This is a genomic window from Cupriavidus sp. FW306-01-F10A (assembly GCF_058782785.1).
In genome coordinates, this window is the sequence record NZ_JBYSYA010000001.1 from 113128 (window position 1) to 168538 (window position 55411).

Consider the following 55411-nt stretch of genomic DNA (forward strand, 5'->3'; position numbering starts at 1 on the left):
CTGGCCGTGCCGTGCAGGGCTTGTACCTGCACGGCAAAGGGGAAGCGCAGGCGGGCAAAGCGGACGTGGTGACGGCTGACAAGCGGCATGCGGAATACAACCCGGAAGCTGAGCGGGGGTGCGGCCGGTAACTGTCGCAGGATTCCACCGGCGGCGCAAGGCCGCGGGCATCGTCCGCTTGATCGTTCACGGCGCCCGGTGGCGGCAGCGTTACAGCTCGGACAGCCCGAAGTGGCGCAGCCGGGGCAGGTCGGTCACGCGGATGCTCTGGTAGGACAGGTGGACCATGCCGGCATCGGCCAGCCGGCGCAGCGCCTGGTTGACGCGTTGGCGCGACAGCCCGGTCAGCAGGCCGATCTCTTCCTGCGACAGTTCCAGCACGGGGCTGGTGCGCGGATACAGGTCCGGGTGGAACAGCTGCGCGATGGCCTGCGCCACGCGCGCATCGGCGCCCAGCAGGCGGTCGTTCTGCACGGTGGCGATGAATTGGCCCATGCGCTCGTTGAGCTGGCGCACGACAAAGCTGGCGAACGGCAGGCTCTGCGCCAGCAGCGTGTTGAACACCGGCCCCGGCACCAGCAGCACCTGCGAGTCACGGATCGCGATCACGTCATAGCGGCGGTCTTCGCGCTTGATCACGCTGCCTTCGCCGCACCAGCCGCCGGCGGGCACGCCGGAGAAGGTGCAGCCGCGCCCGTCGGGGGTGTACACCGCCAGCTTGATCAGGCCGCTGTCCACCCCGATCCAGTGGCGCGAGGGCTCGCCGCGCCGGGCGATGAAGGCGCCCGCGGCAAAGGACTGGAGCAGCGTTTCGCGCGCGGCCAGCGCCTGGTGTTCCGGCGCCAGTGCGCCGAACCAGGCATGGCCGGCAAGGACTGCGGCAGGGGCGGAAATCGGGTCTGCAGGTTCGCTCATGGCATGGACGCGCGGCTCGGGCCGGGTCCCTGTAAGAATCGTGTAAGCCTTGCCTGGCGCGGGTTTGCGGCAGGTTTGTCGTCTGGGCGACAGTGCGCCAGCGTGTGCGATGATAGCCTTGTGCCAGAAAAAGTGACAGCGCCGGATGGCGCGGACAATGGTCACCTCGCCCCGGACATCGCTGCACCCATGCAGCGCATCGACAGCATCACGCGGCCTGTTGCGCGGCCCTGCCGCCAACGCCGCCAGATACGCGGAGACACAAGCAATGCCCACCGATTTCGACAGCGGCCTGGCCCGCAACGCGGCCAACTTCGTGCCGCTTACGCCCATCGACTTCCTGGTCCGCGCCGCCGAGGTGTACGGCCAGCGCCTGGCCATCGTGCACGGCCCGCTGCGCCAGAACTGGCGCGACACCTATGCGCGCGCACGGCGCCTGGCCAGCGCGCTGGCGCGTGCCGGCATCGGCAAGGGCGATACCGTGGCCGCGCTGCTGCCCAATACGCCGGCCATGGTGGAGGCGCATTTCGGCGTGCCGATGGCGGGCGCCGTGCTCAATGCGCTCAATATCCGCCTCGACGCCGCCAACCTGGTCTTCATGCTGCGCCATGGCGAGGCGCGCGTGCTGCTGGCCGATACCGAGTTTGCCGACCTGGCGCGCCAGATGGCGCTGGAAATTCCCGGCCTGAAAGTCATTGCCGTGCATGACGTGCTGGGCCCGCAAGAGGCTCCGTTCGGCGACGCCGACTACGAAGCGTTTCTCGCCTCGGGCGACCCGGACTACGCGTGGCACATGCCGGCCGACGAGTGGGAAGCCATCGCGCTGAACTACACCTCGGGCACCACCGGCGACCCCAAGGGCGTGGTCTACCACCACCGCGGCGCGGCCATCAATGCCGTGTCCAATATCCTTGAGTGGGATTTGCCCAAGCACCCGGTCTACCTGTGGACGCTGCCGATGTTCCACTGCAACGGCTGGTGCTTCCCGTGGACCGTTGCGGCGCGCGCGGGCGTCAATGTGTGCCTGCGCAAGTTCGAGCCCAGGCTGGTGTTCGACCTGATGCGCGAAGAGGGCGTGACCCACTACTGCGCCGCGCCGATCGTGCATACCGCGCTGGTCAATGCACCCGCCGCGTGGCGCGAGGGCGTGCGCGGCCCGGTGCGCGGCATGGTGGCCGGCGCTCCGCCGCCGGCCGCGGTGCTGGCGCAGATGGAGGCGATGGGGTTCGAGCTGACCCATGTCTATGGCCTGACCGAGGTCTACGGCCCGGCCGCGGTCTGCGCCGAGCAGGATGACTGGAGCGCGCTGTCCGAGCAGGAGCGCGCGGTCAGGAAGGCGCGCCAGGGCGTGCGCTATCACCTGCAGTCGCAGGTGGCGGTGCTCGATCCCGATTCCATGCAGCCGGTGCCGGCCGATGGCGAGACCATCGGCGAGATCATGTTCCGCGGCAATATCTGCATGAAGGGCTACCTCAAGAACGAGAAGGCCACGCGCGAGGCCTTTGCCGGCGGCTGGTTCCATACCGGCGACCTGGGCGTATGCATGCCCGATGGCTATATCAAGATCAAGGACCGCAGCAAGGACATCATTATTTCCGGCGGCGAGAACATCTCCAGCGTTGAAGTGGAAGACGCGCTCTACCGGCATCCCGCGGTGCTGGCCGCCGCGGTGGTGGCGCAGCCCGATGCCAAATGGGGCGAGACCCCATGCGCGTTTGTCGAACTGAAAGACGGCGCCAGCGTCAGCGCGGAAGAACTGATCGCGCATTGCCGCACGCTGCTGGCGGGCTTCAAGGCGCCCAAGGCGGTCTACTTCGGGCCGCTGCCCAAGACCTCGACCGGCAAGATCCAGAAGTTCGAGCTGCGCCGCAAGGTGAAGTCGGATTCCGCGATCGATGTTTGATGGGCCGAAGCGGCGCTAGTGTAGCGCCGCGTCCTCGGCATCGTGCAGGCCGGCGATGTGCGTGTCGATGGCCTCGCGCCCCCAGGCAATGCCTGCGCGCGTGGCGTCGGTGGCGCAGCCAAAGCGCGTCTGCGCGGCCGGGCAGGGCAGCGCCAGCTTGTTGCCGTGATGCCAGATCTCCGCGCGCAGCGTCCACCACCCGTCATGCTGGCCGCCATAGCGCAGCGCCGCGACATGGATGCGGTGGCCGCGGTAGGTCACGTTCTGGTCATGCCATCCGCTGGGCATAGGCGTCGGGCGCGCCGGGGCAACTCAGCGCACCCGCAACTCGGCGGGGGTGCCGGGTTTTGGCGGGCGGTGCCAGTCCTGATCGATGTCGGGGAACACCTCACATTCACCCCGCACGATGTTTTCGATGGTGGCGCACACGCATTCGGTGCCGCGCGGCCCCACGCAGACCAGGCTGCGCGGATGGTCGGTGTGCTGCGGGATGGCATAGACGCGCATGCCCTCGCGGAAGAGGGGATGCTTGGTGAGGCGCTCGTTCATCAGTTCAACGAAGCGCTGGGGCGTGACGACCGGCTTATCCATTGCATGCTCCTGCGGCCTTGCCCACCGTGCCCGTTTCTAGGGGCGGCATGGCGACCAGGTCAGTTAAGGCCAGGAATATGACAGGCAGGTGGCAGGAAGCGCCCCGGGCAGCATACGTTGCCCGGGCGTGGCCGGAACGGAAAACCGCAGGTAAATGCATACCCCGCGTTGCCACTGCCACGCTTCCAGACTAGGACACGCGGCACGTAGTGCAAGTGTTGCGCGATGCCGTGGGGGCTTCAGGTGGCGTGCAGTTCGCCTGCGGCGCGCGGACCGTTCAGTATGCCGTTGCCGGCGGCCCAGCAGGCGGCCTCGGCCTCTGCGCGGGAACCGTAGGTGGATGGCGCCGCGACGGTGCAATCCTCGTCGGCGGCGCCACAGCGTTCTTCCATGACGATGCGCCAGGTGAACTGGCCGGGTGCATCTTCAAGGACGTGAAGCACCAATGTGCGGTGCTCGTCAGTCAGCGTGAGGGGCAAAGTCGACATGGGTGTCTCCCGTTCGCGGGTGGGCGCCATTGATGCTAGCAAGAGCTCGCCGCAAATGCCATGACTGTCTTGCGGCCGCGGCATGGCAAGATACTGCCTTTGCGGCCTTCGCCGCGCCTGTACTTTCCGCCAGACCATGCCCATCTCGCCTGAGCTAAACCAAGGGGTCGCCGCCCTGACGGCACATTACGATGCCACCGTGCTGCCGCTGTGGACCGCCAGCGGCTGGAACGGCGACCTGCTGCTGCCCTACGAGGCACTCGACGGCGCCAGTGCCGCGCCGTTGCCGCCGGCCCGCTATCGCGCCATGGCATGCGCCCGCCAGCTCTATGTGTTCTCAATGGCCGGCAACCATGCGCATGCCGACACGCTCTTCGGCTCGCTGCAGGCCTACTTCGGCAATGGCGAGGGCGCGTGGCTCTACAGCGTCGACCCGGCCGGAACGCCGCTCGATGCCACGCGCGACCTCTATACGCATGCCTTCGTGATCTTCGCCTGCGCCAACTATCATGCGCGGCGCGGCAATCCTGACGCGCTCGACGTGCTCGATGAAACCGTCGATGTCGTCGAGGACCTCTTCAGCGACGAACAGGGCCTGTACCACGCCGCGCTTACCGAGCATTTCCGGCCCAAGGGTGCCGGCGTGCTGCAGAACCCCATCATGCACCTGACCGAGGCCTACCTGGCCGCGCTGGATGCGACCGGGGACGAATGGTATGCCGAACGCCTGCGCGAGATCGCGATGGCGGTGCATGAGCGCTTTGTCGATCCGGCCAGCGGCTGCATTGCCGAGCTCCCGCAAGGCAGCCCCGGCAACCGCATCGAGCCGGGCCATCAGTTCGAGTGGTTCTCGCTGGTGGCCGGCACGCCGGCGCTGTTCGGGGACTTGCCGCTGGCCGATACGCTGCGCCAGGCCTTTGCCTTCGCGCAGCGGCACGGCGTGGTGCCGTCGACGCAGGGCGTCAGCGCGGCACTGAACGCCGACGGCACCATGCTGGACGATACCCAGCGCATCTGGGCGCAGACCGAATACGCGCGCGCGCTCGCCGTGCATGGCGCGCCGGAGTCGCTGGCGGCGCTGGAAGCCTGGACGCAGCAGTTCCGCAGCCGCTTCCTGCACGATCACGGCTGGCATGAATGCCTGGCGCGCTCGGGCAGCGTGATGCGCGCCGACATGCCATCGACCTCCCCGTATCACCTGGCGACGTCCTACTCGGCGCTCGCCGCGCTGACCGGCGCGGCGTGGCCGGCATGGCCAGGGGCTTAGGCCACCCTGCGCACTTCGTGCGCGTCCGCGCGCGGCTCCCCCCGTTTATCTGTGGCGCAGCCTGCCGAGCAGGCTGCGCGCAGCGTTCCATGCTGCCAGCCCTGCCATCCAATGCTGGCGATGGCATGCAACTGACCGGTTATACACCTGCATCGGCCGATTGACAGGCATCCCCTGCTGCGCGTGTCCTGGTCAGCGGTCATGATTTCGAATACCTTATATCGGCGTGAAGATTATCCGGTCTGGCTCTGCTTCGGCCGAGGGGTAGTCGGCTACCGCGCTCTTATCAATTCTTTGCAGTCGTCGGTGGGCACCGCGCCTACACTCAAGCCCGCGCTCCGGCACGTGCTGTTGTTCTTCTTAACCACTGGTCGTCGTTCTGAAGTTACGGGCCGGGGCGCACCCGATGCGGCTCAGCGCCGCGCGCCGAGGGCCTGCGACAGCCGCTCCGGCTGTTGAGCGGCCGGGGACGCAGCGTGGGTCTGGATCAGGCCTGCGCCCGCGGGCTTCACCCGGACGGCCATTTGCTCGACCCTTTTGGCGGCCTGGGTCTCGGCGTGGTCATTCAGGATCAGGCACAGCAGTGTCAGCAAGGCTGCTGCGATCATGCTCAGCGCGATCCAGGCCAGGCAGTGCTTGCGTTCCATGGTAGGCGGGAAGGGGGGCGTCATCAGTGCGCGAAGTTTACGCGCCCGCGCGCAATGCAACTGTCAATCTTTGCAAACGCCGCCCGCCGTCCGGCCCGCTATTCCGTCACGCCGTTTTCATGCAGCAGCCGCTCGCATTCTTCCAGCATGTCGTAGGCAAACGCAGACTGGTAGTTGGGATCGAGGGCTTCCATCATCTCGTGCGCGGCGTACAGGCCGGCCTCGCGTGACAGGGTCTCAGCCAGCTGGCGTGCAAACTGGTCGCTCAGTTCGGACAACAGGCGCCGCTCGGACAGCGGCAACTGCAGCTTCGAGCGCGACAGCCATTCGCCGGCCAGCGTCGCACCCTGGGCGTCGGTCATCCATTGGCGGTGTTCGTAGTAGGCCGACAGCCGTTCGGCGGCGAGTGCGAACAGCAGCGCCTTGCGGGTATTGAAATCGATCCTGGGCAGTGGGGCGAGGGTCATGCTTGCAGGGTAATGCGATGCGCGGCGCAGCGGCCGGCAATCATCTTGTCAGGGAGCGGATCAGGACTGCGCGGTGGCTGCCTGCGCAAAGCGCGTTGCCAGCCAGGCGCCGATGGCGGCGATCTCTTCCAGGCAGACCGAATGGCCCATCGGATAGGTGTTCCAGGTCACCGGGTGCTGCCGCGCCTGCACGAAATCGCGGGCGGCGACGCCCAGTTGCAGCGGCACCACGTCGTCCTGCGTGCCATGGGCGGCAAACACGGGCGTGGTGGCGTTGGCGGCGCTGGCCTCGGCCGCCAGCGCTGCCGGCGCAGGGATGTAGGTGGACAGCGCGACGATGCCGGCCAGCGTCTCGGCATGGCTCAGCCCGGCGGTGTAGGCAATCGCGCCGCCCTGCGAGAAGCCTGCCAGCACGATGCGGTGCGTGGGGATGCCACGGGCGTTCTCGCGCGCAATCAGTGCGCGAATGGCTTCGCAAGAGGCACGGATGCCGGCTTCATCGGCGCGTCGCCCGGATTCATCGAGGGAATAAATGTCATACCAGGCCGGCATGACATAACCGCCGTTGCAGGTCACGGGGATAGCCGGCGCGTGCGGGAAGATAAAGCGCACGCCGGGCGCTGCGGGCAGGCGCAGCTCAGGCACGACCGGGGCGAAATCGCTGCCGTCGGCGCCCAGCCCATGCATCCAGATGACGGCGCAGGCGGGATTGGGCGCGGTTTCGAATTCGATCGCGGGCAGCAGTTCGCTCATGGGGCTGGTTCCTGTGGATATGCGCCTGCGCGCCGCACGGGCGCCAGGCAGCGCGAGTATCGCACAGGTCGGGGCCTGCCCCGGCTGCGTCAGGCCGCGGACGGAACGATAGGGACCGTGGTGAGGCCAGGCGTGCGTGCCGGCAGCTCCGGCATCGCAGGCGGCGTGGCGCGGCGCTTGTCGACCACGTCCTCCACGCCCTTGGCCGCGACGTCTTCCAGGAAGGCCACCATGTCGCGGTAGTAGGCCACCTGCATTTGCGCTTCGAGCAAGCGCCTTTCGGCCTGGAACAGCGTCAGCCTCATGTCTTGCAGTTCCCTCTCGGCGATTTTCTCCGGGGTCGGCGGACTGAACAGGTTTGCAAGCCAACGCATGGCAGTACCTCCAGTGCTGTCAACGGCGAAATAGCGATGCTCGTGCCATGGGGACCAATATAGACAAGAATTCGGCAAAAAGTCTCTCGGGCATCTCGCCGTGGCGCCTCGCCCACAAGGATGATTGCCGGTGGCGGACGTCTGCGGTAGATTGTTCGGCCATGGTCCGGCCGTCCCGTGACCCTACTGCCTGCGCTCGCCGCTTGCTGTCGCCAATGTGCCTGTGCGACTGGTCGATGTGCCTGCCTGATCCGCGTTGCCAGGCGGATCGCCTTCATATTTCGCGTCGTTTCCTGCCAACAGCGCCTGCATGGCATCGCCGTCCTGCGCGCGCACAAAGCGCAGGATCGGCGGCCAGAATGCCTCGATATGTTCCGGCAGGATGGCTGCGTCATGCGGCATGGCGTCCAGCATCACCAGCGCATGCAGATGCCTGGCCGCACGGGCCACGCGTTCGGCATGGGGTGGGACGATCACGGCATCGTCACGGCTGTGCACCACCAGCAGAGGCCGCTCCAGCCGGCTGGCACGCGCAGCGTTGTTCCACGGATCCGGCAGCAACCACGCGGCCCATGCGGGTATGCGCCCGGTCTGCACCGCGGCCAGGCGCGCCGAACTGAAGCCCGCCGCAATGACATAGCCGTCGGGCTGCGGGTCGAAGCGCTGTGCCACCTCCAGCAGGATGCCCGATCCCAGCGAATGCCCCAGCACCACGCGCCGTTTTGCCTGCGGCGTGGCCGCCAGGAATTGCCGGTAGGCGGCCAGCGCATCCTCGCGCAGCCGGCGCACGCTTGGCCGCCCGCTGCTGCGGCCGTAGCCGCTGTAGTCGAAGACGTAGGAGGCGATGCCCGCGCCGGCCAGCATGGCCTGGACCGGGGCCCAGTCGGGCAGGCTCTCATTGTCGCCGTGGCACACCATCAGCGCCGGCGCTTCGGGGTCCGCTGCGGGCATGAAGGCGGCGTGCAGGATGCGATCGCCGCTGGCGAACGTGGCATGGCGCACCGTCAGGGCTGAAATGTCGGATGCTGCCGCATCCTTTGTTTCATCCGTCGGCGTGACAAAGGCTTTGCGTTCCACCGCACGAAACAGTAGGTGCCGCGCAACACCCGCGGCCACGGCGAGTGCCGCGGCGGTGGCGAGCCAGCGATGGCGGGATGCCGGCTGAGCGGGGCGGGGGCCTTCAGGCATGGCGACGTTTCGGGATGGCGTTCCCTTCAGGCTAGCAGGCCATCGGCGTCCGGGTGAAGAAAAGTTCATTCGCACGCATGCCCCAAGTGGATTTCCGTCCATATCGTGCAGTGTCGGCAGGGGCTATCTGCTTGATAGAAAACTTTTGCCTTGACTATCTACCTAGTAGTAGATAGCATTAAGTCCATGGCACCGCTGCACCGCCGGAAGCAAGCAAGAACGGGCGGAAAAGTGGCGATTCCATTGCATGACCGGCGCGGTCATTTTTTCAGCACCTGAAATCTATCTACTGATAGATGCGGTATGAACAAGCGACCTGCCACAGCCACTGATACCGAATTGACGCGATCCCGAAACATCGCACCCAGGAGCCCATCATGAATGCCAAGTTCGCCAAGACCCTGATCACCGCCGCCACCCTTGCCGCCGCACTCGCAGGCGGCGTGGCGCAAGCCGCCAGCGTGCAGGACAACACCTCGGCTGGCGACAAGTACGGCTACAGCTACCGCGCCGGCAAGTTCGATACCTTCACGGAAGGGGCCCGCGCCGGCAAGTTCGACCCGTTCACGGAAGGCGCTCGCGCTGGCAAGTTCGACCCGTACACCGACGGTGCCCGCGTCGGCAAGACCGACCCCTACACGGACGGCTACCGCACCGTGGCTGGCCTGGACCGTAGCGGCGTGTCGGCCGAGCCGGCCCGCAGCTTCGACCCGTACACGGACGGCGCACGCGTCGGCAAGGCTGACCCCTACACCGACGGCGCCCTGGCCTGATTGCTGCCGGCTGTGGGGCCGGCGGCCAACAACGTTACGGCGGCGGTCACGCTGACTGCCGTCCGATGGAGTCCATCATGAGTTTGCGTAACAGCGTCCTGCTGCTTGGCGGATGGCTGGTCCTTTGCGTGACGAGTGGCTCGATGATCACCTTCGCCGCGCAGGTCCTGCCAGGCTAAAGCATCCTGAGAACATGCCCCGAGGCTAGGGAATTACCCCAGCCCCGGGGCATTTCAACTTGAGCGTCTATCTTCGCATAGATAAACTGCTTTCATGAAAACGCAATCGGTACGCGAGCAACTGCTCGAGCACACCCTCGTCCTGATCCGCCGCCGCGGCTTCAACGGCTTCAGCTACCGCGACCTGGCGGAGCTGGTGGGGGTCAAGACCTCCAGCATCCACTATTACTTCCCGACCAAAGAAGACCTGGTCCAGGAGGCGGTGAAGGAATACAGCGCCCGCCTGGCCGAACGCATCCGCTCCATCGACACCAGCTTGCCGGTGACCGAGCAGGCGGCCATCTACCTGGCGCCGTTCCGCGCCAGCTGCGGCTCGGACCAGATCTGCCTGTGCGGCATGTTGTCGACCGAGACGCTGTGCCTGCCGGAGCCCGTGCACAAGATGCTGCAGGGCTTCTACCTGATGAACGAACAATGGTTGGCGGGCCTGCTGGAACGCGCGCAGCCGCAGCGCAGCACGCCGTTCCCGGTGCCGCCGGCGCGGCTGGCGCAGGTGGTGTTCGGCTCGCTGCAGAGCGGGCTGATTGCGGCGCGCCTGTTCGGGACCTCCGACCGGGTGGAAGCCGCCGCCGATACGCTGATGGCCGCCGTCGCCGGCTAAGGTTTTCGCGCAATTATCAGTGGCGCGTCTGAGGCCGTCATGTGGCGCAAGCTGCATGGCGGCTTTTTATTGACACCCAGCTGGTTCGCCACCGACGCCTTGGGGTCGGTCATAAGCGCTTTTAAAACAATGAGATAGAGCCAGGAAAGGCATAGGCTATCGGGCCGATAGAAATGTTTTTTCTTGACTCTCTACCTAGTAGTAGATAGTATTTGACTCATGGAAGCGCTGCACCGCCAGCAACAAGCAAGACAAGGCGAGAACGTGGCGGTCCCATTGCATGACCGGAGGCGGTCATTTTTTCAGGACCAGTTATCTATCTACCAGTAGATGTGGAAGCGAAAGACCGACCTGCAAAGCCACTGACACCTAATTACGCGATCCCGAAACATCGCACCCTGGAGCCCATCATGACCAAGATCACCAAGACCCTGATTACCGCCGCCACCCTTGCCGCCGCGCTCGCGGGCGGTGTTGCGCAAGCCGCCAGCGTGCAGGACAGCACCTCGGCCGGCGACAAGTACGGCTACGCCTTCCGCGTCGGCAAGGCCGATGCCTTCACCGACGGCGCCCGCACCGGCAAGTTCGATCCGTTCACGGAAGGCGCCCGCGCCGGCAAGTTCGATCCGTTCACCGAAGGCGCACGCGTTGGCAAGCCCGACCCGTACACCGACGGCGCGCGCACGGTAGCGGCCAACGTGCCGGCTGACAGCTACGGCTACAACTACCGCAGCGGCAAGTTCGACCCGTTCAGCGAAGGCGCGCGCGTGGGCAAGTTCGATCCGTACACCGACGGCGCGCGCACGGTAGCCGGCCTGGACCGCAGTGGTGTGTCGGCCCAACCGTCGCGCAGCTTCGATCCGTACACCGACGGTGCGCGCGTGGGCAAGGCTGACCCCTATACCGACGGCGCCATCGCCTGAGAGCCGGCCGGCGTGCTGCCGGCCATTGAAACCCGCCGGGCCGCCTGGGTGCGGCCCGTCTTCAGGAGTTGATCATGCGTTGGCGTGACACTGCGCTGATCCTTGGCGGATGGGTAGGGCTTTGCTTCGCAAGCGGGTCCCTCATCACGCTGATCGCACAATCGCTGCCGGCCTGAACGGCGCGGCAGCAAGACCAGGAGTTGATGCCATGAACACCCGATCCGTACGCGAGCAACTGGTCGAACATGCGCTGGCGCTGATCCGCCGCAGGGGGTTCAACGGCTTCAGCTACCGCGACCTGGCCGACCTGGTCGGGGTCAAGACCTCGAGCATCCACTATTACTTCCCGTCCAAGGACGACCTGGTGCGGGAAGCGGTGCGCGAATACGGCACCCGCAGGCGGGCGCGCCTGGATGCGATCGACGCCAGCCTGCCGCCCGCGGAGCAGGCGCGGCAATACCTTGCGCCTTTGCGCGCGGGTGCCGGCACCGACCAGGCTTGCCTGGTGGGCATGCTGTCGGCCGACGTGCTGATGCTGCCGGACGCGGTGCGCGCCGCGATGCAGGACTTTATCCGGCTCAATGAGCAATGGCTGGCCAGCTTGTTCGAGCGCGCCGCGGCGCAGCGCAAGTCGCCCTATCCGATTCCGCCGCAGCAGCTGGCGCAGGTGGTGTTCGGGGCCTTGCAGAACGGCTTGATCAGTGCGCGGCTGTTTGGCACGCCGGACCGGCTCGATGCCGCGGCGGCGCTGCTGACCAGCGCCATGCCGGCGGAGCAGGCCTTAGCCGCCGCTTAGTGTCAGTATCACCGAGCCGGCGACGGCATTGCACAGCCACTGCGGGTCATCGTGGGGCAGGTCATGCCCGGCCCAGTGGTGCGTCAGCAACTGCGCGTCCCAGGCTTGCGCGATGCGCGCCGAGCACACCGGGTTGACCAGGCGGTCTGCCGCCGAGGCAAGCAGCAGCGCCGGGCAGCGCGGCGCACTGGCGGGGGCGCGATAGCGGGCCGCGGCCAGCAACTGTGCCAGCGCGGATTGGCGGCTCACCGGTGCGTCGGCGGCAATGGCCTGCCAGGTCTCGAGATCGCGCGCCAGCGTATCGGTGCGGGCACAGGTGATGGCGTGGATGGTCCGCTCGCAGTACGCGCGGTCCTGCCAGCGCTGCGCCACGCGCAGCAGCTTGCCCCAGTTGCGCGGCCGCAGGCGCTGTGCGGGCGTGCAGAACGGCCGCATGCTGGTATTGACCAGCACCAGGCCGCCGACTTCCTCCGGATAGGCGCTGGCCCACTCGGTCGCGGCCATCGCACCCAGCGACATCGCCAGCACGCGGTAGGGGCCGTGCGCGCCGGTGGCCGACAACTGGCGCCGCACCGCGGTGACCATCTCAGGCACGCTCCACGGCGCCGGCTGCGCGGACAGCGCGCCGTTGCCGGGCAGGTCGGGCAGCAGCGGACGGCCCAGCCCGGCCGCTTCCCAACGCGCCGGCAGGCTTCCCCAGTGGCGCGATTCCCGCGTCAGTCCCCGCAAGAATACCCATCGGCTCATGGCGGCGGCTCCGTCTGCCAGTGTGCGCGTGCCTGCAGCAGCAGGTCGTCACGCTGCACGCCGCGCGGCCGCCAGCGATCCGGCGCAAAGGCCACGCGGCCCAGGAAGTCGAACAGGCTCACGTGCCGGCGCAGCACGCGCGCGGTGCGGTGCGCCTTGATCGGGTTGAAGATGCCCTCGCGCGAGAACAGCTGGCGCGGGTTCTTCTTGATCCACAGCCACGAGCCCAGTTCCAGCGTCATCGGCAGGAACAGGTTGCCGTGCGGCGTCAGGTCATAGGCATGGTCCCACAGGTCGCCGTGCAGCAGGTACTGGTGGCTTTGCGGCTCGAAGGTGTAGCCGTGGTGCGGGTGGGCCTGCTCGAACAGCGTCTTGAGCAGGTACATCTCGGGCAGGTGCGCCATCGGCCGGCGCGTTCCCGCGTACGGAAACCAGATGCTGTCGCGCCAGCCGTAGCCCGAATGGCAGTCCACCGCAAAGCTGAGCGGGCGCGGCAGCAGTTCTTCCTGCACCACGCGCAGCAGCGCGCGGCTTTCCGCTTCCATCGGCGCGCCCGCCGGGCCGCGGTACCAGGGCAGCCAGGCGCCGATGCGCTGGCCGCCGGCGAGGAAGGGCACGCGCGCATCGGCGTCCTGCGGGCCATTGCGCATCAGGTCGACGCCGTTGGGGTTGGCGCGGGTGCCGGCCCACATGCCGCCGGGGTTGACGATCGGCATGAACACCAGCCGCACCGACTGCAGTTCGCGGTGCAGCAGCTCGTCCCACGCCAGCTGGCTCAGCACCGAGCGCAGGTAGTCCAGCACCAGCTGCGTGCCGATGCGTTCCAGCCCGTGGATGCCGCCGAAGATGCCGATCGCCGGCGCGCCCGGATCGCGGCTGCCGAGCGTGGCGACATGGACGCCGAAGCGATGGCCCTGCACCATGGTTTCGCAGACCACCCGCGTATCCAGCACGTGGCTGCCCGTATCCAGCAAGGCCAGCAGCTGGTCGTACTCGGGGAAGCCGGCGTGCGGGTGCATGGGCTCAGGCGGCCGGCACGCCGGCCGTGCCGAACAGGCGCAAGACCGGCCACCCGCGCGCCTCGGCCGCGTCTCGCAGCGCCGAATCGGGATTGACGGCGACCGGGTGGCCAACGCTTTCGAGCAGCGGCAGGTCGTTGCGGGAGTCGCTATAGAAGGTGGCCTGTGCCAGCGCCGTGTGCGCAATGCCCAGCGTGTCGAGCCATGCCAGCACCCGCAGCACCTTGCCGGGGCCGAAGGCCGGCACGCCGGCCAGCGCGCCGGTGAATTCGCCGTGCGCGTCATGTTCGGCCTCTACCGCCAGCAGGTGCGGCACGCCCAGCTGGCGCGCGATCGGCTCGGTGACAAAGCGGCAGGTCGCGGTGACGATGCAGCACAGGTCGCCGGCGGTGAGGTGGCGCGCCAGCAGGTCGAGCGCATCGGGCCGGATCGCGGGCACGATCACCTCGCGCATGAAGTCCGCGCGCCATTGCGTCAGGCGTTGGCGCGGGTGGCGTGCCAGCAGGCCCAGCGCAAAGCGGGCATGGGCGGCAAAGTCCAGGCGCCCGGCCTGGTAGGCGGCCAGCCAGCGTGCATTGTGCGCATCGATCTCGGCGGCCTCGGCGCCGCCCACGGCGACGAGGTAGCGGGCCCATTCATACTCGCTGTCGAGCGGCAGCAGGGTGTGGTCGAGGTCAAACAGGGCGAGGCGGGGGGCAGCGGGCATGCGGGATAGCTCAGTTGGCGAAACCGGCAAGCTTGGCGCGGCGTGGTGACCGCGCGGTGATGAAGGACCCAAGTTTTCCGATACCGGCATTGGCGCTTTATCTTGCGCGGCAGGCATGCGGGTGTCAGGCGGCGTGGGTGGCGGCGGTCGGCTCGTCCAGCGCCACGCAGTCCAGGAAGGCGCCGACCAGCCGGGTCTCGCGCCGGCTCTGCAGGCAGTATAGGTATTCATGCAGCACCGGCGCGCCTTGTGCGAACGGCACCACGCGCAGCAGCGGGTCGCGCGGCACCTCGCCAAGCGGCACCACGCTGGCGCCCAGGCCCTGGCGGATGGCCTCGTAGATGGCCTCGCGGCTGCCGATCACGGTGTGCGGCGGCAACTCCAGCCCGCACGCGGCCAGCGCCGTCTCGGTGGCCTTGCGCGTCATCGAGCCGTGCTCGCGCACCAGCAGGTGGCAGCCGCGCAGTTGCGGCAGCTCGACCTGCGCCAGCCGCGCCAGCGCATGGTCCGGATGGGCCACCAGCACCATCGGGTCCGTCGCCAGCCGGATGCAGGCAAGCCGGTCGTCGTCCACCGGGTGCGACGATACCGCGGCGTCGATGCGGTACTCGAACAGCGCCTCCAGCATCTGCTGCGAATTGCCGATGTCCAGGCTCACGTCGATCGCCGGGTAGCGCTGCCGGAACGCCGCCACCGCGCGCAGGATGTAGTAGGGGCCGGTGGCGCCGATGCGCAGGTTGCCGAAGCGCAGGTTGCCGGCGTTGCGCAGCAGGTAGTCGGCATTGCCTTCCTGCTGCATCAGCTGCTCGACCACCGGCATCAGCGCCACGCCCACGTCGCTCAGGTCGACGCGGCTGGCGCGGCGGTGGAACAGCTCAACGCCGTAGGTCTCTTCCAGCTGGCGGATGCGGCCGGTGACGGTGGGCTGGCTGATGCGCAGCTGCCTGGCCGCCATGGTGATGCTGCCCTGGCGCGCCACTTCGAAAAAGGTCATCAGCAGGTCGCCGAGCATGGTCATCCGCAGGAAAGTTGGGGGACAGCCCGGACAGGTCCCGGACGACCGCGCAGTCTAGCGGGCCAATGTGACAAAACGGCTACGCCCGCCCGCGGCCGGAGCGGCCGGGGGGCGGGCGCAGCGCTGCCCATCAGGCGACTTGCGCGTCAGCCGTTGAGGCCCATCGCCGGATCGGACACGCTGTCCTTGCCGGTTTCGATGCGCCCGGCGAAGCGGCGCGTGAAGCCGCCTTGCGCGGTGGTGACGGTGAAGTCGTACCAGTTGCCCTGGCGGGCCACGGGCCAGTGCTGCTGCAGCTGCATGCCGGCCGGCACCTCGTAGGTCCAGGGACCGTCGGTGCGGTAGGCGTTGGGCTGCACGGTGAAGGTGCAGGGGGCGCTGCCGGTGTTGATCATGTCCACGTACACCGCGGCGTTGGCGATGTCATAGCAGACCCGGATCTCCGGCGCGCTGGCACCCGCCGCGGTCACGGCCCCCACGTTGCCGCGGAAGGCGCGGTGGAAGCCGTTGGGGCCAAGCACCCACAGGTCGTACTTGCCGTCGTCGCTGGCAAAGACGTCCCAGCTGCCATGCAGTTCCTTGCCCGGCTCGACCATGTAGCGGCGCGGCACGCGGTCCAGGTGCAGGCGGTCGTAGACGTGGAACACCGCCGCCGCCGTGCCGGTGTTGCTGAACAGCAGCCACACCGCGCGCTGGTCGCGGGCGTCTTCGCGGGCGCTTACGTGCAGCTCATAGGGCAGGGCGCGCGACGGGCGCGTGCCGGTGTCCTGCTGCGGCATCTGCTGGCTGCTGGCCGAAGGCAGCGGCACTTGCGGCAGCACGCCTTGCGCGGTGCGGATGGCATCGGCGCTGGCCTTGTCGCGGTTGGGCAGCGTGGGCAGCGGGTTGGTGTTCGGGCTGACGAAGTTGAAGGCCGAGGTCAGGTCGCCCGCCACGGCGCGGCGGAAGCTGCTGATATTGGTCTCGGCCACGCCAAAGCGGGCTTCCAGGAAGCGCAGCACCGAGGTGTGGTCGGACACCTGCGAGTTGACCCAGCCGCCGCGGCTCCATGGCGAGACCACGTACATCGGCACGCGCGGGCCGGGGCCGTAGGGGTGCCTGTCGACGTGGTATTCCGGCTTGATTTGTTGCGGGTCGAGCGTGGTGGCGCCGGCCAGCGTGTCGCCGTCGTAGGCGGGCGCGCACGGCGGCGGTACGTGGTCGAAGTAGCCGTCGTTCTCGTCGAAGTTGATCAGCAGCACGGTCTTGCTCCAGACCGCCGGGTTGGCGGTCAGGGCATTCAGCACCTCTTGCGTATACCAGGCGCCCTGCACCGGGCTGGAAGGCCCGGGGTGCTCGGAGTACGTCGCCGGCGCCACGATCCACGACACCTGCGGCAGCTTGCCCGCGGCAACGTCGTCGCGCAGCGATTGCAGGAAGCCGCCGTCAGGCATGGTGTTGGCCACGCCCTTGAGCAGCGGGCTGATGGCGTCGTCGGCGCTGGTGTATGCCGGGTAGGGGCTGCCGTTGGCCTGGTTGCCGCGCGCGGCATTGGCGTCGCGGTATTGCTTGAAGCCCGCCAGCGGGTTGTCGGTGAAGTTGTCCGGCATGTTCTGGTAGACCTTCCAGCTCACGCCGGCGGCTTCCAGGCGCTCCGGGTAGGTCTTCCAGGTGTAGGCCGGGGCCGACCCCGTGAACGAGTCGCCGCTGTTGTCGATCACCGGCCCGCCGTTGGCGCCGCTGGGGTCGTTGGTGCCGGTCCAGTGGAACAGGCGGTTGGAGTTGGTGCCGCCGTGGAAGCTGCAGTGATAGGCGTCGCAGAGGGTGAAGGCATTGGCCAGCGCTACCTGGAAGTCCAGCTCGGCCTCGGTGTAGTAGCCCATCGACTGGGTCTGCTTGTAGGTCGGCCACTTGTTCATGCGGCCCAGGTCCCAGGCGTTCTGCGCATCCGGGTACGAGTGCGGCGTGCCGCTGACGCGCTGCGCATTGCCGGCGCTGCTGTCGAGGTGGTAGGGCAGCACGGTGCGGGTGGTGCTGCCGTTGGTATAGGTCTGCTGCCAGACGTTCAGGCCGCCCGCCAGCGGGATCGGGAAGCGGTCGCCAAAGCCGCGCACGCCGCGCAGCGTGCCGAAGTAGTTGTCGAACGAGCGGTTTTCCTGCATCAGGATGACCACGTGCTCGACGTCGCGGATGGTGCCGGTGGCATTGTTGGCCGGGATCGCCAGCGCGCGGCGGATGGACGGCGGGAAGGCCGCCAGCGCGGCGGTGGCGGCGGCGCTGCCGCCGGCGAGCTTGAGGAAGTTGCGTCTGCTTTGCGGGTTCATGGATTCTGTGCCGGGTGGTTTTTGGAGGAGGAGACGGGCCGGTGCGGCTTCAGGGCGCGCAGCGCAGTTGCGGCTTCACGGCGGGCGTCTCGCCAGGCTGGTCGCTGCCATTCCCCTGGCCGGGGTTGCCGCCGGTGCCGGGGGCACCCGGCGTGGTCGGTGCCGCGTTGGGCGAGCCGGTGGGGCTGTCGCCGGAGTCGCCGCCGCAGGCGGCGAGCGCTGCGCACATCAGCACGGCGGCGAGCCAGTGCGGCCGCGCCAGGAAGGAAGGTCGGAAAGTCATGGTGTCAATCTCCTGCAGGGGATCGGGCGGGGGGGAAGGGTCGGTGAGGAACCCGTTCCATGACGAAACGGGTTCCAGCCGGATTTATGGATTCAGCGTGGACAGCGGCTGGCGTGCGCCGGTGATGGCCTTCAGCTCGTCCAGCGACAGCACGCGCGTCCACATCGCCAGGTCGTTGAAGCCCATCACGCCCTTGAGCGCGCCGGGGTTGTTGCCCGCGTAGTTGTGCGTGGCATCGTCGTTCACGCCCCAGCCGGTGCCGAGTCCGGCCAGCTTGGTCACGTCGGTGTTGGCGATTGCCTTGTTCTCGGTCTTCTGCAAGCCCAGCACCGGATCGATGACATAGGCGCTGAAGCGCCTGGCTGCCGCGTCGACCGACAGCGCCAGGTAGGCCCACTGGTTGGCCGACACCTTCATGCCGTTGATGTCGTCGCGCTTGCCGCTGCCGCTGCCCAGGTTGAAGCGGATCTCGCAGCTGCCGAACAGCGCCACGGCAATGCCGGGGTTGCCGCCCGAGATGTAGTTCTTGTTGGACAGGACGGGCTCGCCGGTGCCGTTGCCCTGGCTGCAGTCGGTGCGGAACCAGAAGCCGATGCTGAACTGCGGGCTTTGGGTGATATCGGCGGCGTTGTATGCCAGCTTGTAGCTGTCGACACGCGAGTCCAGCTGCAGCGACTGGCCGCTGAAGTTGTCGGCAGCCAGCGTGCCGCCGTCAAGGCTTGCCACCCACGGGCCGAGCGTGGCGGCGTTCTTCGCGTCGGCGAACGGCTTGCTGTCGAGGCTGAAATACGTGGCCAGCCCATTGAGCAGCGTCGGCGCCAGTGTGACCGGCTTGACGTAGTGGATCTGCGCCAGGTACGACACCGGCACGTCGTTGCGCACCAGCGTGTAGTTGAACTGGTACAGGCCCGTGGCCATGTTGAAGGCCTTGTCGGTGAACTGCCGCGCCTCAGGTCCCAGCGAGGCGATCTGCACGCCGTCGCGCAGCACCCGGGTGACGCCGAAGGCTTCGGTCGGGTTCTGCCAGCTCAGCGTGATGGCATCGTTGTACTGGCTGATGCTGGCGCCGATGGCTCGCACGCCGGCGGTGGCAGTGGTCAGCGCCGAACCGTCCAGCCGCGTGGTGACCGGGTCAAGCGCCACGCCGGCGTGGGCCAGCACGGTGGGGACGATATCGGCTTCGGTCGGCAGCGCGGACAGGTCCGCCGGGGTGTCCGGCGCTGCCGCGCCAGGTCTGGCCAGCGCGCCGTTGAGCGCCTTGTTGGTGGCGAGGAAGGCGGTACGGTTCTCCACCGTCGGCACCGTGGTGGTGGCGCCGGTGGCATCCAGGCCGTGGCTGGTGGTGACCATCACCAGCCAGTCTTCACCGGGCTGCCCCTGGCTGCGCGCGGCCACGGCGCCGAGCAGCTCGCCCAGCGCCTTGTCGATGCCGGCCAGCGCCGTGGCATAGGCGCCGTTGCCGAAGCCGCCGGCTTCCGCCGCCTGTGCCGGCGCGCTGTATTGCGCAAACACCACGCCATAGCCGGACTGCACCTGCCGCACGGCGTTCTGCGTGACGCAGCTGTCGACCGCGGCGCAGTCAACCAGCGTATCGAGCATGCCCGCTTCCTGCTCGGCCTTGAGCAGGCCCGGCAGCACCCCCGAACTGGTGGATGCGCCTTGCTGCAGGCCGGGTTTGCCGGCCGCGCGCAGGTAGCGGAATACGGTGGGGGCCCGCAGTGCGGTGCTGCCGGTATCGTCTTCGATGCCGTGGCGGTTGGCCCAGGCGCCGGTCAGCACCGTGGCCCAGCTGGGCGCGTCCAGCGGCGGCTGCGCGGTGATGGTGCCGGGCATGCCGCCGGTGGCGGTGGGCACCAGGTTCAGCCGGGCCAGGTTGGGCAGCTCACGCCGCAAGAGCGCGCCCTGCACCTGGGCATAGGTGGCGCCGTCCACGCCGACCAGCAGCACGCGCGGGCCGCCGGCACCGGCAGGCGGCGGGGTCTTGATGGTGGTGTCGTTCGGTGCGGTTGTCGGCGCGGCGTCATCGCCGCCGCCGCAGCCGGCCAGTGTTGCCGCCAGTGCGGCGATCACGGTGCCGGCCCGCACACGGCCGCGCGCCATCCCCGCCAGCCTGCCCGGTGCAAGGTTCCCTGCCATCTCTGATTCCCCTGTTCATCTGCGTTGTTGTGCGCCGGCGGCAGGTGCCGCGTGGCGGATTGCGTTTGCCGCAATGCGCTCGCAGAGTAAGAACCGGGGTTGTCACCGTGGTGACAGCGGGGCAAAAAATGCTGATGGGGCTATTCGGATTCTTGGGGTGCGGGTGGCGCCAGCGTCCTATGCCTGGGGCGTGCCAACGGCATCGCCTGCCTGGATCAGCAGCACCGCGTCGCGCTTGTCCAGCAGGTGCTGGCGCAGGATGGCGGCAAGCCGCTTGCCATCGCGCGCCTCAAGTGCCTGCAGCATCTCTTCGTGGTCGTGGATGGCGCTGTCCCACTTCGGCTTCTGATAGTTGGAGCGGAAGCGCAGCGCCTGCAGCCGCCGGTTCACCGACAAATAGGTCTGGCGCAGCGCCGAATTGCGGGCCGCCAGGTTGATGCGGTCATGGATCTGGTGGTTGATCCGGTAATAGCCGGGCAGGTCGTCATTTGCCCGGCAGGCCAGCATCGCATAGTGCAGGGCCTTGATCTCGGCCAGTTCGACGGCCGTGATGCGTTCGCAGGCCAGTTCGCCGGAAAAGGCTTCCAGCCCGCTCATCAGCTCAAACGTGTCCTGGATCTCCGCCCCGGACAGGCGCGATACGGTCGCGCCGCGGTTGGGCGAGATATCGATCAGCCCCTCCGCCGCCAGCACCTTCAGGGCCTCGCGCAGCGGCGTGCGGGAGATGCCCAGGGTCTCGCACAGTTCGCGCTCATTGAGCTTCCTGCCCGGTTCCAGGGTGCCCTCGACGATGAAGGTGCGCAGGTGGGCCACCACGGTGTCGTGCAAACGTTGCCGTTCGAGCCTGGGCAGTACCGGAGCCGGCGAATCCGTGCCGGAAGTGGCGACAATTTGCATTCAAAATTCCTATCGCGTGATTGCGTTCAATTTTAGCAGACTCTCAACTGGAACTCAAAAACGCAGGTAAACCCTTAATTTGTCGGGTAAACGCTAGAGAATTTCCACGCAATCTCCGCTGTTTTTCCGTCACTCCTCTGATAAAGTATTTTGCATTCAAAACTCAACAGGAGGAGTCAAATGCTGAATCTCAACTTCCATCCCGCCGGCCGCCACTTCCTGCAGATCCCCGGACCGAGCCCGGTTCCCGATCGCATCCTGCGCGCCATCAGCTATCCGACCATCGACCATCGCGGCCCGGAATTCGGCGCGCTGGGCCTCAAGGTGCTGGACGGCATCAAGAAGATCTTCAAGACCGAGCAGCCGGTGGTGATCTATCCGGCTTCGGGCACGGGCGCCTGGGAAGCGGCGCTGTCGAACACGCTGAGCCCCGGCGACACGGTGCTGATGTTCGAGACCGGCCACTTCGCCACGCTGTGGAAGAAGATGGCCGAGAACCTGGGAATCAAGCCCGAGTTCCTCGGCCTGCCGGGCGTGGAGGGCTGGCGCCACGGGGTGCAGGCCGACATGATCGAGGCCCGCCTGCGTGCCGACACTGCGCATGCGATCAAGGCGGTGTGCGTGGTGCACAACGAGACCTCGACCGGCGTGACCTCGGATATTGCCGCCGTGCGCCGCGCCATCGATGCGGCCGGACACCCGGCGCTGCTGCTGGTCGACACCATCTCGGGGCTGGCGTCCGCCGATTACCGGCATGACGAGTGGGGCGTGGATGTGACCGTGTCCGGCTCGCAGAAGGGCCTGATGCTGCCGCCCGGCATCAGCTTCAATGCGGTCTCGCCCAAGGCCATCGCAGCCTCCCGCACGGCCCGGCTGCCGCGCAGCTTCTGGGGCTGGGATGAAATCATCGAGATGAACCGGACCGGCTACTGGCCCTACACCCCTAGCACGAACCTGCTTTATGGCCTGTCCGAAGCCCTCGACATGATCCTTGAGGAGGGGCTGGACAACGTCTTCACCCGCCACCAGCGCCTGGCCGAAGCCTGCCGCCGCGCGGTCAAGGCCTGGGGCCTGGAGATCCAGTGCGCGGACCCGGCCGTCTACAGCCCGGTGCTGACCGGCGTGATGATGCCCGAGGGGATCGACGCGGACGTGGTGCGCAGGAACATCTATGACCGCTTCAACATGTCGCTCGGCGCCGGCCTGGGCAAGGTCAAGGGCCGCATGTTCCGTATCGGCCATCTGGGCGACTGCAACGACCTCACGCTGATGGCCACGCTGGCCGGCTGCGAGATGGGCCTGAAGATCTCGGGCGTCGCGCTCGCGGGCAGCGGCACCGTTGCCGCCATGGACTATCTCGCCGCGCACGCGACGCCGCTGTCGCTCAAGGCTGCCGCCTGACGCAGTCACTGCCTTCCGAGACGGGGGCGGGCGCCGCGCGTGCGCAACGCCCCCGCCGGACTGATCGCAACGGATCAGCGCAGCACTGCCGTACCTGACAAAAAACAGAGGAGACGCTGTGGATACAACCCTGCAGGCGGGAACAAAGATCAGGACGTTCGAGGATGCGACCTATCGCAAGGTGAGCTGGAGGCTGGTGCCATTCCTGATGGTCTGCTTCCTGATCGCCTATCTCGATCGTGTCAACGTAGGTTTTGCCAAGCTCCAGATGTCGCAGCAACTGGGCTTCAGCGAAACCGTCTACGGGCTGGGCGCCGGGATTTTCTTTATCGGCTACTTCCTGTTCGAGGTGCCGAGCAACCTGGCATTGCACAAGTTCGGCGCCAAGGTATGGATCGGCCGGATCATGATCACGTGGGGGATACTCTCCGCGTGCTTTGCCTTCGTGCAGACGCCAACCCAGTTCTACACGCTGCGCTTCCTGCTGGGCCTGGCCGAAGCCGGCTTCACGCCAGGCATCGTGTACTACCTGTCGTGCTGGTACCCGTCGCAACGGCGTGCCAAGATCATGGCCATCTATTGCATGGGCTCGCCGCTGTCCGGCATCATCGGCAACCCGCTGTCCGGCTACCTGATGGGCAGCATGGCCGGCGTGGCCGGCTGGGGCGGCTGGCAATGGATGTTCATCATCGAGGCGGTGCCGGCGGTGCTGCTCGGGTGCTTCTGCTTCTACTACCTGGACAACTCCATTGCCAAGGCCAAATGGCTGACCAGCGCGGAGAAGCAGGTTCTTGAACTGGCCAAGTCGGAAGACGTCAAGGCGGTGGACCCGCAGGCACGCGTCGGCAAGGTGTTTACCGATCCGCGCGTCTGGCTGATCAGCCTGATCTGCTTCTGCTATGTCACGGGCCAGTACGGCATCACGCTCTGGCTGCCCACGTTCATCAGGTCGACCGGTGTCAGCGACCCGCTCCATATCGGCATGCTGAGCGCGATACCGTATATGGCGGCCATTGTCGCGATGTACTTCTTCGGTCGCAGCGCCGACAAGCACCGCGAGCGGCGCTGGCACCTGATCATCCCGTGCATGATGGGTGCGATCGGCTTCCTGGCGTTGCCCTGGGTCATGCACAGCACCGCGCTGTCCCTGGTGTTCCTGTCGATCGCCACAGCCGGCATCCTGACCTGCACGCCGCTGTTCTGGTCCCTGCCGACGGCTTTCCTCAGCGGCGCGGCGTTGGCCACGGCCATCGCCATGAGCAACTCGATCGGCAACCTTGCCGGCTTTACCAGCGGCTACATGATCGGCTACCTGCGCGACGTGACCCAGAGCGGCAACAGTGCCTACTACATGATTGCCGGGATGCTGATGCTGGGTGCGTTCTGCATCTGGACAATACCTGCCCGCCTGGTCAACCGATAGCGAGACAAAGCGGGGTGCGGCACCGTGCCGCTGCCCCGCCTGGCCATCACCTCGCAAACACTTCGCGCCCTTGCCGGCGCATGGAAGGCTCTCATGACAAACTCGTACCAACCGGTGCCAGACGGCCCCGGCCATCATGCGCCGTTCAGCGTGGTGGAAGCCACCGTTGCCAGCGCGCATGCCGCGATGCGCGACGGCAGGCTGACGGCGCGCCAACTGGCCAGCGCCTGCCTCGCGCGCATCTCGGCCTATGACCAGGGCGGCCCCGCCCTGCGCAGCATCCTGCAGCCCAACCCGCAGGCGCTGGAAGAGGCCGGCCGCATCGACGCCATGGCGGGCCGCAACCCCATGCGGCCGCTGGCGCCGCTGCATGGCATCCCGGTGCTGGTCAAGGACAACATCGAATGCGGCGGCATGGAAACCACCGCCGGCGCCGCCTGCCTGCGCGGCAACCTGTCCAGCGACGATGCCTTCGTCATCCGCCGGCTGCGCGAGGCGGGTGCCATCGTGCTGGCCAAGACCAACCTGCACGAGCTTGCCTCCGGCGGCGAGACCGTCAGCACCTTGTCCGGCCAGACCCTCAATCCCTATGACCTGACCCGCACGCCCGGCGGTTCCAGCGGCGGCACCGGCGCCGGCATCGCCGCCAGCTTCGGCCTGCTTGGCATCGGCACCGACGGGGTCAATTCCATCCGCTCGCCGGCCTCGGCCAACAACTTGGTGGGCCTGCGTCCGACCATGGGCCTGATCAGCCGGGCCGGGCTGGTCCCTTGCGGGCTGACGCAGGACACCATCGGCCCGATCACCCGCACCGTCGCCGATACGGCGCTGCTGCTCGATGTCATCGCCGGCCATGATCCGGCCGACCCGGTCACCAGCCAGGGCGCGCCCCACATCCCGGCGAGCTATGCCGCCAGCCTCGACCGCGACGGACTCAGGGGCGCGCGCATCGGCGTGTTGCGGCATTTCTTCGGTGATCAGGATGTGCACCGTCCGGTCAACGCCGTGATGCAGGCAGCGCTGGCGACCATCGCGGCACAAGGCGCCGAGCTGGTCGCGATTGAAGACGCGATCAGCCCGGACGAGCTACTCGCGTCCACGCTTGTGCACCACTACGAGATGGCGCGCGATCTCGATGCCTACCTGGCGGGGCTGCCCCCCGGCGTCCCGGTGCGATCGATGAAGGACATCATCGCTGCCGGTTCGGTCCATCCAAGCGTGGCGGGAACCCTCGACACCGCGGCAGCGCTGAGCGAGCGGGAAGGGGAGTACCGCGAACGCCTGCAGCGCCAGCAGGCATTGCGCCAGCGGCTGCAGGGCCTGATGGCGCGGCACCGGCTTGATGCGCTGGCATTTCCGCACCAGCGGCGCCTGGTGGCGCCGGTCGGCGAGATCCAGGCAGAGCGCAATGGCGTGCTCGCGTCGGCCACCGGCTTTCCGGCCATCGTGATTCCGGCCGGATTTTCGGCGCCGGACGGCAATGCACCGCAGGGTGTGCCGGTCGGGCTGGAGTTCTTTGGCTTGCCCTTCACCGAACCCGTGCTGATACGGCTGGCCTATGCGGCCGAGCAGGCCTTGCGCGCGCGCCGGCCGCCGCACTCGACGCCCGCGCTGGAATAGGCGCGCGCCGGAACGAAGTTTTATCGCTGCTCGACAAACGCCAGCCGGACACGGCGGCGACAAGGTCGCGGACAAACCGCGGCAACCTCGAAACGAGGAGGAGACAAAGATGGGCGCAGAAACTGTAGTTCAATCGCCGAATTCCCCACAGCAGCATGAGCTCGACCGGGCCATGGATGGCATCGGGGTGACGGCGTCGCACAAGAAGATCATCTTCATGATCATGCTCGGGGTGATGTTCGATGTCTTCGAACAGAACGCCGTCGGCCTGATCGGCCCCATGCTGCGCGAGCAGTGGGGCATCTCGGTGGCGGAGATCGGCTTTCTCAATACGCTGACCTTCAGCGCCGCCGCGCTGGGACGCATCGGCTCCGGCTATATCGCGGACCGCTACGGCAGGCGCACGATGCTGAGCGCCAACCTGCTGCTGTTCACGCTGGGCGCCATCATCTGCGCGCTGGCGCCGAACTATGGCGTGCTGGCGGCGGGCCGCTTTATCGTCGGCATCGGCCTGGGCGGGGAGATCTCGATCGCCGTGACCATGCTGGCCGAGCTGTGCTCGACGCGCTTCCGCGGCACCGCGGTGGGCCTGGTCAGCGTGGGCAGCGGCGGCCTCGGCAATATGCTAGCGCCGGCTTTCGGCCTGGCGGTATTCGCCATGTTCCCGGGACCGGACAGCTGGCGCTGGCTCTTTGCCTGCCTGGTGCTGCCGGCATTCTTCGTCGTGTTCTACCGGCGCTTTATTCCGGAGACGCCGCGCTTCCTGCTGTCCAAGGGGCGCGTGGACGAGGCCAACCGGGTGCTGTCGGTGCTCGCATCCGGCCGCCTGGGCAAGCTCGACGGCGAGCCGACGCCCTATATCAAGGCCGCGATCCAGGACGACGCGCCGCGCACCAGGGTGCGCCTGAGCGATATCTTCAAGGGTCGCCTGGGACGGCGCACGATCGCGCTGGGGATTGCGGTGTCCATGACGTACGGCGCGCAGATCTCGGTGCTGACGCTGATGCCGACCATCCTGATGTCGCAGGGCTACACCATCTCCAAGAGCTTTCTCTTCACCATGGTGATGCAGAGCGGCAGCCTGTTCGGGGCGCTCGCGGCGTCGTACTGCGGCTATCACTTCCCGCGCAAGCGGGTGCTGACGATAGGCGCGGGGCTGGCCTGCGCGGCCGGGTTGTGCTTCGGCTTCCTGACGTATAACGTGGGCCTGGTGCTGATGTTCGGTGCCGCCTTCACGTTCTGCGTGGTGTTGCTGAACACGTCGATCTGGATCTTCGCGCCGGAGCAGTATCCCACCCACGTGCGCGCGTTCGGCACCTCGCTGATCCTGGCGCTCGGCACCCTGGCCGGCGCGCTGACGCCGCTGATCAGCGGGCGCGTGTTTGAAACCTACGGCGTCGGCGGCATGTTCAGCATGCTCGCGGCGATGTACGCAGTGTTTGCGCTGGCCGTGCAGTTCGCGCCGGAAACCTTCGGCCGCGCCATGGGCGAGACCGCCGCCGACGACGAAGCCGCGCCTGCGGTCAGTGGCACCGCGGCCAGCGCCAGCGGCTCCTGAGACCGGCCCGTTCCCGGCAGCGTGCTGCGCGCGCTTGCCGGGAGCGGGATACCGGGCGATATTCATCCCTCATTCAAGGAAATACCCAAGGCATGACATCTTCCAATATCGATCGGGTCGCGCAGGCCCTGCTCAGCGCGCGTAGCGAACAGGGCTGCGCCGATGCAGAGCAATTCGCCACCGTGCTTGAGAATGCGGAACAGGCCTACGCCGTGCAGTCGGCCGTGGCCCGCGCGCTTGGCTGGCAAGTGTCAGGCGCCGGCTACTGGAAATCCGGCGGTGCCTCGCGCGAGGCGGTGCTGACGCATGCCGAACTGCCGCCTGCCGGGGTCTGGACCAGCCCCGCGCATGCCGGCGACTGGCCTTTCACATGGCGCGGCATCGAGGCAGAGATTGCGTTGCGGCTGGGGCAGGACGTTGACGCCGCGCAGGCTGCCGCCCTCGACTACGCCGGCGCGGCCGGGCTGATCGATGCGATGGCGGTGTCGATCGAAGTCGTCGATTCGCGCTGGCGGCAGTATCTTGCCGCGCCCGCGCTGCTGAAGCTGGCCGACCTGCAGTCCCACGGCGCCCTGGTGCTTGGCGAATGGCGTGACTATGCGGCGCGGGACTGGGCGGCACAGCATTGCCGGGTGCGGATCGGCACGCAAACCACCGAGCGCCGCGGCACCCACGCGCTGGGCGATCCGGCCTTTGGGCTGGCCGCCTGGCTGCGCCATGCCACGCGCGACGGGCAACGTGTAGAGGCCGGCACGGTCGTCACTACCGGCACCTGGGTCGGCATCCTGGACGCATCGGCAGGCGACCTGGTGACCGCGGAGTTCGATGGCATCGGCGAGGCCTCGGTCCAGCTCTGAGGACGGCGTTGCCCTTGACGGGGCGTCAGCTGCGCAAGCCGACGCCCTGCATGATGATCCGCAGCACCCACGCGGCCACACCCAGTGCCGCCACGCTGGCGGCCCAGATCAGCACCAGCCAGCCGATGCGGCGCAGCCAGGTGCCGGTGCTTGTCCCCGAGCGCCGTGTATCCATAGCCATCAGTGATAGCCCTCGCCGTGGCGCACCTTGCCGCGGAACACGTAGTAGGCCCATACCGTGTACATCAGGATGAAGGGGATGATGAACAGCGCCCCCACCAGCGCAAAGCCCTGGCTTTGCGGCGGCGCGGCGGCGTCCCAGATCGAGATTCCCGGCGGGATGATATTGGGCCAGACGCTGATCGCCAGCCCGCTGTAGCCCAGGAACACCAGCCCCAGCGCGTACATGAACGGCGAGATATCCGGCTCATGCCGCAGCGCGCGCATCAGCATGAGCATGCACAGCGCCACCAGGATCGGCACCGGCGAGAACCAGAACAGGTTGGGCAGGCTGAACCAGCGCTCGGCAATCTCGGGATGCGTCAGCGGCGTCCACAGGCTGATCACGGCGATCACCGCCAGCAGCAGCCACGCCAGCGAGCTGGTCAGCTTGATCATGCGCTGCTGCAAGTCGCCCTCGGTCTTCATGATCAGCCAGGTGCTGCCCAGCACCGTGTAGGCCACCATCAGCCCCACGCCGCAGAACAGCGGGAAGGGCGTGAGCCAGTCCAGCGGCCCGCCGGCAAAGCGGTGGCCCTCCAGCTTGATGCCGTCGATATAGGCGCCCAGCGCCACGCCCTGGAAGAAACTGGCCGTGCCCGAGCCCAGGATGAAGGCGGCATCCCACACCGGGCGCTCGCGGTCGTTGGCCTTGAAGCGGAACTCGAACGCCACGCCGCGGAAGATCAGGCCCAGCAGCATCAGCATCAGCGGCAGGTAGAGCGCGCTCAGCACCACCGAATACGCCAGCGGGAACGCCGCCAGCAGCCCGGCGCCGCCCAGCACCAGCCAGGTCTCGTTGCCGTCCCAGACCGGTGCCACCGTGTTCATCATCACGTCGCGGTCATGCCGGTCCGGCACGAACGGATAGAGCATGCCGATGCCCAGGTCGAAGCCGTCCATCACCACGTACATCATCACGCCGAAGAAGATGATGAAGATCCAGAGAAGCGAGAGGTCGATGCCCATGGTGTCAGCTCCGGGTGCGTGCAGTGGTGGCGGGGGCGAGCGCTTCGTCGTCATCCACGGCCGACAATGGCCGTGCCGGCGTATGCCCGCGTCCGGGGCCGCCTTCCGGCTTGGCTTCTTCCAGCGCCGGACCCTTGCGCACCAGCCGCATCATGTAGGCGATGCCGACGCCGAACACGAAGAAGTAGGCCACCACGAAGATCGCCAGCGTCGTTGCCAGTTCGGGCACGCCGTGCGGCGACACCGCGTCGGCGGTGCGCTGCAGCCCGTAGACCACCCACGGCTGGCGCCCGACCTCGGTGGTGAACCAGCCGGCCAGGATGGCGATCAGGCCGGTGGGCCCCATCCACAGCGCCATATGCAGGAAGCCGCGCGAGCGGTACATGCGCTCGCCCCGGCGCAGCAGCAGGCTCCACACGCCCAGCAGGATCATCAGCAGCCCCAGCCCCACCATCACGCGGAACGACCAGAACAGGATGGTGGAATTGGGCCGGTCCTGCGGCGCGAACTCCTTCAGGCCCTTGATCTGCCCGTCCCAGGAATGGGTCAGGATCAGGCTGCCCAGGCGCGGCACCTCGACCGCGAAGCGCGTCTCTTCGCGCGCCATGTCGGGCCAGCCGAACAGCAGCAGCGGCAGGCCTTCATTGCCCTTGTTCTCCCAGTGGCCTTCCAGCGCGGCGATCTTGGCGGGCTGGTGCTTGAGCGTGTTCAGGCCGTGCATGTCGCCGATCACGGCCTGGATCGGCGCGACGATCAGCAGCATCCACATCGCCATCGACAGCATCTTGCGGATGGCGGGGTTGTCGCGCCCGCGCAGCAGGTGCCAGGCGGCAGAGGCGCCGACGAACAGCGCCGTGGCCAGGAACGCCGCCACGCTCATATGCACCAGGCGGTAGGGGAACGACGGGTTGAAGATGACTTCGAACCAGTTGGTCGGCACCACGCGGCCGTTGATGATCTCGAAGCCCGCCGGCGTCTGCATCCAGCTGTTGGAGGCCAGGATCCAGGTGGCGGAGATCAGCGTGCCGAGCGCCACCATCACCGTGGCAAAGAAATGCAGCCCCGGCCCGACGCGGTTCCAGCCGAACAGCATCACGCCCAGGAAGCCCGCTTCCAGGAAGAACGCGGTCAGCACCTCATAGGTCAGCAATGGCCCGGTGATGCTGCCCGCGAACTCGGAGAAGAAGCTCCAGTTGGTGCCGAACTGGTAGGCCATCACCAGCCCGGACACCACCCCCATGCCGAAATTGACGGCAAAGATCTTGGACCAGAAGTGGTAGAGGTCGCGGTAATGCGTGCGCTGCGTGCGCAGCCAGCAGCCTTCCAGCACCGCCAGGTAGGCGGCCAGGCCGATGGTGATCGCCGGAAAAATGATGTGGAAAGAAATCGTGAACGCAAACTGCGTGCGGGCGAGGTCGAGCGCGGTCAAACCAAACATTGTTGTTCTCCGTGGCGCTGGCCTGGCGCACGCCTGGGACGGGCGCGGCACTGCCGTCTGGCAGGCCGGGGCCGGTCGACAGGGCGCGCCGGGGCGCGGGCCGTAGGCGCGTGCGGTAAAGCGTAGTGTACGCCGCGCGCGCAGCAAAGGGCACTGTTGCTACCGGTGGCGTACGGGTGACATATCGCCGCACCCGGTACCGCCGGCGCCGCTTCGCGCGGCCCGATGCCCTTGTCGATGGCGACCATGCTAACGGAGCCGGGACGAACGGAACAGCATCACCTCATTGAAAAAATACCGTATCAGTTTTGCGCGGCGCAGCAGAGGCAGCGACTGACAAGCAGGGCAAAGAAGTGCATAGTCATGCGCTTCCCAGAAGCCTTTGAACATCGCGTCCGCCATCGTATGACGCGGCCCCGCCTGCCATGGATTCCACCTTGCTGATCGTGATCGCCGGCGCCGCCGTGGCTGGCTTTGTCCAGGGGCTGTCCGGCTTTGCCTTCGGCATGGTGGCGATGTCGTTCTGGGCCTGGGCGATCGAGCCGCAGCTGGCGTCGGCCATGACCGTGTTCGGCGCGCTTACCGGCCAGCTGCTGGCGGCGGTGTCGGTGCGGCGCGGGCTGTCGTGGCGGCGGCTGTGGCCGTTCGTGGCCGGCGGCGTGGCCGGCATCCCCCTTGGCGTGGCGATCCTGCCGATGCTCGACGCGCTGTGGTTCAAGGTCGTGCTCGGCGGCTTCCTGACCCTGTGGTGCCCGGTCATGCTGATGGTGCGCAAGCTGCCCCATATCGGCGTGGGCGGGCGCGTGGCCGATGGCGTTGCCGGTGCGGCCGGCGGCGTGATGGGCGGCATCGGTGGTTTCACTGGCGTGATCCCCACGCTGTGGTGCACGCTGCGCGGCTTCGACAAGGACGAACAGCGCGCGGTGATCCAGAACTTCAACCTCGCCACGCTGGCCATGACCATGGCCGCCTATGTGGGCAAGGGCATCGTCACGCGCGAGATGCTGCCGATGTTCCTGGTGGTGGCGCCCGCGATGCTGGTGCCAACGCTGCTGGGCACGCGGCTCTATCTGGGGATCAGCGAGGCCACCTTCCGCAAGGTCGTGCTGACGCTGCTGACCGTATCCGGCGTGGCGCTGCTGGCCACGTCGGTGCCGGTGCTGATGGCGCGTGCCAGCTAGACGGCCCTGACCTGCGCCGCAGCCTCGCGCAGGCATTCCAGCAGCTGGTCGGTGCCGAGCGAGGGCGCCCGTTCGCGCAGCGTGATGATGCCGACCGGGGGCAGGTCGACCGGCACGGCCATCTTCAGCACGTGCAACCGGCCTTCCTCCTGCAACGACAGCGCCACCGACTCGGCCATGAAGCCGGCCGCGCCGCGCTGGCCGACGAAGGTGGCCTGCGCCAGGTAGGACGAGGTCTCGATGACATCCTGCGGCGGGTGCAGGCCGTGGCGATAGAAGGCCTGCTCGATCTTCACGCGCAGCGAGGCCCACGGCGGCGGCAGCACGCAGGGCATCGCCGCCAGGTCGGCCCAGCTGGGGCGGGCCTTGCGCGCGAGCTTGTGGCCGCGGCGGACCACGACCACCATCGGTTCTTCATAGAGGGCTTCGGTCAGCAGGTCCGGCGCCGCATAGCCCGGCTCCAGCCGGCCCACGATCAGGTCCAGCTCGCGCAACCGCAGCTTGGGCAGCAGGTGGGTCAGGTCGCCTTCCTCCACCAGCACGGTGGCGCGCGCGTGGCGGTCCTTGAGCGCGCCCACGGCCTGCGCCAGCAGCACCGGCAGCGCCGCCCCCATCGAGCCCACGCGGATGCGGCCGGAAGCGCCGCTCTGCACTGCGGCGATCTCGTCGCGGGTCTGCTCGTACTGGGCCAGCACCGAGCGCGCAAAGCGCACCAGCGATTCGCCGGCGGCGGTGGGCTCGGTGCCGCGGGTGGAGCGCGTGAACAGCGACAGACCCAGCATCCTTTCGACTTCGGTCAGCACCTTGGACACCGCCGGCTGGCTCACGGACAGGAACTCCGCGGTGCGGCCGAGGTGGCGGAACTCATCCAGCGCCACCAGCAGTTGCAGGTGGCGCAGCTTGATATTGGAGCGCAGCGCGCGATCGATCTGGACCATGCTACCAGTCTATCTAACCTTAAGGTTATGAAGCAATGCCGTTCTTTGATTGGATTGTTATGTTGAGGCGCGACAGAATGCGGGCATGACGAGGCTGGCTGCGCCGGTCCCGCCGATAATCAGAACATCGGAGACACCCGCAAATGACCCAAGGATTCCCCATCGATTCCAAGCGCCGCTGCCTGCTCATCGGAGCCGCCGCGGGTGCCGCCGCGGGCGCTGCCGGCGTGCTGCTGCCTGCCGCGCGGGCGCTGGCCGCCGAGTATCCCGAGCGTCCCATCACCTTCATCTGCCCATGGCCGGTCGGCGGCACCGCTGACCAGTCGATGCGCGCGCTGTGCCAGGTGGCGAGCGGCATTCTCAAGCAGTCGATCGTGGTCGAGAACCGCGCCGGCGCTTCCGGCATGATCGGCACCAAGGCCCTGGCGCGCGCCAATCCGGACGGCTACACCATCGGCCAGATCCCGATCTCGGTGACGCGCTTCGCGCAGCTCGGCATGCTGCAGCTGGACCCGCGCACCGAGCTGACCTACCTGGCGCGCACCTCGGGCCAGACCTTCGGCATCGCCGTGCCGGCCAGCTCGCGCTACAAGACGCTGCAGGACGTGGTGGCCGCCGCCAAGGCCAGCCCCGGCAAGATCACCTATGCGCACGCCGGCATCGGCGGCGCGACCCACGTCGGCATGGAGCAGTTCGCGCTGGCCGCGGGCATCCAGTTCAACGCGATCGCCTACAAGGGTGGCGCCGCCGCGCTGCAGGACGTGCTGGCCGGGCAGGTCGACCTGCTGGCCGATTCCAGCTCGTGGGCGCCGCACGTGGAAGCCGGCAAGCTGCGCCTGCTGGCCACCTGGGGCGAACAGCGCGCGACCCGCTTCAAGGACACGCCGACGCTCAAGGAGCTGGGCTACAACGTGGTGGTGGAAGCGCCCAACGGCATCGGCGCCCCGAAAGGCCTGCCGCCCGCCGTGGAAAAGAAGCTGCGCGACGCCTTCCGCGCCGCGGTGGCCAGCAACGAGTTCAAGCAGGTGGCGGCGCGACTGGATGCGCCCGTGATGTACCTGGACGGTCCTGACTACAAGAAGTACGTGGCCAGCGTCTATGACCAGGAAACCCAGCTGATCCAGCGCCTCAAGCTGAAAGAACTGCTGCAGCAAGGCTGATTGCCGCCGAAGGCCAAGTCCAAGTGAATCCCAATCCCGTCATCCGCCTGCACGCCAACGACAACGTGCTGGTCGCCCGCAGCGACCTCAGCCTTGGCCAGCAGCTGGCCGACCCCGCCGTGCGCGTGCGCGCGCAGGTGCCGGCCGGCCACAAGATCGCGGCCTGCGCCATCGCCGCCGGCACGCCGGTGCGCAAGTTCGACACCGTCATCGGCATGGCCGCGCGCGATATCGCCCAGGGCGACCACGTGCATTCGCACAACCTGACCCTGGTCGATTTCTACCGCGACCCGGCGTTCTGCCAGGACGTGCGGCCGGTGGACTATGTGCCCGAGGCCCGGCGCGCCACCTTCAACGGCTTTGTGCGACCGGACGGGCGCGTGGGTACGCGCAATTTCATCGGCATCCTGTCTTCGGTCAATTGCTCGTCTACCGTGATCCGCCAGATCGCCGCGCATTTCACAGCGGAGCGGCTGGCAGCGTATCCGAATGTCGATGGCGTGGTCGCCTTCGCGCAGACCAGCGGCTGCGGCATGTCGTCGCCGAGCGAGCACTTCGACGTGTTGCGCCGCACGCTGGCTGGCTATGCGCGCCATCCCAACCTGGCCGGCGTGCTGATCGTCGGCCTCGGCTGCGAGCGCAACCAGGTGGCCTCACTGGTGGAATCGCAGGGGCTTGAGCCCGGCCCCGCGGTGCACACGCTGGTGATGCAGGATAGCGGCGGCACGCGTGCGACCATTGCCGCAGGCATCCGCGCGATCGAATCGATGCTGCCCGCGGCCAATACCGCGGTGCGCCAGCCGGTATCGGCCAGCCACCTGAAGATCGGGCTGGAATGCGGCGGCTCGGACGGTTTTTCCGGCATCAGCGCCAACCCGGCATTGGGCGCGGCGATGGATATCCTGGTGCGCCATGGCGGCACCGCCATCCTGTCTGAAACGCCGGAAATCCATGGTGTTGAGTTCATGCTCACGCGCCGCGCGGTAACACCCGAGGTCGGCCAGAAGCTGCTGGACCGCCTGGCCTGGTGGGAGCGCTACACCGCCGGCCACAACGCACAGTTCAACGGCGTGGTCGGCCACGGCAACCAGCAGGGCGGGCTGGCCAATATCTTCGAGAAATCGCTGGGTTCGGCCATGAAGGGCGGCACCACGCCGCTGCAGGCGGTGTACGAATACGCCGAGCCGATCGACCAGGCCGGCTTTGTGTTCATGGACTCGCCCGGCTATGACCCGGTGGCCGTCACCGGCCAGATCGCCAGCGGCGCCAACCTGATCTGCTTTACCACCGGCCGCGGTTCGATGTTCGGCTCCAAGCCCGCGCCGACGATCAAGCTCGCATCCAACTCGGCGATGTACCACCGCCTGGAAGAAGACATGGACATCAACTGCGGGCTGGTGCTTGACGGCGAACTGACCGTGCCGCAGATGGGCCAGCGGATCTTCGAACATATCCTGCGCGCGGCCTCCGGCGAGCCGACCAAGAGCGAAGCGCTGGGCCTGGGCGACAACGAGTTCGTGCCCTGGCACCTCGGCATCGTCAGCTGAGCCGCCTTCCGCCAATCTTTCTTCCTCCACACTTATGCTGACGCTTTCCGAACAAGCGCTGCTGCGCAGCCAGAACCTGATTGACGACCGGTGGTGCGATGCCGGCCTTGGCGCGCGCCTGCCGGTCGCCGACCCGGCCACCGGCGAGACCTTTGCCAACGTGCCGGACAGCGATGCCGGCGATGCCTGCCTTGCCGTCGATGCCGCCGCTGCCGCTTTCCCGGCATGGAGCCGCCGGCCCGCGCGCGAACGCGCCCAGTTGCTCAAGCGCTGGCATGCGTTGATCCTCACGCACCAGGAAGACCTGGCGCGCATCATCTCGACGGAGCAGGGCAAGCCCCTGAAAGAGGCACGCGGCGAGGTGCAGTATGGCGCGTCTTATGTCGAGTGGTTTGCCGAAGAGGCCACGCGCATCTGCGGCGATATCGTCGCGGAAGCCGTGCCGGGCCGCAAACTGCTGGTGCTGAAGGAGCCGGTGGGCGTGGTCGCGGCAATCACGCCGTGGAACTTCCCGCTGGCGATGATTGCCCGCAAGATCGCCCCGGCGCTGGCCGCCGGCTGCACGGTGGTGGCCAAGCCCGCCGAGGACACCCCGCTGACCGCGCTGGCGCTGGTATGGCTGGCGCAGCAGGCCGGCATGCCCGCGGGCGTGCTCAACATCGTCACCGCATCGCGCGAGCGCACGCCGGGCGTGGTCGACGCCTGGCTGGCCGACAGCCGCGTGCGCAAGATCACCTTTACCGGCTCCACGCCCGTGGGCAAGCACCTCGCGCGCGAATCGGCTGCCACGCTGAAGAAGCTGTCGCTGGAGTTGGGCGGCAACGCGCCCTTCATCGTCTTCGAGGACGCCGACCTCGATGCCGCGGTCGATGGCCTGATGGCGTCCAAGTTCCGCAACGGCGGCCAGACCTGCGTGTGTCCGAACCGGGTCTATGTGCATGACGCCGTGCACGACGCCTTTGTCGAGCGCCTGGCGCAGCGCGTTGGCGCGCTGCATGTCGGTCCGGCCACGGAAGAGGCCGCGCAGATCGGTCCCATGATCAATGCCCGCGCCGTCGACAAGATCGCACGCCACGTGGAAGACGCCGTCGCCCGGGGGGCGCGCGTGGTCACCGGCGGCAAGCGCGTGCGCACCGCCGATGGCCCGCACTACTACGCACCGACGGTGCTGGCCGATGCGACCCCCGCGATGGAGCTGTCGTGCGAAGAGACTTTCGGTCCGGTCGCGCCGATCTTCCGCTTCCGCGATGAAGCCGAGGTGATCCGCGACGCCAACGACACCCCGTTCGGCCTGGCTGCGTACTTCTACTCCAACGACATCCGCCGCATCTGGCGCGTGGCGCAGGCGCTGGAAACCGGCATGGTCGGCATCAACGAGGGCGCGATCGCGGCCGAGGCGGCGCCGTTCGGCGGCGTCAAGGAATCCGGCTACGGGCGCGAGGGCTCGCGCCACGGGCTGGGCGACTACATGCATACCAAGTACCTTTGCCAGGGCCAGCTCGGCTGAAGCGCCGGGCCCAGCGATCATCGAACCGGAACACACCATGCCCGCAAACAATCCCTTCAAGACCGCACTGGCCGCCCGCCAGGCGCAGATTGGCCTGTGGCTGTCGATGGCAACGCCGTACCTGGCCGAAGTGTCGGCCACCGCAGGCTTTGACTGGCTGCTGATCGACGGCGAACACGCCCCCAACGACCTGCGCTCGACGTTGCACGCGCTGCAGGCGGTGGCGCCATACCCGGTCCAGCCCGTGGTGCGCGCCGTGGCCGGTGAAGTGCCGCTGATCAAGCAGCTGCTCGACATCGGCGCGCGCAGCCTGCTGGTGCCGATGGTGGATACCGCGGAACAGGCCCGCATGGTGGTCAGCGCCACGCGCTACCCGCCGCAAGGCATCCGCGGCGTGGGCAGCGCGATTGCGCGCGCCTCGCAGTGGAGCGCCCGCATCGACTACCTGGATGTGGCCGACGATGAAGTCTGCCTGCTGGTGCAGGCCGAAACCGTCACCGCATTGCAGAACCTGGAAGCGATCTGCGCGGTGGATGGTATCGACGGCGTCTTTATCGGCCCGGCCGACCTGGCTGCGTCGATGGGCCACCGCGGCCGCCCCGGTCACCCGGAGGTGCAGGCCGCCATCGAAGGCGCGATGCGCACCATCATCGCCAGCGGCAAGGCCGCCGGCACGCTGACGTCGGACCCGGCACTGGCACGCCGCTACCTGGACCTGGGCTGCACCTTCGTGGCCACCGGCGTGGACGTGATGCTGTACGCCAACGCCGCGCGCAAGCTTGCCGCATCGTTCCGCGAGCAGCCCTCTGACACTCTCGCCGCAGACAAGCCTTCCGCCGCGTACTGACCCGTATCTCCTTCGCCTTACACCCATGCCAGCCGAAACCCCGACCCCAGACACCACCTTGCGCGCGATGCAGGCCATCGTTGGTGCAAGCGCCTGCCGCAGCGGCGACGCCGACACGCAGGCCTACGTCACCGACTACCGCGGCATCTACCGCGGCCAGGCCCAGGTAGTGGTGCTGCCGTCATCGACGGAAGAGGTCAGCCAGGTGCTGCAGTGGTGCCATGCCCGGCGCGTGCCGGTGGTGCCGCAGGGCGGCAATACCTCGCTGATGGGCGGCGCTGTGCCCGACGACAGCGGCACCGCCGTGGTGGTCAATCTCAGCCGCATGAACCGCGTGCTGGACCTCGACACCATCAACGACACCATGACCGTGCAGGCCGGCGTCACACTGAGCGCGGCACGCAGCGCCGCCGAGGCCGGGCAGCGCCTGTTCCCGCTGCGCATCGGCTCCGAAGGCTCATGCCAGATCGGCGGCAACCTGTCCACCAATGCCGGCGGCACCGCGGTGCTGCGCTACGGCAATATGCGCGACCTGGTGCTCGGCATCGAAGTGGTGCTGCCCGATGGCCGCATCTACTCGTCACTGCGCGGCCTGCGCAAGGACAACACCGGCTACGACCTCAAGCAGCTGTTCGTCGGCGCGGAAGGCACGCTTGGCATCATCACCGGCGCCGTGCTCAAGCTGATGCCGCAGCCGCGCAGCAGCGCCGTGGCCTTTGTCGCCGTGCAGGACCCCGCCGCGGCGGTAGCCTTGCTGGGCGAAGCCAAGCGCCTGTCCGGCCAGGCCGTGACCGCGTTCGAGCTGATCTCGCGGCCAGCGCTGGAACTGGTGCTTGAGTATCTTGGCAACGTGGCTTCCCCGCTGCAGGCCAAGCACGACTGGATGGTGCTGATCGAGCTGACCTCCGGCACCGATGCGGAAAGCCTCAACGCCACGCTGATGGAAATCCTCGAATCCGGCTTCAGCCAGGGCCTGGTGCAGGACGCCGCCGTGGCCGCCAGCCTGTCCGATGCCCAGACCTTCTGGCGCATCCGCGAAGAGATCTCCGACGCGCAGACCCGCACCGGCGGCAGCATCAAGTGCGATGTCTCGGTGCCGCTGTCGCGCATCGCTGCGTTTGTCGAGGAAGCCTCGGCCAGGGTGCTGGAACTGGTGCCGGACGCGCGCATGGTGATCTACGGCCATATGGGCGACGGCAATGTGCACTTCAACCCGCTGCGGCCCAGGGATCAGCCAGGCAAAGAGTTCCTGGCGCAATGGTATGAACGGGTCTCCGCGCTGGTCGACGGCATGGCCCATGCGGAAAACGGCTCGATCTCGGCCGAGCATGGCATCGGCGTGGCCAAGCGCGATGACCTGACGCGCTACAAGTCCCAGGTGGAACTGGAGCTGATGTGGCAGGTGAAGCAGGCGCTCGATCCGTTGAACCTGCTCAATCCCGGCAAGGTGCTGCCGGCGCCGGCCCGATAGCTCACCGCTATGCCACACCACGCAACGCGGGCAGGGCGCGCGTAGCAGGAATCGCCCATCTGGGCTAAGGTGTCAGCTATCCAGAACGCGCGGAGCCGGGGCATTGCCGCACCGGCCACCGCGCACAGCACGGCCGGCCCACCGGCCCAGATACCGATGAGCGCCCAATCCCCCGACATCGCCCTCGCAGCTGCCCCCATCTCCCTCGAAAAACCCGAGCTCGACTACCCCTGCGGTGACGCCCCCGAACCCGGCCACGCCCGCGAGGTAGCGCCCGGTGTGCTGTGGCTGCGCATGCCGATGCCGCTGGGCCTGAACCACATCAACCTGTGGGCCATCCGCGACGGCAATGGCTGGGCCGCCGTCGACGCCGGCCTGCAGACCCCGGAAACCGCCCAGGCCTGGCGCGCGCTGTTCGCCGCAAGCGGCCCGCTGGCCGGCGGCCTGACGCGCCTGTTCGTGACCCATATGCACCCCGACCACATCGGCATGGCCGGGTGGCTGACCGGCAAGTTCGACTGCCAGCTGTGGATGACGCGGCTGGAATACCTGATGTGCCGTGTGCTGGCGGCGGATACGGGGCGAGCGGCGCCCGATGACGCGACCGAGTTCTATCGCAAGGCTGGCTGGGACGACGAAGCGATCGAGGTGTACCGCACCCGCTTCGGTGGCTTCGGCAAATATGTCCACGCCTTGCCCGAGAGCTTCCACCGGCTGTCCGATGGCGACACCGTGCGCATCGGCGCGCACGACTGGCAGGTCATCGTCGGCACGGGTCATTCGCCCGAACATGGCTGCCTGTACTGCCCGGCGCTGAAGCTGCTGGTGTCCGGCGACCAGGTGCTGCCGCGCATTTCTTCCAACGTCTCGGTGTTCCCGACCGAGCCCGATGCCGATCCGATGCAGGACTGGCTGGCTTCGCTGGATAAGGTACGCGCCGCTGTGCCGGACGATGTGCTGGTGCTGCCGGCGCATAACGAACCGTTCCGTGGGCTGCATGCGCGGATTGACTATTTGCGGGCGAGCCAGTTGCAGGCGCTGGATCGGTTGCGTGGGGCGTTGGGGAAGCCGAAGCGGGCGGTGGATGTGTTCGGTGAGTTGTTCTCGCGCCCCATCACCGGAAGCGGCGGGCTGTTGGGGATGGCTACCGGCGAGAGCATTGCGCACCTGAACTACCTGCTGGAGCGGGGCGAGGCGGTGCGGGAGACCGGTCCCGATGGCTGCCACTGGTACCGCATGAGGTAATCCCCACGCGGCGGGGACTGCCGCGTCGCCTTGACTTCCGTACGATATATATCGTAAGATATGTTTTACGACATATCGGAGCTAGTCATGCGCCATCATTCCCACCCTTTTGGCATCTCAGGCCACGGCCGTCACCTGTTGATGCGCCTTGTGCCGCACTTTGAGCGTCACTTCGCCCACCACGCCATGGGTCGCCACGGCGGCGGCTTCTGGGGCGGCGGCCATGACGACGGCTTCGGCCCTGGCGGCCCCGATGGCCCCGGCAGCTTCGATGGCGAAGGCTGGCGCCGGGGCCGCAAGTTCAGCGCCGATGACCTGCAGTTGCTGCTGCTAGCCATGCTCGAAGAGAAGCCGAGCCACGGCTACGAACTGATCAAGGCGATCGAGAGCCGTACCAACGGCTTCTACAAGCCCAGTCCCGGCGTGGTCTATCCGGCCCTGACTTACCTGGAAGAAGTCGGCTACGCCACCGTCGACACGGAAGGCAACAAGAAGCGCTACCAGCTGTCCGAGACCGGCAAGGCCCACCTGGCGGCCAACCGCGAGCGGGTCGAGGTGATGATTGCCAAGCTGCGCCACGTGGCGCGCAAGGTGGAATGGATGCGGCGCGCCATGAGCGGCGAGCCGCAGCCCGAGCCGGAGCAGGGCGGCTGGCTGCCCGAACTGATGCAGGCCCGCGCCGCGATCAAGCGTGCCATTGCGCTGCGCAGCGACGCGGGCGCCGACGAGCAGCGCCGCATCGCGGAGATCCTGCTGCGCGCGGCGGCCGAGATCGAAGCGGTGCGCAAGGCCTGACGCGTGGCACTGACGCTGGCTGCGGCCCATCGGCAACCTGACCCGGCAGGCGCCGGGTTTAATCCCAAGGAATTCCAACATGAGTGAGAACGACCAAGCCTCCGCACGCGACCTGACTGTGCAGCGCGTGCGCCATCCTCTCAAGATGCGCCTGCTGCAGGTGGTGCGTACCACGCAAGTGTCACCGCAGCTGCTGCGCGTCACGCTGGGTGGCGCCGATCTGCAGGACTTTGTCTCGGCGTCGTTCGACGACCACGTCAAGGTCTTCTTCCCGGTGGATGGCGCTGACAAGCCGGTGCTGCCGCAGGTCACCGCTGAGGGCATCACCTTCCCCGAAGGCCAGCCGCGGCCGGCCGCGCGCGACTACACGCCGCGCCGCTACGATGGGGCGAAGCAGGAACTGGATATCGAGTTCGTGCTGCATGGCGATGGTCCCGCGTCGACCTGGGCGGCGCAGGCGCAGCCGGGCCAGTACCTGGGCGTGGGCGGCCCGCGCGGCTCGTTCGTGGTGCCCACGGCGTTCGACTGGCACCTGCTGATCGGCGACGATACCGCGCTGCCGGCGATCGCCCGGCGCCTGGAAGAGCTCGGGGCCGATACGCGCGCCATCGTGGTGGTGGAAGTTGGCGATGACGCGGCGCACATTCCGCTGCCGACGCAGGCGCAATGCGATGTGCACTGGCTGCATCGTGGCGATGCGCTGGAAGGCAGCCTGCTGGAAGCGGCGCTACGCAAGCTCACGCTGCCGCGCGGCGAGGGCTACGTGTGGGCCGCTGGTGAAGCCGCAGCGATGAAAGCGGTGCGCCAGTACCTGGTCAGCGAACGCGGTATCGACAAGCGCCGCATCCGCGCGTCGGCCTACTGGAAGCGCGGCGATGCGGCGGTGCATGAGACGCTGGACGACTGAAGCGGGCGGGGTGCCGGTAAGATAGTGCCACCGCCATCCGCCAGGGAGACCCTGCCGTGCAGCCTTCGTCCATCTTTCGCCGCTTCACGATCAGCCGGCGCTTCGCGCTGGCCTCCGCCTGCGCAGCGTTGCTGGCGGCCTGTGCGCCGGACTCCGTGCGCAATATCCAGGCCAAGGGCTTCAATGCCTATCTCGATTCGCTGCAGACCGCTTGCCCCAACATGGTGGTTGGCTCCAGCAATATCAGCGACTGGCTGCGCACCAGTGGCAGCAGGGACGACGACAACTACGTCTACTGGCTGGACCTGACCTCGCGGCTCTACTACCAGCGCATCTCGCCTACGCAGTATCGGGATTCGGTCAGCGCGGCGCTTGGCGGCAAGTCCGATTCGCGCGCGCTGGACTGCATCGTGCGCAACCTGCCGGCGGACCGGCCGACGCGTCCGCCGGGCGGCAAGCTGCTTTGATCCGTTGCGCGCGGCCTCACGTGGCCGTTGTGCATTCGCCGCATCCCCGCTAACATGAGTCTCCGGCAGCCGAGACAACGGCTGCCGACGTCGCTCGGACGGTTCCGGGCGCTTACGTAAAGGACTCCCTCCATGACTGCCGCTTCTGGCAAGCGCCGCTTTGCGCGCATCGATCGCCTTCCCCCGTACGTTTTCAATATCACCGCCGAGCTGAAGATGGCCGCCCGCCGCCGTGGCGAGGACATCATCGACATGAGCATGGGCAACCCCGATGGCGCCACGCCGGCGCATATCGTGGCCAAGCTCACGGAAGCGGCGCAGCGGCCCGATACGCACGGCTATTCGGCCTCCAAGGGCATCCCGCGGCTGCGCCGCGCGATCGCGCACTGGTACCGCGAACGCTATGACGTCGAGATCGACCCGGATACCGAGGCCATTGTCACCATCGGCTCCAAGGAAGGCCTGGCGCACCTGATGCTGGCCACGCTGGACCGCGGCGACACGGTGCTGGTGCCCGATCCCAGCTACCCGATCCATATCTACGGCGCGGTCATTGCCGGCGCGGATATCCGCTCGGTGCCGCTGGTGCCGGGCATCGATTTCTTTGCCGAGCTGGAACGCGCCATCCGCGGCAGCTATCCCAAGCCGAAGATGATCGTGCTGGGCTTTCCGTCCAACCCCACCGCGCAATGCGTGGAGCTGGACTTCTTCGAGCGCGTCATTGCGCTGGCGCGCAAGCACGATATCTTCGTGGTGCACGACCTGGCCTATGCCGACATCGTCTTCGACGGCTGGAAGGCGCCGTCGATCATGCAGGTGCCGGGCGCCAAGGATATTGCGGTGGAGTTCTTCACGCTGTCCAAGAGCTACAACATGGCGGGCTGGCGCGTGGGCTTCATGGTGGGCAACCCGGACCTGGTGGCGGCGCTGACGCGCATCAAGAGCTATCACGACTACGGCACCTTCACGCCGCTGCAGATCGCTGCCATCGCCGCGCTGGAGGGCGACCAGCAATGCGTCAGCGAGATCGCCGCGCAGTACCAGTCGCGCCGCGACGTGCTCGCGCGCGGGCTGATCGAAGCGGGCTGGCCGGTGGAGATCCCGAAGGCGTCGATGTATATCTGGGCGCGGATTCCCGAGCCGTACCGCGCGCTGGGCTCGCTGGAATTCTCCAAGCAGCTGCTGGCCAAGGCCAAGGTATCGGTGTCGCCGGGCATCGGCTTTGGCGACTATGGCGACGACTATGTGCGCTTTGCCCTGATCGAGAACGAATCGCGCATCCGGCAGGCGGTGCGCGGCATCAAGGCGATGTTCCGGGCGGACGGGCTGGTGAAGGTGCCGTCGGCGGCGCAGGCATGAACGGGCGCCGCCTCAGTAGCGGCGCAGTGCCTCCAGGTCGAGCACATGCACCGCGCCGTGCTCGACCGCCAGCAAGCCTTCGCTCTCCAGCACCTTGAGCGCCGCATTGGCGCGCTGGCGCGAGATCCCCGCCAGCAGGCCGACTTCTTCCTGTGTCAGATGCAGCGCCGGGCCCAGGCCAGGGCATAGCACCGGATGGAATAACGTAGCCAGCGCCCGCGCCACACGGCCCTCGATGCCGTGCAGCCGTTCATGCTCGACGGTCGCGATGAACAGGCCGAGCCGTTCATTGAGCTGGTCGAGCAGATAGCGGTTGAAGGGCAGGCTGGTCTCCTGCAGCCAGCGGAAGGTGGCCCCCGGCATGCAGGCGATGCGGGAATCGCGCAGCGCCACCACGTCATAGCGCAGCGCCTCGCGCTTGAGCAGGGAGCCTTCGCCGAGCCAGCCGCCGGCCGGCACGCCGGTCAGCGTCGCGCGCTTGCCGGAGGGCGATGCGCAATGCACCTTGACCAGGCCCTCGGCGATGCCTAGCCAGCTGTCGGCCCGGTCGCCCTTGCGGATGACATAGGCGCCTTGCGGCACCGTGCGTTCACGCAGCTCGGCGCGCACGCGCTGGCGTTGCGCCGGGGTCAGTGCCGCGGCCCAGGGGCTGCGCGCCAGCAGCGCGTCGAGGCTCACGGCAGCGCATCCGCTCAGCCGCGCGGGCCCAGGGGCAGCGGCTGCTCGCCCGGCGCCCACCACAGCCGGAACAGCGCCTGGACGGCGGCATCATCCACCGCGTCATAGCCGGTGACACGCCAGTGCGGGGCATTGTCCTTGTCGACGATCAGCGCGCGCACGCCCTCGATGAAATCGCCTTGCGTGAAGGTGTTGACCACCACCGCCAGCTCCATGCGGAAGCAGTCGGCCAGGTCCATGCGGCGCCCGCGCAGCAGCAATTCGCGCGTGGCGCAGGCGGATAGCGGCGAACGGGTGCGCAGTACATCGATGGTGCGGCTGGCCCATGCAGCGTAGGCCGGGTCGTCCTGGCAAGCCAGGCCGGCCAGGATTTCGGGCAGTGTCGCGTGCGCCGGGAAATGCTGCAGCAGTGCCGGCAGCACTTGCAGCAGCGGGGCGTCGGCGGCGCTGGCCACGTGCTCGCGCACCAGCGCGTGGCGCAGGTCTGCCAGCGTGTCATGGCCCCAGGTGATGCCGGCAAGCGTTGGCTCCAGCCCGGCCAGCATGGCGCTGTCCACTGCCGCATCGGCCAGTCCGCACAGCAGCGCATCAGCCGCGCCGATGGTGACGCCGGTCAGCCCCAGGTACAAGGCCAGCTCCACCGGCAGCTTTGACAGGAAATGGCTGGCGCCCACGTCCGGCACCAGGCCGATCCCGGTTTCGGGCATGGCCACGCGCGAGCGTTCGGTGACGAGGCGCAGGTGCGCGGCTTGCGCCAGGCCCATGCCGCCGCCCATGACGATGCCGTCCATCAGCGCCACCAGCGGCTTGGGGTAGCGGTGCAGGCGGTAGTCGAGCGTGTATTCGTCGATGAAGAAGCGCCGGTGCAGCGGGGTGCCGTCGCGGTAGCTGTCGGTCAGCGCGCGGATATCGCCGCCGGCGCAGAAGGCCTTGGGGCCGGCGCCGCGCAGCACCACCGCGCGGACGGCGTCGTCGTGCGCCCAGGCTTCCATCTGCGCGCCGAGCGCGACGATCATCGGGTACGACAGGGCATTGAGCTGGCGCGGCCGGTTCAGCGTGGCTATGCCGATACCGTTGACGACCTGGAACAGCACCTCCGGCTCGGCGGCATCCAGGTTGGCGGCCTTGGTCTCTTCAGTCAGGCGCATGGCGGGCTCCTAGGCGTTGCGCCATTGCGGCGTTCGTTTCTCGAGGAAGGCGTTGACGCCTTCGCGCTGGTCGGCATCGTCGAACAGGTCGACAAAGCGCTCGCGCTCCAGCGCCAGCGCGGCCTGGCGCGGTACGCCCTGGCGCGCCAGGTGCACCAGCCGCTTGCTGTGGGCGGCGGCGCGCGGGCTGACGTTGCCGGCGCGCTGCGCCATCGCCAGCGCCGTGGCCAGCGCCTGGCCGCGCGGCACGACTTCCTCCACCAGACCAATGCGCAACGCCGTGGCGGCATCGACGCGCTCGTTGGTCAGGATCATGCGCTTGGCCCAGCCTTCGCCGACCAGCCACGGCAGCGTCTGCGTGCCGCAACCGCACGGCAGCAGGCCGACGGCGGCTTCGGGCAGGGCCATCTGCGCCTGTTCCTCGGCGATGCGGATATCGCAGGCCAGCGCGCATTCCAGCCCGCCGCCCATGGCATAGCCGTTGACCGCGGCGATCACCACGGGCCGCGCGTTCTGCAGGGCTTCGAAGGCGCTGCCGAACTGCTGCGCCATCACGCGGGCATGGGCGCGGTCGCCCTCGGCAAAGCCGTTCAGGTCGGCGCCGGCGCTGAAGAACTTCTCGCCGGCACCGGTGACGACCACGGCACGTACTTCAGGGTTCGCGTCGATCTTTGCCACCAGCTCGCGCAGCTGCTGCAGGCCTTCGGCGGTGAAGGCGTTGGCGGGCGGGCGGCTCAGTGTCAGCGTGGCGACGTGGCCTTGCAGGGCAAACTCGATCATTCCTTGGCCTCCTTGTCGGCTGCGGACAGGTACTGGCGGATCACCCCGGAGAAGTCGAGCTGGCCGTCGCCGGCATGGCTCACGGCCTGGTAGACCTGCTGCGCCAGCGCACCCAGGAAGAGCGGCTGCTTCACGCTGCGCGCGGCGTCGTTGGCCAGGCCCAGGTCCTTGAGCATCAGGTCGGCGCCAAAGCCGCCGCTGTAGCCGCGCGCGGCCGGCGCGGTCTCGATCACGCCGGGCCAGGGGTTGCAGGTGTCCGAGGCCCAGCAGCGGCCGGTGGAGGTATTGACGATGCCGGCGAGCACGTTGGCATCGATGCCGAGCTTGACGCCCAGCGCCATGGCCTCGGATACGCCGATCATGGAGATGCCCAGGATCAGGTTGTTGCAGATCTTGGCGACCTGGCCGGTGCCGGTGCCGCCGCAGTGGACCAGGTTGCGGCCCATGCCGGCCAGCACCGGGCGCACCTGGGCGAACAGCGCTTCGGTGGCGCCGACCATGAAGGTCAGCGTGCCGGCCTGCGCGCCAACGGTGCCGCCGGAGACCGGCGCATCGGCCAGCGCATTGCCGTTTGCCTCGGCGGCGGCGGCCAGTTCGCGCACGGTGGCGGGGTCGATGGTGCTGGAATCCACCAGCGGCACGCCCGCGCGTACGCCGGCCAGCACGCCTTCCGGGCCCAGGTAAGCGCTGCGCACATGGGCTGCGGCGGGCAGCATGGTGATGACAAAGTCCGCTTCGGCCACGGCCTTGCGGGCGGAATCCGCGGTGGCGGCGCCCTCGGCGCACAGCGACGCCACTGCCGCGGCGTTGAGGTCGAATACCGTCAGCGTATGGCCGGCCTTGAGCAGGTTGCGCGCCATGGGCGCGCCCATGTTGCCGAGGCCGATAAAGGCGATATGCATGGGGTCTCCTTCCGTGTCGTTCTTGAATGCCGCCGGCTTACTTCAGGCTGATGGTGGTGTTCACCCCATCGTTGACCGTCGCGTCATCAAACCACCGCGCCGTCACCGTCTTGGTCTGCGTATAGAACTGCACCACCTGCTTGCCATACGGACCCAGGTCCCCCAGCTTGGAGCCACGCGATCCGGTGAAGCTGAAGTAGGGCACCGGCACCGGGATGGGAATGTTGATGCCGACCTGGCCCACGTCGATCTCGCTCTGGAACTTGCGCGCCGCGGCGCCGCTTTGCGTGAACACGCCGGTGCCGTTGCCGAACGGGTTGCGGTTGACCAGGGCGATGGCCTCGTCCAGCGTATCGACGCCGATCACCACCAGCACCGGCCCGAAGATCTCTTCGGTGTAGATCGACATGTCGGTGCGGACATCGGTAAAGATGGTCGGGCCGATGAAGTTGCCCTGCGGATAGCCCGGCACTTCCACGCCGCGGCCATCCAGCACCAGCGTCGCGCCTGCGCGCTCGCCGGCGGCGATGAGGCCGAGGACCCGTTCCTTTGCCGCCACCGATACCACGGGGCCGACATCGGTGCCAGCCTCGGCACCGGCGCCGACTTTCAGGGTCCTGGCGCGTTCGACCAGGTCGGGCACCCAGTCGCGTGCCGCCCCCACCAGCACCACCACCGAGGTGGCCATGCAACGCTGGCCGGCCGCGCCGAAGCCTGCACCGGCCAGCGCGTTCAGCGTCTGCTCCTTGTGCGCATCGGGCAGTACCACCGCATGGTTCTTGGCGCCCATCATGGACTGCACACGCTTGCCGTGCGCGCCGGCCAGGTTGTAGACGTGGGTGCCGACGGCGGTCGAGCCCACGAACGACACCGCCTTGATGTCCGGGTGCGTGCACAGCGCGTCGACCACGTCCTTGGCGCCGTGCACCACGTTCAGCACGCCCGGCGGTACGCCGGCTTCCAGCGCCAGCTTGACCAGCTCCACGGTGGACAGCGGGTCCTGCTCCGAAGGCTTGAGCACGAAGGTATTGCCGCACACGATCGCCATCGGGAACATCCACAGCGGGATCATCGCCGGGAAGTTGAACGGCGTGATACCCGCGCAGACGCCGATCGGCTGCTGCAGCGTGTAGGTGTCGACGGTGGCGGCCACGTTCTCGGCAAAACCGCCTTGCTGCAGCGTGCCGATGGAGCAGGCGTGCTCGACCACCTCCAGCCCGCGGAAGATGTCGCCTTCGGCATCTGCCAGGGTCTTGCCCTGCTCGGCGGTCAGGATGGCGGCGATACGCTTGCTGTGCTCGCGGATCAGTGCCTGGAAGCGCAGCATGACGCGCAGCCGCGCGCCGATGGGCGTGTGGCGCCACGTGGCAAAGGCGCGGTGCGCGGCGCCCACGGCAGCGGCGACCTCGCTGGCGGTGGCCAGCGGCACGCGTGCCAGCACTTCCTGCGTGGCGGGATTGACCACGTTGCGGAATTCGGTGGCGGACGAATCCACCCATTCGCCGTTGATCAGCAGCGGCACGGTCGGCACGGCATTGTCGGTCTTGGGCACGGCACTCATGGTTGTCTCCGGAAGGTCTGGTTCTGTTGGCAAGGGATGGTGGGACTACAGGCTGCGCGCGATCAGCATGCGCTGGATCTCGCTGGTGCCTTCGTAGATCTGGGTGATGCGGGCGTCGCGGTAGTGGCGCTCGACCGGGTAGTCTTCGAGATAGCCGTAGCCGCCGTGGATCTGCAGCGCCTTGGAGCACACGCGCTCGGCCAGCTCGGACGCATACAGCTTGGCCTGCGAGGCTTCGGACAGGCACGGCACGCCTTCGCTGCGCATGCGTGCGGCGCGGTGCACCAGCAGGCGCGCGGCGTTCAGCTCGGTGGCCATGTCGGCCAGCATGTTGGCGATGGGCGGGTGTTCGCGCAGGGCGCGGCCGAACTGGATGCGTTCCGAGGCATAGCGGCACGCGGCCTCGAAGGCCGAGCGCGCAATGCCGATGGCCTGCGCGGCGATGCCGATGCGCCCGCCTTCCAGGTTGGACAGCGCGATGCGCAGGCCCTCGCCGGGTTCGCCGAGCAGTGCGTCGTGCGGTACGGTGCAGTCTTCCAGCGTGATCGCGCAGGTGTCGGAGGCGCGGATGCCGAGCTTCTTCTCGGGCGCGTGCACGATGAAGCCCGGGGTGTCGGTCGGAACAAGGAAGGCCGAGATGCCTTTCTTGCCGCGCTCGGGCTCGGTGGCGGCAAACACCACCGCCACGCCGGCGCGCTGGCCGTTGGTGACGAACTGCTTGCTGCCATTGAGCACCCAGCCGTTGTCGGTGAAGCGGGCGCGCGTGCGCAAGTTGTGCGCTTCGGAGCCCGCCTGCGGCTCGGTCAGGCAGAATGCGCCGATCAGCTCGCCGCTGGCCAGCCGCGCCAGGTAGCGTTCTTTCTGCGCATCGGTACCATAATGCAGGACCGGCCCGCAGCCGACCGAGTTGTGCACGCTCATCATGGTGGCGCAGGCGGCGCAGCCGGCGGCGATCTCTTCGATGGCCAGCGCATAGGCGACGTAGTCGGTATAGGTGCCGCCCCATTCCTCGGGCACGATCATGCCCAACAGCCCCAGCGCGCCCATTTCGGCGACGACCTCGTCGGGCAGGCGGGCGTCGCGGTCCCATTGCGCGGCGCCGGCGGCCAGCCGTTCGGTGGCAAAGGCGCGCGCGCTGTCGCGGATCATGGTTTGCTCTTCGGTGTAGTCGCTGTGCATGGCAGTTAGGGGTGGGCGTTTGGAGCCGCGCTGCAAGTCAGGCAGAATGCGCGTCGGCGTTTGACCTGCGGGCAGTGTAGGAACGCCGGAGGCCGGCTCCTATGCCAAAATCCGCCAATCTTCGTGAACTCGATTGCCACCCTCAGCGCCATGGAAAAAGGCAGTGTCGCCATCTGTTTCGTCCACCACGCCATCGCGGGGCTGCGCGCACGCGGCGTCGACCCCGATCCGGTACTGCGCGGCGCCGGCATTGCGCCGGCGCTGCTGGCGGTGCCGCAGTCACGCGTCTCGTCCGCCAGCTACAGCGAGCTGTGGATGGCCGTGGCGGCGGCGCTGGACGATGAGTTCTTCGGGCAGGATTCGCGCAGCATGAAGTGCGGCAGCTTTGCCATGCTGTGCCACGCGGTGGCCGGGAGCCGCACGCTGGGGCAGGGGCTGGAGCGCATCACGCGGTACTTCCGGCTGCTGCTGGACGATATCGGCGTGCGGCTGGAGCGCCACGGCGACGAGGCCGCGCTGGTGCTGACCGCGCCCTGCGCGCACCTGGGGCGGCAGCCCGGCGTGTTTGCCAAGGAAACCATGCTGATCATGCTGCATGGCCTGATGAGCTGGCTGTTGCGGCGGCGCGTGCCGGTGCGGCTGGCGGCCTTTGACTACGACGAGCCGCCGTACAGCGCGGAATACCGCGTCATGTATTCGCGCCAGCTGGCGTTCGGGCAGCCGGCCACGGCGCTGGTCTTCGACGCGGCACTGCTGGAGCAGCCGGTGCGCCAGGACGAGCGCAGCCTGAAGGCCTTCCTGCGCGATGCGCCGCACAACGTGGTGGTGAAGTACTCCGACCGCGCCAGCGTGGGCGCGCGCGTGCGCAGGCTGCTGCGCAACCAGCGTCCGGATCAATGGCCCACCTTTGAAGACCTGGCGATCAGCCTGAACCTGTCCGCATCATCGCTGCGGCGCCGGCTGATGGAGGAGGGCGTCAGCTATCAGGACCTGAAGGATGCGCTGCGGCGCGATCTTGCCATCGAGGCGCTCAGCCATTCCGGCCGCCCGGTGGCGGATATCGCGGCCGAGCTCGGCTTTGCCGAGCCGGGCGCGTTCCACCGGGCGTTCCGGCGCTGGACCGGATCGCGCCCGGGGGCTTACCGCCGGGTGGCGGAAGGCTGATGCGGCGCGTCTAGAGCTGCGCCGCGTGGTGGCGGAGGTGGTCGGCGATAAAGCTGGTGATGAAGTAGTAGCCGTGGTCGTAGCCGCTATGCCGGCGCAGCGTCAGCGGCTGGCCGACGGCCTGGCAGGCTGCCGCGAATGCTTCCGGATGCAGCTGGCTTTGCAGGAACTGGTCGTCGAGTCCCTGATCGACCAGGATGCCGGCCGGGAAGGGCGCCCCATTCTGGCGTGCCATCAGTTCACTGGCGTCGTACTCGGCCCACGCGGCGCGGTCCGTGCCGAGATAGCCAGTGAACGCCTTCTGGCCCCACGGGCAGCGTGACGGCGCGGCGATCGGCGCAAACGCAGACACCGAGCGGAAGCGCTGCGGATGGCGCTGTGCCAGCACCAGCGCGCCGTGCCCGCCCATGGAATGCCCGAAGATGCCGACGCGGCCGGCATCGCCCGGCAAGGCGGTGGTAACCAGCCCGAACAGCTCGTCGGCCACGTAGCTTTCCATGCGCCAGTACTCCTGCCACGGCGCCTCGGTGGCATCGACATAGAACCCGGCACCCACGCCGAAGTCCCAGGCATCGGCCTCGCCCGGCAGGCCCGCGCCGCGCGGGCTGGTATCGGGCGCCACCAGCATCAGGCCGTGCTCGGCGGCAAAACGCTGCGCGCCGGCCTTGATCATGAAGGTTTCCTCGGTGCAGGTCAGGCCGGCCAGGTAGAACAGCACCGGCACCTTGCCGCCTGCCTGCGCCTGCGGCGGCAGGTAGACCGAGAAACGCATCGGCAGCCCGATCGCCGTCGAATCATGGCGATAGAAGCGCTGCACGCCGCCGTGGCAGCCGTGTTGCGAGATCAGTTCCATGTCGGCGCCGTCCTCAGTACAGCACCACCGAGCGGATCGACTCGCCGCGCTTCATCAGGTCGAAGCCCTCGTTGATGCGCTCCAGCGGCAGCGTGTGCGTGATCAGGTCGTCGATATTGAGCTTGCCCTCCATGTACCAGTCGACGATCTTCGGTACATCGGTGCGCCCGCGGGCGCCGCCAAAGGCCGAGCCCTTCCACTCGCGCCCCGTCACCAGCTGGAACGGCCGCGTCGAGATCTCCGCGCCGGCCTCGGCCACGCCGATGATGATCGACTTGCCCCAGCCCTTGTGGCAGCACTCCAGCGCCTGGCGCATGACCTGCGTGTTGCCGATGCATTCGAACGAATAGTCGGCACCGCCGTCGGTCAGCTGGATGATGTGGTCGACCACGTTATCCACGTCCTTCGGGTTGATGAAGTGGGTCATGCCGAACTTGCGCGCCATGGCTTCGCGGCCAGGGTTCAGGTCCACGCCGATGATCTTGTCGGCGCCCACCATCTTGGCCGCCTGGATCACGTTCAGGCCAATGCCGCCCAGGCCGAACACGACCACGTTGGCGCCGGCTTCCACCTTGGCGGTGAACAGCACCGCGCCCACGCCGGTGGTGACGCCGCAGCCGATGTAGCAGACCTTGTCGAACGGCGCGTCGGGGCGGATCTTGGCCAGTGCGATCTCCGGCACCACGATGTGGTTGGCGAAGGTCGAGGTGCCCATGTAGTGGAAGATCGGCTTGCCGTCGATGGAAAAGCGCGAGGTGCCGTCCGGCATCAGGCCCTTGCCCTGGGTGGCGCGGATCGCCTGGCACAGGTTGGTCTTGCGCGACAGGCAGAACTTGCACTGGCGGCATTCCGGCGTGTACAGGGGGATCACGTGGTCGCCGGGCTTGAGCGAGGTCACGCCCGGGCCGACGTCGGTGACGATGCCCGCGCCTTCATGGCCCAGGATCGCCGGGAAAATGCCTTCCGGGTCGGCCCCGGACAAGGTGTAGTAGTCGGTATGGCAGATACCGGTGGCCTTGACTTCCACCAGCACTTCCCCGGCGCGCGGGCCGTCCAGGTCCACGTCTTCAATGGTCAGCGGGGCGCCGGCTTTCCAGGCGATGGCGGCTTTGGTTTTCATGGGGGAGTCCTCCGGGATCAGGAATGTGGGGTGGCTTGCGGGCTGCGCGGCGTAGGCCGGCGCGGCGCGGGGGCAAGCCAGGTCCGAGGACAAGACTATACGATCTTCCTGCCGCAGCGGGCCAGTTTTGGCCGATCAGCGGTCAGCGAAACTGCCCAGGCGGCGCCAGGCGCGAGTCTTACGCCTTCAGCGCTCTCGCTTCCAGATTCCAGAGCTTGCGGTCGCTGGTGGAGACGGCCACGGCGCCATGTGCGAGCGCGCTGCGGATATCATCCCGATTGCAGACAAAGCCTGATGTCACGATCGGCGGCAGCGCCTTGCGGTCCGCTTCGGGCAGGTGCGACAGCATCGGCGCCGGCATCAGCTGCACCAGGTTCGGGTCGCTCTGTTCGAGCGCCTTGACGCTGCGCGGCCAGGTGGAGCGGTCGGTCACAAAGACCTTCTGCATCGTCACCATGCCGGCGCGGTTGGCGCGCTGGATCGTTGCCACGCGCGTGGAAACCAGACTGGTCACCCCGATGTCGGCCAGGTACTCCACCCCGCCCTTGTCCTGCGACAAGCCTTCGCAGCTGTCGATATTGACGATGACGTACTTGCCGGCGCTGGCCAGCGTGGCGATGACGGGCTGCAGCTTGCGCAGTTCCACGTTGGCGACAATGCAGACTTCGGCCACGCTTTCAAAGATGGCGTCGATCTGGTCAACACCGTAGAGTGTGCCGATGACGGGGCGTCGCGTCAGGCGCGCACCGAGGGACCTGTCCATGCTGGTTACTTCGGTTCGTTGGTGAGCACGTCACTGAGACCCAGCTTGCCTGGGTTCAGGATATTCTGCGGGTCGAGTGCCTGCTTGACCGCCGCCAGCAGCGGGAACGCCGTGTCCAGCGACGAGGCCATATATGGCGCGCGCAGCAGTCCGATTCCGTGGTGGTGGCTCAGTGCCGCATTGTATTGGATCAGCACCGCATTGGCAGCATCCCATGCCTGGCGATACCACTTCTGGCGATCTTCCACCGCGACCTCGCCGCGCAGCGAGAAGTACAGGCAGGCGCCGTCCACATAGGCGTGCGACTGGTGCGCGGAGCCGGCGAGGGTGCCCGGCACGGCATTGATGGCCTTGACCACGTCCGTGTAGATGGCAGCCAGGTCGCGCCACGGCCCTGACATTTCGAGCGTATCGGCGACAAAGCCGGGGCTGCGCTTGAAGCCCTCGGCGCTCTTGCCGGTCAGGTAGCGCGTGTCGAGCCAGCGCTCGAAAATGGACTCGCTGTCCAGTTTGTCACCAAGTTCCTGGCACACGCGCTCGCTGATCGTCATCACCGCATCGACCATCTCGCGCGCGCCCTCGTCGGCAACCAGCAGGACGTTGGTGTCCGGCAGTCCGAACTGCACGCCGCTTTCCAGTACGTCATAGAGCCGCAGCGCGGCCGGGTTGGCCCCGCGCTGCATGATCTCGCGGCAGGCCTCCAGGCCGATGGCAAAGGTCTTGAAGCCATAGGCGATGGCGCGCCCGTAGTCGGGCAGGCGGTGCAGCTTGAGGCGCACGCGCACGATCACGCCCAGCATGCCCTCGGACCCGATGAACAGTTGCTGCAGATCCGGGCCCAATGCCGCGCGCGAGTAGCCGCCCACGGTGACCAGGCTGCCGTCGGCCAGCACCACGTCCATGCCGAACACCATGTCCTCGATCTTGCCATAGCGCGTGGACAACTGGCCGGCGCCGCGGCAGGCTACCCATCCGCCGACCGTGCTGATCGCGTACGACGAAGGCCAGTGGCCCATCGTCATGCCGAATTCCTTCTGCACGGTCTCCTCGAAAATGTCGCCGAACATGCCGGCTTCCACGTCGACGATCTGGCTGTCCTTGTCGAATCCGACCAGCTGGTTCAGGCCGCACACGTCCAGCACGATGCCGCCGCGCACGGGCAGGGCAGCGCCCGTGACGTTGCTGCGGCCGGCCGATACGGTGACCGGAATGGCGCTGGCGCTGGCAATGCGCATGACTGCCTGCACCTGTTCCACGGTGGAAGCGCGCACGATGACCCCGCGCGGCGTGGCGGGCTTGCCCGCGGTCTCCGTGATCATCGAT

At 67.7% G+C, this 55411-nt stretch carries 55 protein-coding genes (2 of these 55 running past the window's edge); 23 read left to right on the forward strand and 32 right to left on the reverse strand.

The window, feature by feature from the left end:
• Positions 1 to 89 carry the beginning of an AraC family transcriptional regulator gene (locus AC3WLF_RS00515; protein WP_492318518.1) on the reverse strand. Its footprint begins 553 nt before the window's first position, so only the first 89 of its 642 coding nucleotides appear in the window; it begins with the start codon at positions 87 to 89; the stop codon falls past the left edge of the window.
• 121 nt (positions 90 to 210) lie between these two features.
• Positions 211 to 915, reverse strand: coding sequence for a Crp/Fnr family transcriptional regulator (locus AC3WLF_RS00520; RefSeq protein ID WP_492318517.1), 705 nt, complete (start codon positions 913 to 915; stop codon positions 211 to 213).
• Between the two features lie 268 nt (positions 916 to 1183).
• Between AC3WLF_RS00520 and AC3WLF_RS00525 the strand changes: the two genes are divergently transcribed.
• Positions 1184 to 2818 (forward strand): acyl-CoA synthetase, encoded by a 1635-nt coding sequence (locus tag AC3WLF_RS00525; RefSeq protein WP_492318516.1) that lies wholly within the window; start codon positions 1184 to 1186, stop codon positions 2816 to 2818.
• A gap of 15 nt (positions 2819 to 2833) precedes the next feature.
• On the opposite strand, the gene AC3WLF_RS00530 is transcribed toward AC3WLF_RS00525, so the two are convergent.
• The 3 genes from AC3WLF_RS00530 to AC3WLF_RS00540 all read right to left on the reverse strand — a co-directional run bounded on the left by AC3WLF_RS00530 (position 2834) and on the right by AC3WLF_RS00540 (position 3897).
• Positions 2834 to 3106 carry a DUF6566 family protein gene (locus AC3WLF_RS00530; RefSeq protein WP_492340442.1) on the reverse strand — a complete coding sequence of 91 codons (273 nt, stop codon included), beginning with the start codon at positions 3104 to 3106 and terminating at the stop codon, positions 2834 to 2836.
• 24 nt (positions 3107 to 3130) lie between these two features.
• Complete coding sequence (locus tag AC3WLF_RS00535) at positions 3131 to 3409, reverse strand: hypothetical protein (protein ID WP_492318514.1); 279 nt, start codon at positions 3407 to 3409, stop codon at positions 3131 to 3133.
• 239 nt (positions 3410 to 3648) lie between these two features.
• Positions 3649 to 3897, reverse strand: coding sequence for a hypothetical protein (locus AC3WLF_RS00540; RefSeq protein ID WP_492318513.1), 249 nt, complete (start codon positions 3895 to 3897; stop codon positions 3649 to 3651).
• A 136-nt stretch (positions 3898 to 4033) separates the two neighbouring features.
• Here AC3WLF_RS00540 and AC3WLF_RS00545 point away from each other — a divergent pair, with 136 nt between their 5' ends.
• Positions 4034 to 5164: an AGE family epimerase/isomerase gene (locus AC3WLF_RS00545; RefSeq protein ID WP_492318512.1), complete on the forward strand. Its 1131-nt coding sequence runs from the start codon at positions 4034 to 4036 to the stop codon at positions 5162 to 5164.
• Positions 5165 to 5577: 413 nt separating this feature from the next.
• Here the strand turns inward: AC3WLF_RS00545 and AC3WLF_RS00550 are convergent, their stop codons facing one another.
• The 5 genes from AC3WLF_RS00550 to AC3WLF_RS00570 form a co-directional block, all read right to left on the reverse strand.
• The gene (locus AC3WLF_RS00550; RefSeq protein ID WP_010812497.1) at positions 5578 to 5811 is read right to left on the reverse strand and encodes a hypothetical protein; all 234 of its coding nucleotides are present in this window, start codon (positions 5809 to 5811) and stop codon (positions 5578 to 5580) included.
• Positions 5812 to 5909: 98 nt separating this feature from the next.
• Positions 5910 to 6278 carry a hypothetical protein gene (locus tag AC3WLF_RS00555; RefSeq protein ID WP_010812498.1) on the reverse strand — a complete coding sequence of 123 codons (369 nt, stop codon included), beginning with the start codon at positions 6276 to 6278 and terminating at the stop codon, positions 5910 to 5912.
• A 60-nt stretch (positions 6279 to 6338) separates the two neighbouring features.
• Complete coding sequence (locus AC3WLF_RS00560) at positions 6339 to 7031, reverse strand: alpha/beta hydrolase (RefSeq protein WP_492357648.1); 693 nt, start codon at positions 7029 to 7031, stop codon at positions 6339 to 6341.
• Between the two features lie 89 nt (positions 7032 to 7120).
• Entirely contained in the window at positions 7121 to 7405 is a 285-nt protein-coding gene (locus AC3WLF_RS00565) for a hypothetical protein (RefSeq protein ID WP_010812500.1), read from the reverse strand.
• 183 nt (positions 7406 to 7588) lie between these two features.
• Positions 7589 to 8593: an alpha/beta hydrolase gene (locus tag AC3WLF_RS00570; protein WP_492318509.1), complete on the reverse strand. Its 1005-nt coding sequence runs from the start codon at positions 8591 to 8593 to the stop codon at positions 7589 to 7591.
• A gap of 377 nt (positions 8594 to 8970) precedes the next feature.
• On the opposite strand from AC3WLF_RS00570, the gene AC3WLF_RS00575 reads away from it, so the two are divergent.
• From AC3WLF_RS00575 to AC3WLF_RS00590, 4 genes are all read left to right on the forward strand, one after another.
• Entirely contained in the window at positions 8971 to 9366 is a 396-nt protein-coding gene (locus AC3WLF_RS00575) for a hypothetical protein (RefSeq protein ID WP_492352083.1), read from the forward strand.
• Positions 9367 to 9639: 273 nt separating this feature from the next.
• Positions 9640 to 10206 carry a TetR/AcrR family transcriptional regulator gene (locus AC3WLF_RS00580; RefSeq protein ID WP_035816210.1) on the forward strand — a complete coding sequence of 189 codons (567 nt, stop codon included), beginning with the start codon at positions 9640 to 9642 and terminating at the stop codon, positions 10204 to 10206.
• A 410-nt stretch (positions 10207 to 10616) separates the two neighbouring features.
• Positions 10617 to 11129: a copper resistance protein CopQ gene (locus tag AC3WLF_RS00585; RefSeq protein ID WP_492318507.1), complete on the forward strand. Its 513-nt coding sequence runs from the start codon at positions 10617 to 10619 to the stop codon at positions 11127 to 11129.
• 208 nt (positions 11130 to 11337) lie between these two features.
• Positions 11338 to 11925, forward strand: coding sequence for a TetR/AcrR family transcriptional regulator (locus AC3WLF_RS00590; protein WP_492318506.1), 588 nt, complete (start codon positions 11338 to 11340; stop codon positions 11923 to 11925).
• Here the strand turns inward: AC3WLF_RS00590 and AC3WLF_RS00595 are convergent.
• The 8 genes from AC3WLF_RS00595 to AC3WLF_RS00630 all read right to left on the reverse strand — a co-directional run bounded on the left by AC3WLF_RS00595 (position 11911) and on the right by AC3WLF_RS00630 (position 21031).
• The gene (locus tag AC3WLF_RS00595; protein WP_492352081.1) at positions 11911 to 12672 is read right to left on the reverse strand and encodes an alpha/beta fold hydrolase; all 762 of its coding nucleotides are present in this window, start codon (positions 12670 to 12672) and stop codon (positions 11911 to 11913) included. The genes AC3WLF_RS00590 and AC3WLF_RS00595 overlap by 15 nt on opposite strands.
• A complete protein-coding gene (locus AC3WLF_RS00600) occupies positions 12669 to 13691 on the reverse strand; it encodes a M14 family zinc carboxypeptidase (protein WP_492357649.1) in 1023 nt (340 codons plus the stop codon). The genes AC3WLF_RS00595 and AC3WLF_RS00600 overlap by 4 nt, the downstream gene beginning before the upstream one ends.
• 4 nt (positions 13692 to 13695) lie before the next feature.
• A complete protein-coding gene (locus tag AC3WLF_RS00605; protein ID WP_492318503.1) occupies positions 13696 to 14397 on the reverse strand; it encodes an HAD family hydrolase in 702 nt (233 codons plus the stop codon).
• A gap of 124 nt (positions 14398 to 14521) precedes the next feature.
• Positions 14522 to 15409, reverse strand: a complete 888-nt coding sequence (locus AC3WLF_RS00610; RefSeq protein WP_492318502.1) for a LysR substrate-binding domain-containing protein — start codon at positions 15407 to 15409, stop codon at positions 14522 to 14524.
• A 149-nt stretch (positions 15410 to 15558) separates the two neighbouring features.
• Positions 15559 to 17715, reverse strand: coding sequence for a phosphocholine-specific phospholipase C (locus tag AC3WLF_RS00615; RefSeq protein WP_492318501.1), 2157 nt, complete (start codon positions 17713 to 17715; stop codon positions 15559 to 15561).
• Between the two features lie 49 nt (positions 17716 to 17764).
• Positions 17765 to 17998 carry a hypothetical protein gene (locus AC3WLF_RS00620; protein ID WP_492318500.1) on the reverse strand — a complete coding sequence of 78 codons (234 nt, stop codon included), beginning with the start codon at positions 17996 to 17998 and terminating at the stop codon, positions 17765 to 17767.
• An 84-nt stretch (positions 17999 to 18082) separates the two neighbouring features.
• Positions 18083 to 20134 carry a hypothetical protein gene (locus AC3WLF_RS00625; protein WP_492357650.1) on the reverse strand — a complete coding sequence of 684 codons (2052 nt, stop codon included), beginning with the start codon at positions 20132 to 20134 and terminating at the stop codon, positions 18083 to 18085.
• A 177-nt stretch (positions 20135 to 20311) separates the two neighbouring features.
• Complete coding sequence (locus AC3WLF_RS00630) at positions 20312 to 21031, reverse strand: GntR family transcriptional regulator (RefSeq protein WP_492318498.1); 720 nt, start codon at positions 21029 to 21031, stop codon at positions 20312 to 20314.
• A gap of 180 nt (positions 21032 to 21211) precedes the next feature.
• On the opposite strand from AC3WLF_RS00630, the gene AC3WLF_RS00635 reads away from it, so the two are divergent.
• From AC3WLF_RS00635 to AC3WLF_RS00655, 5 genes are all read left to right on the forward strand, one after another.
• Positions 21212 to 22432: a pyridoxal-phosphate-dependent aminotransferase family protein gene (locus AC3WLF_RS00635; RefSeq protein WP_492318497.1), complete on the forward strand. Its 1221-nt coding sequence runs from the start codon at positions 21212 to 21214 to the stop codon at positions 22430 to 22432.
• Positions 22433 to 22550: 118 nt separating this feature from the next.
• Positions 22551 to 23855, forward strand: coding sequence for an MFS transporter (locus AC3WLF_RS00640; RefSeq protein WP_492318496.1), 1305 nt, complete (start codon positions 22551 to 22553; stop codon positions 23853 to 23855).
• 93 nt (positions 23856 to 23948) lie between these two features.
• On the forward strand, positions 23949 to 25475 hold the full coding sequence (locus AC3WLF_RS00645) for an amidase family protein (RefSeq protein ID WP_492357651.1): 1527 nt from the start codon (positions 23949 to 23951) through the stop codon (positions 25473 to 25475).
• Positions 25476 to 25584: 109 nt separating this feature from the next.
• Positions 25585 to 27033: an MFS transporter gene (locus tag AC3WLF_RS00650; protein ID WP_492351872.1), complete on the forward strand. Its 1449-nt coding sequence runs from the start codon at positions 25585 to 25587 to the stop codon at positions 27031 to 27033.
• 92 nt (positions 27034 to 27125) lie between these two features.
• Positions 27126 to 27890: a fumarylacetoacetate hydrolase family protein gene (locus AC3WLF_RS00655; protein ID WP_492357652.1), complete on the forward strand. Its 765-nt coding sequence runs from the start codon at positions 27126 to 27128 to the stop codon at positions 27888 to 27890.
• Positions 27891 to 27915: 25 nt separating this feature from the next.
• Here AC3WLF_RS00655 and AC3WLF_RS00660 read toward each other — a convergent pair whose 3' ends face one another.
• From AC3WLF_RS00660 to AC3WLF_RS00670, 3 genes are read right to left on the reverse strand one after another with little or no spacing between them, the layout of a single operon-like run.
• A complete protein-coding gene (locus tag AC3WLF_RS00660; protein ID WP_492318492.1) occupies positions 27916 to 28071 on the reverse strand; it encodes a DUF2474 domain-containing protein in 156 nt (51 codons plus the stop codon).
• On the reverse strand, positions 28071 to 29078 hold the full coding sequence (gene cydB, locus AC3WLF_RS00665) for a cytochrome d ubiquinol oxidase subunit II (RefSeq protein ID WP_492356264.1): 1008 nt from the start codon (positions 29076 to 29078) through the stop codon (positions 28071 to 28073). Before cydB ends, AC3WLF_RS00660 begins: the two co-directional genes overlap by 1 nt.
• A 4-nt stretch (positions 29079 to 29082) precedes the next feature.
• Entirely contained in the window at positions 29083 to 30516 is a 1434-nt protein-coding gene (locus tag AC3WLF_RS00670) for a cytochrome ubiquinol oxidase subunit I (protein WP_492356265.1), read from the reverse strand.
• Between the two features lie 425 nt (positions 30517 to 30941).
• Between AC3WLF_RS00670 and AC3WLF_RS00675 the strand changes: the two genes are divergently transcribed.
• Positions 30942 to 31697, forward strand: coding sequence for a sulfite exporter TauE/SafE family protein (locus AC3WLF_RS00675; RefSeq protein ID WP_492318489.1), 756 nt, complete (start codon positions 30942 to 30944; stop codon positions 31695 to 31697).
• Here the strand turns inward: AC3WLF_RS00675 and AC3WLF_RS00680 are convergent.
• A complete protein-coding gene (locus tag AC3WLF_RS00680; protein WP_492318488.1) occupies positions 31694 to 32635 on the reverse strand; it encodes a LysR substrate-binding domain-containing protein in 942 nt (313 codons plus the stop codon). The genes AC3WLF_RS00675 and AC3WLF_RS00680 overlap by 4 nt on opposite strands.
• Positions 32636 to 32778: 143 nt before the next feature.
• Between AC3WLF_RS00680 and AC3WLF_RS00685 the strand changes: the two genes are divergently transcribed.
• The 10 genes from AC3WLF_RS00685 to alaC all read left to right on the forward strand — a co-directional run bounded on the left by AC3WLF_RS00685 (position 32779) and on the right by alaC (position 43940).
• Positions 32779 to 33795, forward strand: a complete 1017-nt coding sequence (locus AC3WLF_RS00685) for a tripartite tricarboxylate transporter substrate binding protein (protein WP_492356266.1) — start codon at positions 32779 to 32781, stop codon at positions 33793 to 33795.
• 23 nt (positions 33796 to 33818) lie between these two features.
• A complete protein-coding gene (locus tag AC3WLF_RS00690) occupies positions 33819 to 35342 on the forward strand; it encodes a UxaA family hydrolase (protein WP_492357653.1) in 1524 nt (507 codons plus the stop codon).
• Between the two features lie 34 nt (positions 35343 to 35376).
• The gene (locus AC3WLF_RS00695) at positions 35377 to 36849 is read left to right on the forward strand and encodes an NAD-dependent succinate-semialdehyde dehydrogenase (RefSeq protein ID WP_492357654.1); all 1473 of its coding nucleotides are present in this window, start codon (positions 35377 to 35379) and stop codon (positions 36847 to 36849) included.
• A 37-nt stretch (positions 36850 to 36886) separates the two neighbouring features.
• On the forward strand, positions 36887 to 37696 hold the full coding sequence (gene hpaI, locus AC3WLF_RS00700) for a 4-hydroxy-2-oxoheptanedioate aldolase (protein WP_492357655.1): 810 nt from the start codon (positions 36887 to 36889) through the stop codon (positions 37694 to 37696).
• Positions 37697 to 37721: 25 nt separating this feature from the next.
• Positions 37722 to 39167: an FAD-binding oxidoreductase gene (locus AC3WLF_RS00705; RefSeq protein ID WP_492357656.1), complete on the forward strand. Its 1446-nt coding sequence runs from the start codon at positions 37722 to 37724 to the stop codon at positions 39165 to 39167.
• A gap of 156 nt (positions 39168 to 39323) precedes the next feature.
• Positions 39324 to 40412, forward strand: coding sequence for an MBL fold metallo-hydrolase (locus AC3WLF_RS00710; RefSeq protein WP_492356271.1), 1089 nt, complete (start codon positions 39324 to 39326; stop codon positions 40410 to 40412).
• 87 nt (positions 40413 to 40499) lie between these two features.
• Entirely contained in the window at positions 40500 to 41207 is a 708-nt protein-coding gene (locus AC3WLF_RS00715; RefSeq protein WP_492318481.1) for a PadR family transcriptional regulator, read from the forward strand.
• A gap of 79 nt (positions 41208 to 41286) precedes the next feature.
• The gene (locus AC3WLF_RS00720; protein WP_492357657.1) at positions 41287 to 42114 is read left to right on the forward strand and encodes a siderophore-interacting protein; all 828 of its coding nucleotides are present in this window, start codon (positions 41287 to 41289) and stop codon (positions 42112 to 42114) included.
• A 56-nt stretch (positions 42115 to 42170) separates the two neighbouring features.
• On the forward strand, positions 42171 to 42581 hold the full coding sequence (locus AC3WLF_RS00725; protein ID WP_492357658.1) for a hypothetical protein: 411 nt from the start codon (positions 42171 to 42173) through the stop codon (positions 42579 to 42581).
• A gap of 132 nt (positions 42582 to 42713) precedes the next feature.
• Positions 42714 to 43940 carry an alanine transaminase gene (gene alaC, locus AC3WLF_RS00730; protein ID WP_492357659.1) on the forward strand — a complete coding sequence of 409 codons (1227 nt, stop codon included), beginning with the start codon at positions 42714 to 42716 and terminating at the stop codon, positions 43938 to 43940.
• Positions 43941 to 43952: 12 nt separating this feature from the next.
• Here alaC and AC3WLF_RS00735 read toward each other — a convergent pair whose 3' ends face one another.
• Genes AC3WLF_RS00735 through AC3WLF_RS00760 form a run of 6 tightly spaced genes read right to left on the reverse strand, consistent with a single transcriptional unit; the run spans position 43953 to position 50188 of the window.
• The gene (locus tag AC3WLF_RS00735; RefSeq protein WP_316153893.1) at positions 43953 to 44618 is read right to left on the reverse strand and encodes a Crp/Fnr family transcriptional regulator; all 666 of its coding nucleotides are present in this window, start codon (positions 44616 to 44618) and stop codon (positions 43953 to 43955) included.
• Positions 44619 to 44632: 14 nt separating this feature from the next.
• Entirely contained in the window at positions 44633 to 45766 is a 1134-nt protein-coding gene (locus AC3WLF_RS00740) for an enoyl-CoA hydratase/isomerase family protein (protein ID WP_492351883.1), read from the reverse strand.
• A gap of 9 nt (positions 45767 to 45775) precedes the next feature.
• A complete protein-coding gene (locus AC3WLF_RS00745; protein WP_492318475.1) occupies positions 45776 to 46546 on the reverse strand; it encodes an enoyl-CoA hydratase in 771 nt (256 codons plus the stop codon).
• Positions 46543 to 47448: a 3-hydroxyisobutyrate dehydrogenase gene (mmsB, locus tag AC3WLF_RS00750; RefSeq protein ID WP_492318474.1), complete on the reverse strand. Its 906-nt coding sequence runs from the start codon at positions 47446 to 47448 to the stop codon at positions 46543 to 46545. Before mmsB ends, AC3WLF_RS00745 begins: the two co-directional genes overlap by 4 nt.
• Before the next feature lie 37 nt (positions 47449 to 47485).
• Complete coding sequence (locus AC3WLF_RS00755; RefSeq protein ID WP_492318473.1) at positions 47486 to 49009, reverse strand: CoA-acylating methylmalonate-semialdehyde dehydrogenase; 1524 nt, start codon at positions 49007 to 49009, stop codon at positions 47486 to 47488.
• Between the two features lie 45 nt (positions 49010 to 49054).
• Positions 49055 to 50188, reverse strand: a complete 1134-nt coding sequence (locus AC3WLF_RS00760; protein WP_492318472.1) for an acyl-CoA dehydrogenase family protein — start codon at positions 50186 to 50188, stop codon at positions 49055 to 49057.
• A gap of 150 nt (positions 50189 to 50338) precedes the next feature.
• Here AC3WLF_RS00760 and AC3WLF_RS00765 point away from each other — a divergent pair, with 150 nt between their 5' ends.
• Positions 50339 to 51352, forward strand: a complete 1014-nt coding sequence (locus tag AC3WLF_RS00765; RefSeq protein WP_492357808.1) for an AraC family transcriptional regulator — start codon at positions 50339 to 50341, stop codon at positions 51350 to 51352.
• A gap of 10 nt (positions 51353 to 51362) precedes the next feature.
• Here the strand turns inward: AC3WLF_RS00765 and fghA are convergent, their stop codons facing one another.
• From fghA to AC3WLF_RS00785, 4 genes are all read right to left on the reverse strand, one after another.
• Positions 51363 to 52205 carry an S-formylglutathione hydrolase gene (gene fghA, locus AC3WLF_RS00770; RefSeq protein WP_492357660.1) on the reverse strand — a complete coding sequence of 281 codons (843 nt, stop codon included), beginning with the start codon at positions 52203 to 52205 and terminating at the stop codon, positions 51363 to 51365.
• Between the two features lie 13 nt (positions 52206 to 52218).
• Complete coding sequence (locus AC3WLF_RS00775; RefSeq protein ID WP_116358555.1) at positions 52219 to 53325, reverse strand: S-(hydroxymethyl)glutathione dehydrogenase/class III alcohol dehydrogenase; 1107 nt, start codon at positions 53323 to 53325, stop codon at positions 52219 to 52221.
• A gap of 178 nt (positions 53326 to 53503) precedes the next feature.
• On the reverse strand, positions 53504 to 54088 hold the full coding sequence (locus tag AC3WLF_RS00780) for a glycerol-3-phosphate responsive antiterminator (protein ID WP_492357661.1): 585 nt from the start codon (positions 54086 to 54088) through the stop codon (positions 53504 to 53506).
• A 5-nt stretch (positions 54089 to 54093) separates the two neighbouring features.
• A protein-coding gene (locus tag AC3WLF_RS00785) for an FAD-binding oxidoreductase (RefSeq protein WP_492357662.1) crosses the window boundary here: on the reverse strand, positions 54094 to 55411 show its 3' portion. 233 nt of this gene lie beyond the right edge of the window; 1318 of the gene's 1551 nt are visible here — the last part of the coding sequence; its start codon lies beyond the right edge, outside the window — the gene reads right to left on this strand; the stop codon is at positions 54094 to 54096.

Bases quoted from the DNA above. Each gene is read 5' to 3' on its own strand.
- AC3WLF_RS00710 (WP_492356271.1), top strand. From the start codon at position 39,324: ATGAGCGCCCAATCCCCCGACATCGCCCTCGCAGCTGCCCCCATCTCC.
- AC3WLF_RS00565 (WP_010812500.1), bottom strand. From the start codon at position 7,405: ATGCGTTGGCTTGCAAACCTGTTCAGTCCGCCGACCCCGGAGAAAATC.
- AC3WLF_RS00560 (WP_492357648.1), bottom strand. From the start codon at position 7,031: ATGAGCGAACTGCTGCCCGCGATCGAATTCGAAACCGCGCCCAATCCC.
- AC3WLF_RS00620 (WP_492318500.1), bottom strand. From the start codon at position 17,998: ATGACTTTCCGACCTTCCTTCCTGGCGCGGCCGCACTGGCTCGCCGCC.
- AC3WLF_RS00645 (WP_492357651.1), top strand. From the start codon at position 23,949: ATGACAAACTCGTACCAACCGGTGCCAGACGGCCCCGGCCATCATGCG.
- AC3WLF_RS00545 (WP_492318512.1), top strand. From the start codon at position 4,034: ATGCCCATCTCGCCTGAGCTAAACCAAGGGGTCGCCGCCCTGACGGCA.
- AC3WLF_RS00660 (WP_492318492.1), bottom strand. From the start codon at position 28,071: ATGGCTATGGATACACGGCGCTCGGGGACAAGCACCGGCACCTGGCTG.
- AC3WLF_RS00550 (WP_010812497.1), bottom strand. From the start codon at position 5,811: ATGGAACGCAAGCACTGCCTGGCCTGGATCGCGCTGAGCATGATCGCA.
- AC3WLF_RS00585 (WP_492318507.1), top strand. From the start codon at position 10,617: ATGACCAAGATCACCAAGACCCTGATTACCGCCGCCACCCTTGCCGCC.
- AC3WLF_RS00650 (WP_492351872.1), top strand. From the start codon at position 25,585: ATGGGCGCAGAAACTGTAGTTCAATCGCCGAATTCCCCACAGCAGCAT.
- AC3WLF_RS00745 (WP_492318475.1), bottom strand. From the start codon at position 46,546: ATGATCGAGTTTGCCCTGCAAGGCCACGTCGCCACGCTGACACTGAGC.
- AC3WLF_RS00760 (WP_492318472.1), bottom strand. From the start codon at position 50,188: ATGCACAGCGACTACACCGAAGAGCAAACCATGATCCGCGACAGCGCG.
- AC3WLF_RS00670 (WP_492356265.1), bottom strand. From the start codon at position 30,516: ATGTTTGGTTTGACCGCGCTCGACCTCGCCCGCACGCAGTTTGCGTTC.
- AC3WLF_RS00520 (WP_492318517.1), bottom strand. From the start codon at position 915: ATGAGCGAACCTGCAGACCCGATTTCCGCCCCTGCCGCAGTCCTTGCC.
- AC3WLF_RS00535 (WP_492318514.1), bottom strand. From the start codon at position 3,409: ATGGATAAGCCGGTCGTCACGCCCCAGCGCTTCGTTGAACTGATGAAC.
- fghA (WP_492357660.1), bottom strand. From the start codon at position 52,205: ATGGAACTGATCTCGCAACACGGCTGCCACGGCGGCGTGCAGCGCTTC.
- AC3WLF_RS00765 (WP_492357808.1), top strand. From the start codon at position 50,339: ATGGAAAAAGGCAGTGTCGCCATCTGTTTCGTCCACCACGCCATCGCG.
- AC3WLF_RS00580 (WP_035816210.1), top strand. From the start codon at position 9,640: ATGAAAACGCAATCGGTACGCGAGCAACTGCTCGAGCACACCCTCGTC.
- AC3WLF_RS00590 (WP_492318506.1), top strand. From the start codon at position 11,338: ATGAACACCCGATCCGTACGCGAGCAACTGGTCGAACATGCGCTGGCG.
- AC3WLF_RS00715 (WP_492318481.1), top strand. From the start codon at position 40,500: ATGCGCCATCATTCCCACCCTTTTGGCATCTCAGGCCACGGCCGTCAC.
- AC3WLF_RS00540 (WP_492318513.1), bottom strand. From the start codon at position 3,897: ATGTCGACTTTGCCCCTCACGCTGACTGACGAGCACCGCACATTGGTG.
- AC3WLF_RS00685 (WP_492356266.1), top strand. From the start codon at position 32,779: ATGACCCAAGGATTCCCCATCGATTCCAAGCGCCGCTGCCTGCTCATC.
- mmsB (WP_492318474.1), bottom strand. From the start codon at position 47,448: ATGCATATCGCCTTTATCGGCCTCGGCAACATGGGCGCGCCCATGGCG.
- alaC (WP_492357659.1), top strand. From the start codon at position 42,714: ATGACTGCCGCTTCTGGCAAGCGCCGCTTTGCGCGCATCGATCGCCTT.
- AC3WLF_RS00680 (WP_492318488.1), bottom strand. From the start codon at position 32,635: ATGGTCCAGATCGATCGCGCGCTGCGCTCCAATATCAAGCTGCGCCAC.
- AC3WLF_RS00675 (WP_492318489.1), top strand. From the start codon at position 30,942: ATGGATTCCACCTTGCTGATCGTGATCGCCGGCGCCGCCGTGGCTGGC.
- AC3WLF_RS00655 (WP_492357652.1), top strand. From the start codon at position 27,126: ATGACATCTTCCAATATCGATCGGGTCGCGCAGGCCCTGCTCAGCGCG.
- AC3WLF_RS00605 (WP_492318503.1), bottom strand. From the start codon at position 14,397: ATGCCCGCTGCCCCCCGCCTCGCCCTGTTTGACCTCGACCACACCCTG.
- AC3WLF_RS00695 (WP_492357654.1), top strand. From the start codon at position 35,377: ATGCTGACGCTTTCCGAACAAGCGCTGCTGCGCAGCCAGAACCTGATT.
- AC3WLF_RS00780 (WP_492357661.1), bottom strand. From the start codon at position 54,088: ATGGACAGGTCCCTCGGTGCGCGCCTGACGCGACGCCCCGTCATCGGC.
- hpaI (WP_492357655.1), top strand. From the start codon at position 36,887: ATGCCCGCAAACAATCCCTTCAAGACCGCACTGGCCGCCCGCCAGGCG.
- AC3WLF_RS00525 (WP_492318516.1), top strand. From the start codon at position 1,184: ATGCCCACCGATTTCGACAGCGGCCTGGCCCGCAACGCGGCCAACTTC.
- AC3WLF_RS00595 (WP_492352081.1), bottom strand. From the start codon at position 12,672: ATGAGCCGATGGGTATTCTTGCGGGGACTGACGCGGGAATCGCGCCAC.
- AC3WLF_RS00705 (WP_492357656.1), top strand. From the start codon at position 37,722: ATGCCAGCCGAAACCCCGACCCCAGACACCACCTTGCGCGCGATGCAG.
- AC3WLF_RS00625 (WP_492357650.1), bottom strand. From the start codon at position 20,134: ATGGCAGGGAACCTTGCACCGGGCAGGCTGGCGGGGATGGCGCGCGGC.
- AC3WLF_RS00635 (WP_492318497.1), top strand. From the start codon at position 21,212: ATGCTGAATCTCAACTTCCATCCCGCCGGCCGCCACTTCCTGCAGATC.
- AC3WLF_RS00630 (WP_492318498.1), bottom strand. From the start codon at position 21,031: ATGCAAATTGTCGCCACTTCCGGCACGGATTCGCCGGCTCCGGTACTG.
- AC3WLF_RS00600 (WP_492357649.1), bottom strand. From the start codon at position 13,691: ATGCACCCGCACGCCGGCTTCCCCGAGTACGACCAGCTGCTGGCCTTG.
- AC3WLF_RS00720 (WP_492357657.1), top strand. From the start codon at position 41,287: ATGAGTGAGAACGACCAAGCCTCCGCACGCGACCTGACTGTGCAGCGC.
- AC3WLF_RS00555 (WP_010812498.1), bottom strand. From the start codon at position 6,278: ATGACCCTCGCCCCACTGCCCAGGATCGATTTCAATACCCGCAAGGCG.
- cydB (WP_492356264.1), bottom strand. From the start codon at position 29,078: ATGGGCATCGACCTCTCGCTTCTCTGGATCTTCATCATCTTCTTCGGC.
- AC3WLF_RS00575 (WP_492352083.1), top strand. From the start codon at position 8,971: ATGAATGCCAAGTTCGCCAAGACCCTGATCACCGCCGCCACCCTTGCC.
- AC3WLF_RS00570 (WP_492318509.1), bottom strand. From the start codon at position 8,593: ATGCCTGAAGGCCCCCGCCCCGCTCAGCCGGCATCCCGCCATCGCTGG.
- AC3WLF_RS00775 (WP_116358555.1), bottom strand. From the start codon at position 53,325: ATGAAAACCAAAGCCGCCATCGCCTGGAAAGCCGGCGCCCCGCTGACC.
- AC3WLF_RS00615 (WP_492318501.1), bottom strand. From the start codon at position 17,715: ATGAACCCGCAAAGCAGACGCAACTTCCTCAAGCTCGCCGGCGGCAGC.
- AC3WLF_RS00610 (WP_492318502.1), bottom strand. From the start codon at position 15,409: ATGCTCGGCGACCTGCTGATGACCTTTTTCGAAGTGGCGCGCCAGGGC.
- AC3WLF_RS00740 (WP_492351883.1), bottom strand. From the start codon at position 45,766: ATGCGCCTGACTGAAGAGACCAAGGCCGCCAACCTGGATGCCGCCGAG.
- AC3WLF_RS00530 (WP_492340442.1), bottom strand. From the start codon at position 3,106: ATGCCCAGCGGATGGCATGACCAGAACGTGACCTACCGCGGCCACCGC.
- AC3WLF_RS00755 (WP_492318473.1), bottom strand. From the start codon at position 49,009: ATGAGTGCCGTGCCCAAGACCGACAATGCCGTGCCGACCGTGCCGCTG.